Annotated in this window: 50 protein-coding genes; 21 read left to right on the top strand and 29 right to left on the bottom strand. The window is 44.3% G+C overall.

The window, feature by feature from the left end; all coding sequences use genetic code 11:
- The 9 genes from A3739_RS18540 to A3739_RS18500 all read left to right on the top strand — a co-directional run.
- On the top strand, positions 1-440 hold a 440-nt coding region (locus A3739_RS18540), incomplete at its 5' end, for a prephenate dehydratase domain-containing protein (RefSeq protein WP_156502682.1).
- Positions 441-471: 31 nt separating this feature from the next.
- A complete protein-coding gene (gene hisC, locus A3739_RS18535) occupies positions 472-1593 on the top strand; it encodes a histidinol-phosphate transaminase (RefSeq protein WP_068502374.1) in 1122 nt (373 codons plus the stop codon).
- Positions 1586-3832, top strand: a complete 2247-nt coding sequence (locus tag A3739_RS18530; RefSeq protein ID WP_369819800.1) for a bifunctional prephenate dehydrogenase/3-phosphoshikimate 1-carboxyvinyltransferase — start codon at positions 1586-1588, stop codon at positions 3830-3832. The genes hisC and A3739_RS18530 overlap by 8 nt, the downstream gene beginning before the upstream one ends.
- The gene (cmk, locus tag A3739_RS18525; protein WP_068502372.1) at positions 3832-4515 is read left to right on the top strand and encodes a (d)CMP kinase; all 684 of its coding nucleotides are present in this window, start codon (positions 3832-3834) and stop codon (positions 4513-4515) included. Before A3739_RS18530 ends, cmk begins: the two co-directional genes overlap by 1 nt.
- 124 nt (positions 4516-4639) lie before the next feature.
- Positions 4640-6316: a 30S ribosomal protein S1 gene (gene rpsA, locus A3739_RS18520; RefSeq protein WP_068477005.1), complete on the top strand. Its 1677-nt coding sequence runs from the start codon at positions 4640-4642 to the stop codon at positions 6314-6316.
- Positions 6317-6420: 104 nt separating this feature from the next.
- Entirely contained in the window at positions 6421-6717 is a 297-nt protein-coding gene (locus A3739_RS18515) for an integration host factor subunit beta (RefSeq protein ID WP_068477003.1), read from the top strand.
- A 17-nt stretch (positions 6718-6734) separates the two neighbouring features.
- A complete protein-coding gene (locus A3739_RS18510) occupies positions 6735-6998 on the top strand; it encodes a LapA family protein (protein ID WP_068477001.1) in 264 nt (87 codons plus the stop codon).
- 163 nt (positions 6999-7161) lie between these two features.
- On the top strand, positions 7162-7869 hold the full coding sequence (pyrF, locus tag A3739_RS18505; protein ID WP_068476999.1) for an orotidine-5'-phosphate decarboxylase: 708 nt from the start codon (positions 7162-7164) through the stop codon (positions 7867-7869).
- Positions 7870-7874: 5 nt separating this feature from the next.
- Positions 7875-8354, top strand: coding sequence for a GNAT family N-acetyltransferase (locus tag A3739_RS18500; protein WP_068476997.1), 480 nt, complete (start codon positions 7875-7877; stop codon positions 8352-8354).
- Between the two features lie 3 nt (positions 8355-8357).
- Here the strand turns inward: A3739_RS18500 and A3739_RS18495 are convergent, their stop codons facing one another.
- Positions 8358-8888: a DNA-J related domain-containing protein gene (locus A3739_RS18495; RefSeq protein WP_231876638.1), complete on the bottom strand. Its 531-nt coding sequence runs from the start codon at positions 8886-8888 to the stop codon at positions 8358-8360.
- 103 nt (positions 8889-8991) lie between these two features.
- Positions 8992-10617 carry an AbgT family transporter gene (locus A3739_RS18490; RefSeq protein ID WP_068502368.1) on the bottom strand — a complete coding sequence of 542 codons (1626 nt, stop codon included), beginning with the start codon at positions 10615-10617 and terminating at the stop codon, positions 8992-8994.
- Positions 10618-10803: 186 nt separating this feature from the next.
- Between A3739_RS18490 and ttcA the strand changes: the two genes are divergently transcribed.
- Positions 10804-11709 (top strand): tRNA 2-thiocytidine(32) synthetase TtcA, encoded by a 906-nt coding sequence (gene ttcA / locus A3739_RS18485; RefSeq protein WP_068477149.1) that lies wholly within the window; start codon positions 10804-10806, stop codon positions 11707-11709.
- A 2-nt stretch (positions 11710-11711) separates the two neighbouring features.
- Here the strand turns inward: ttcA and A3739_RS18480 are convergent, their stop codons facing one another.
- The 10 genes from A3739_RS18480 to A3739_RS18435 all read right to left on the bottom strand — a co-directional run bounded on the left by A3739_RS18480 (position 11712) and on the right by A3739_RS18435 (position 20806).
- Positions 11712-12323 (bottom strand): sulfite exporter TauE/SafE family protein, encoded by a 612-nt coding sequence (locus tag A3739_RS18480; protein ID WP_197472427.1) that lies wholly within the window; start codon positions 12321-12323, stop codon positions 11712-11714.
- A 32-nt stretch (positions 12324-12355) separates the two neighbouring features.
- Positions 12356-12574: a cbb3-type cytochrome oxidase assembly protein CcoS gene (ccoS, locus tag A3739_RS18475; RefSeq protein WP_068475695.1), complete on the bottom strand. Its 219-nt coding sequence runs from the start codon at positions 12572-12574 to the stop codon at positions 12356-12358.
- A gap of 28 nt (positions 12575-12602) precedes the next feature.
- Positions 12603-15014, bottom strand: a complete 2412-nt coding sequence (locus A3739_RS18470) for a heavy metal translocating P-type ATPase (RefSeq protein ID WP_068502364.1) — start codon at positions 15012-15014, stop codon at positions 12603-12605.
- Between the two features lie 9 nt (positions 15015-15023).
- Complete coding sequence (locus A3739_RS18465; RefSeq protein WP_068476893.1) at positions 15024-15527, bottom strand: FixH family protein; 504 nt, start codon at positions 15525-15527, stop codon at positions 15024-15026.
- A 26-nt stretch (positions 15528-15553) separates the two neighbouring features.
- Positions 15554-17005 carry a cytochrome c oxidase accessory protein CcoG gene (gene ccoG / locus A3739_RS18460; RefSeq protein WP_068476987.1) on the bottom strand — a complete coding sequence of 484 codons (1452 nt, stop codon included), beginning with the start codon at positions 17003-17005 and terminating at the stop codon, positions 15554-15556.
- Between the two features lie 88 nt (positions 17006-17093).
- Positions 17094-18014 carry a cytochrome-c oxidase, cbb3-type subunit III gene (gene ccoP, locus A3739_RS18455; protein WP_068476985.1) on the bottom strand — a complete coding sequence of 307 codons (921 nt, stop codon included), beginning with the start codon at positions 18012-18014 and terminating at the stop codon, positions 17094-17096.
- A complete protein-coding gene (locus A3739_RS18450; RefSeq protein WP_068476983.1) occupies positions 18007-18192 on the bottom strand; it encodes a CcoQ/FixQ family Cbb3-type cytochrome c oxidase assembly chaperone in 186 nt (61 codons plus the stop codon). The genes ccoP and A3739_RS18450 overlap by 8 nt, the downstream gene beginning before the upstream one ends.
- Positions 18193-18199: 7 nt before the next feature.
- On the bottom strand, positions 18200-18805 hold the full coding sequence (gene ccoO / locus A3739_RS18445) for a cytochrome-c oxidase, cbb3-type subunit II (protein WP_068476981.1): 606 nt from the start codon (positions 18803-18805) through the stop codon (positions 18200-18202).
- Positions 18806-18818: 13 nt separating this feature from the next.
- Positions 18819-20246, bottom strand: a complete 1428-nt coding sequence (gene ccoN, locus A3739_RS18440; protein WP_068476979.1) for a cytochrome-c oxidase, cbb3-type subunit I — start codon at positions 20244-20246, stop codon at positions 18819-18821.
- 272 nt (positions 20247-20518) lie between these two features.
- A complete protein-coding gene (locus A3739_RS18435; protein ID WP_068475457.1) occupies positions 20519-20806 on the bottom strand; it encodes an antibiotic biosynthesis monooxygenase in 288 nt (95 codons plus the stop codon).
- A 63-nt stretch (positions 20807-20869) separates the two neighbouring features.
- Here A3739_RS18435 and tusA point away from each other — a divergent pair, with 63 nt between their 5' ends.
- On the top strand, positions 20870-21097 hold the full coding sequence (gene tusA, locus A3739_RS18430; protein WP_068476977.1) for a sulfurtransferase TusA: 228 nt from the start codon (positions 20870-20872) through the stop codon (positions 21095-21097).
- Positions 21098-21118: 21 nt separating this feature from the next.
- Here tusA and A3739_RS18425 read toward each other — a convergent pair whose 3' ends face one another.
- Together A3739_RS18425 and dsbD are read right to left on the bottom strand one after the other, a co-directional pair.
- Positions 21119-21985: a DMT family transporter gene (locus A3739_RS18425; protein WP_068476974.1), complete on the bottom strand. Its 867-nt coding sequence runs from the start codon at positions 21983-21985 to the stop codon at positions 21119-21121.
- The gene (gene dsbD, locus A3739_RS18420) at positions 21982-23856 is read right to left on the bottom strand and encodes a protein-disulfide reductase DsbD (protein ID WP_068502376.1); all 1875 of its coding nucleotides are present in this window, start codon (positions 23854-23856) and stop codon (positions 21982-21984) included. Before dsbD ends, A3739_RS18425 begins: the two co-directional genes overlap by 4 nt.
- 149 nt (positions 23857-24005) lie before the next feature.
- Between dsbD and A3739_RS18415 the strand changes: the two genes are divergently transcribed.
- The 5 genes from A3739_RS18415 to A3739_RS18395 all read left to right on the top strand — a co-directional run bounded on the left by A3739_RS18415 (position 24006) and on the right by A3739_RS18395 (position 29089).
- Positions 24006-24590, top strand: a complete 585-nt coding sequence (locus A3739_RS18415; protein ID WP_068473209.1) for an elongation factor P hydroxylase — start codon at positions 24006-24008, stop codon at positions 24588-24590.
- A 70-nt stretch (positions 24591-24660) separates the two neighbouring features.
- Positions 24661-26037 (top strand): DEAD/DEAH box helicase, encoded by a 1377-nt coding sequence (locus tag A3739_RS18410; protein ID WP_068476972.1) that lies wholly within the window; start codon positions 24661-24663, stop codon positions 26035-26037.
- A 32-nt stretch (positions 26038-26069) separates the two neighbouring features.
- The gene (locus tag A3739_RS18405) at positions 26070-27212 is read left to right on the top strand and encodes a 4-phosphoerythronate dehydrogenase (RefSeq protein WP_231876636.1); all 1143 of its coding nucleotides are present in this window, start codon (positions 26070-26072) and stop codon (positions 27210-27212) included.
- Between the two features lie 41 nt (positions 27213-27253).
- Complete coding sequence (locus A3739_RS18400) at positions 27254-27928, top strand: flagellar brake protein (RefSeq protein ID WP_068502361.1); 675 nt, start codon at positions 27254-27256, stop codon at positions 27926-27928.
- A 12-nt stretch (positions 27929-27940) separates the two neighbouring features.
- On the top strand, positions 27941-29089 hold the full coding sequence (locus A3739_RS18395; protein ID WP_068476968.1) for an ATP-NAD kinase family protein: 1149 nt from the start codon (positions 27941-27943) through the stop codon (positions 29087-29089).
- Between the two features lie 6 nt (positions 29090-29095).
- Here the strand turns inward: A3739_RS18395 and A3739_RS18390 are convergent, their stop codons facing one another.
- The 3 genes from A3739_RS18390 to A3739_RS18380 all read right to left on the bottom strand — a co-directional run bounded on the left by A3739_RS18390 (position 29096) and on the right by A3739_RS18380 (position 31868).
- Positions 29096-29509 carry a hypothetical protein gene (locus A3739_RS18390; RefSeq protein ID WP_068476966.1) on the bottom strand — a complete coding sequence of 138 codons (414 nt, stop codon included), beginning with the start codon at positions 29507-29509 and terminating at the stop codon, positions 29096-29098.
- 3 nt (positions 29510-29512) lie between these two features.
- The gene (locus A3739_RS18385) at positions 29513-30742 is read right to left on the bottom strand and encodes a pyridoxal phosphate-dependent aminotransferase (protein WP_068502353.1); all 1230 of its coding nucleotides are present in this window, start codon (positions 30740-30742) and stop codon (positions 29513-29515) included.
- 112 nt (positions 30743-30854) lie between these two features.
- The gene (locus A3739_RS18380; RefSeq protein WP_068476962.1) at positions 30855-31868 is read right to left on the bottom strand and encodes an AraC family transcriptional regulator; all 1014 of its coding nucleotides are present in this window, start codon (positions 31866-31868) and stop codon (positions 30855-30857) included.
- A 292-nt stretch (positions 31869-32160) separates the two neighbouring features.
- Here A3739_RS18380 and ccoM point away from each other — a divergent pair, with 292 nt between their 5' ends.
- Positions 32161-32277, top strand: a complete 117-nt coding sequence (ccoM, locus tag A3739_RS31250) for a cytochrome c oxidase subunit CcoM (protein ID WP_304439253.1) — start codon at positions 32161-32163, stop codon at positions 32275-32277.
- Between the two features lie 161 nt (positions 32278-32438).
- Positions 32439-33068, top strand: a complete 630-nt coding sequence (locus tag A3739_RS18375; RefSeq protein ID WP_068476960.1) for an SPOR domain-containing protein — start codon at positions 32439-32441, stop codon at positions 33066-33068.
- A gap of 51 nt (positions 33069-33119) precedes the next feature.
- Here A3739_RS18375 and A3739_RS18370 read toward each other — a convergent pair whose 3' ends face one another.
- On the bottom strand, positions 33120-33911 hold the full coding sequence (locus A3739_RS18370) for a DUF1194 domain-containing protein (protein WP_068476958.1): 792 nt from the start codon (positions 33909-33911) through the stop codon (positions 33120-33122).
- A gap of 331 nt (positions 33912-34242) precedes the next feature.
- Between A3739_RS18370 and A3739_RS18365 the strand changes: the two genes are divergently transcribed.
- Complete coding sequence (locus A3739_RS18365) at positions 34243-34674, top strand: DoxX family protein (RefSeq protein WP_068476957.1); 432 nt, start codon at positions 34243-34245, stop codon at positions 34672-34674.
- A 46-nt stretch (positions 34675-34720) separates the two neighbouring features.
- Here A3739_RS18365 and A3739_RS18360 read toward each other — a convergent pair whose 3' ends face one another.
- From A3739_RS18360 to A3739_RS18330, 7 genes are all read right to left on the bottom strand, one after another.
- The gene (locus tag A3739_RS18360; protein WP_068476955.1) at positions 34721-35275 is read right to left on the bottom strand and encodes a heme-binding beta-barrel domain-containing protein; all 555 of its coding nucleotides are present in this window, start codon (positions 35273-35275) and stop codon (positions 34721-34723) included.
- Between the two features lie 38 nt (positions 35276-35313).
- Complete coding sequence (locus A3739_RS18355; RefSeq protein ID WP_068475648.1) at positions 35314-35790, bottom strand: DUF411 domain-containing protein; 477 nt, start codon at positions 35788-35790, stop codon at positions 35314-35316.
- Between the two features lie 49 nt (positions 35791-35839).
- The gene (locus A3739_RS18350) at positions 35840-36955 is read right to left on the bottom strand and encodes a DUF1513 domain-containing protein (RefSeq protein WP_068476953.1); all 1116 of its coding nucleotides are present in this window, start codon (positions 36953-36955) and stop codon (positions 35840-35842) included.
- On the bottom strand, positions 36955-37995 hold the full coding sequence (locus tag A3739_RS18345) for an imelysin family protein (protein WP_068476951.1): 1041 nt from the start codon (positions 37993-37995) through the stop codon (positions 36955-36957). Before A3739_RS18345 ends, A3739_RS18350 begins: the two co-directional genes overlap by 1 nt.
- Positions 37996-39417 (bottom strand): di-heme oxidoredictase family protein, encoded by a 1422-nt coding sequence (locus tag A3739_RS18340; RefSeq protein WP_068476950.1) that lies wholly within the window; start codon positions 39415-39417, stop codon positions 37996-37998.
- Between the two features lie 81 nt (positions 39418-39498).
- The gene (locus A3739_RS18335; protein ID WP_068476948.1) at positions 39499-40788 is read right to left on the bottom strand and encodes an imelysin family protein; all 1290 of its coding nucleotides are present in this window, start codon (positions 40786-40788) and stop codon (positions 39499-39501) included.
- A gap of 73 nt (positions 40789-40861) precedes the next feature.
- Positions 40862-42013, bottom strand: coding sequence for a cytochrome-c peroxidase (locus A3739_RS18330; protein ID WP_068476946.1), 1152 nt, complete (start codon positions 42011-42013; stop codon positions 40862-40864).
- 134 nt (positions 42014-42147) lie between these two features.
- Between A3739_RS18330 and A3739_RS18325 the strand changes: the two genes are divergently transcribed.
- Both A3739_RS18325 and A3739_RS18320 read left to right on the top strand, forming a co-directional pair.
- Complete coding sequence (locus A3739_RS18325; RefSeq protein WP_068476944.1) at positions 42148-43503, top strand: MATE family efflux transporter; 1356 nt, start codon at positions 42148-42150, stop codon at positions 43501-43503.
- Positions 43504-43581: 78 nt separating this feature from the next.
- On the top strand, positions 43582-44055 hold the full coding sequence (locus A3739_RS18320) for a peroxiredoxin (RefSeq protein WP_068476942.1): 474 nt from the start codon (positions 43582-43584) through the stop codon (positions 44053-44055).
- Between the two features lie 10 nt (positions 44056-44065).
- Here A3739_RS18320 and A3739_RS18315 read toward each other — a convergent pair whose 3' ends face one another.
- The 4 genes from A3739_RS18315 to A3739_RS18300 form a co-directional block, all read right to left on the bottom strand.
- Complete coding sequence (locus A3739_RS18315) at positions 44066-45118, bottom strand: hypothetical protein (protein WP_068476941.1); 1053 nt, start codon at positions 45116-45118, stop codon at positions 44066-44068.
- A gap of 361 nt (positions 45119-45479) precedes the next feature.
- Positions 45480-47732, bottom strand: coding sequence for a TonB-dependent receptor domain-containing protein (locus tag A3739_RS18310; RefSeq protein ID WP_082868904.1), 2253 nt, complete (start codon positions 47730-47732; stop codon positions 45480-45482).
- A gap of 122 nt (positions 47733-47854) precedes the next feature.
- Positions 47855-49102 carry an imelysin family protein gene (locus tag A3739_RS18305; RefSeq protein WP_068476939.1) on the bottom strand — a complete coding sequence of 416 codons (1248 nt, stop codon included), beginning with the start codon at positions 49100-49102 and terminating at the stop codon, positions 47855-47857.
- A 214-nt stretch (positions 49103-49316) separates the two neighbouring features.
- Positions 49317-50744 carry a DUF4856 domain-containing protein gene (locus tag A3739_RS18300; protein ID WP_082878488.1) on the bottom strand — a complete coding sequence of 476 codons (1428 nt, stop codon included), beginning with the start codon at positions 50742-50744 and terminating at the stop codon, positions 49317-49319.
- Positions 50745-50808 lie beyond the last annotated feature (64 nt).

The raw sequence follows: 50808 nt of genomic DNA, 5'->3' as shown, positions 1-50808 counted from the left end.
TATCGAGCAATGGTAAGGCTGCGAAACTAGCCGCTGAGGAGCCTGGAGTTGCTGCCATCGCAAGTGATATGGCGGCAGAGCTCTACGATTTAGATTTCCTAGCAAAAAATGTAGAAGACAGTCCTGATAACACGACACGTTTTCTTATTATCGGTTCTGAGGTCGTGCCTGCGAGCGGCGAAGATAAAACATCAATTATGGTTTCAGTGAAAGATAAGCCGGGTGCTTTGTATCACGTCTTGGAGCCATTTCAGCGTCACGGCGTGAATATGAATCGCTTAGAGTCTCGGCCCTCTAATAGTAGTACTTGGGCTTACGTTTTCTATATCGATTTTGATGGTCATTTTGATGATGAGAATGTTCAGGCGGTGATCAAAGATATTTCGCCAGATGCCGTCGACATTAAGCATCTTGGTTCCTATCCCGTTGGCGTTTTGTAACGCGTATTTATAGATTTAAAAGGGTTTTCTAATGGGCGATTTAACGCGTTCTTCTTGTGATTTTGTGTCTTTGGCGACTCAAGGTGCCCGAGGCTTACATCCTTATCAACCGGGCAAACCAAGCGATGAGTTGGAGCGAGAGTTAGGCATCTCGAATATCGTAAAGCTCGCAAGTAATGAAAACCCGCTTGGCCCTAGCCCAATTGCTTTAGAAGAAATCCGCAACGAGCTTTCTCAATTGACGCGCTACCCTGATGGTAATGGCTTTAAACTAAAAGAAGCGCTTGCATCGCGTTTAAAAGTTCAGTCATCGCAACTTACCCTGGGGAATGGGTCTAACGATATTCTTGACTTAATTGCGCGAGCTTATGCCGAACTAGGGCGTGAGGTGGTTTTTTCGCAATATGCATTCGCGGTTTATCCCATTGCGACGCAAGCAGTTAATGCAACTGCCGTTGTAACGCCGGCACTGAATTGGGGGCATGATCTATCTGCAATGCTTTCGGCAATTACCGATCGCACATCCCTTATTTTTATTGCCAATCCAAACAATCCAACCGGAACGGTGTTGAGTAAAGCTGAAGTTGTAGAGTTTTTGTCTCAAGTGCCAGAAAGCGTGATCGTGGTGTTGGACGAAGCGTATATTGAATACAGTACCGATCCCGATTTTCCTAATGGGGTTTCATTGCTGTCTGATTTTCCGAATTTGATTGTCACGAGAACGTTTTCAAAGGCATGGGGGCTCGCTTCGTTGCGCGTTGGTTATGCGATTTCAAATGAAGAAATTGCGGATGTGCTGAATCGAGTTCGTCATCCATTTAATGTGAATAGTCTCGCGCTTGCTGCGGCTCTCGGTTCATTGAGAGACGAAGACTATTTAAAGAAAAGCATCACGACAAATGAACATGGTATGAAGCAGTTGACCGATGCATTTGATCGACTGGACTACGAATATATTCCATCGAAAGGCAATTTCGTGTGCTTTGATACGAAAGGTTCTGGAATGGAAGTGTACGAAGCTATGTTGCAGCAGGGTGTTATTGTGCGTCCTGTAGCGAATTATGGAATGCCAAATCACCTTCGTGTATCAATCGGTCTTCCTGAAGAAAACGCTCGTTTTATTGAAGTTTTGGAGTCGCTTAGTCATGGCTAGCGATTCGCTAAGTTTAGCGATGCAAGAATTAAAAGGGCTCACCGTTTCGGTTGTTGGGCTTGGTCTAATTGGCGGTTCTTTAACAAAGTGCTTGAGGGAGCAAGGCGTTGTCTCGAAGACGGTCGGGTATACGCTTGATTCAAATCACGCAAAGCTCGGTATTGAATTAGGTGCTGTGGATGTAGCTGCTGAAACAATTGCTGAAGCAGTTTCTGGCGCAGATATCATTGTGTTGGCAGTTCCAGTTCAAGCATTTGAGAGTGTGCTGCAAGAGGTTAAACCATTCATCAAGCCCGGTGCTGTACTGACCGATGTAGGAAGTGTTAAGGGTAACTTTGTTTCTGCAGTCGAGTCGGTGTTCGGCGATGTGCCAGAGTTTGTTGTTCCTGGTCACCCGATTGCTGGATCAGAAAAGAGTGGAGTTACTGCCGCAAATAGTTCGCTCTACCAAAATCATAAAGTGATTCTTACTCCCTTAACGCATACTGATGAGCGAGCATTATCCTTAGTTGACGCGATGTGGAGCGCTTGTGGTGCTAATGTGCTGCAAATGTCGGTTGAAAAGCATGACGAGGTCTTGGCGGCAACGAGTCATCTTCCTCATTTGATCGCATTCTCATTGGTTGATACCTTGGCGGGAAATCCTGATAACGAGGATATTTTCCGCTATGCTGCTGGTGGTTTTCGGGATTTCACGCGCATCGCTGCAAGTGACCCTAGAATGTGGCACGACATATTTCTTGCAAATAAAGAAGCCGTTCTAAATGTATTGGATCGCTTCTCTGTAGACTTGCAAAAACTACGCACTGCGGTCGCTGATGACCAAAGCCAAGAAATGCTTGGTGTATTTACGCGCGCTCGAGCGGCGCGAGAACATTTTTCTAAAGTCTTATCTGGACAATCCTACGTAAACGCTATGAATACAAATAATGTAATTTTTAATGCTGGCGCAGGCAGCGCTTTATCTGGTGCTATTCGTGTTGCCGGTGATAAATCTATTTCGCATCGATCTATTATGCTCGGAGCGCTTGCAGAAGGTGTCACGGAGGTCGAAGGATTTTTAGAAGGTGAAGATAGTCTTGCAACGCTTCAGGCTTTTCGTGATATGGGTGTTGTCATTGAAGGGCCGAACAACGGGCGAGTTAAGATTCATGGTGTCGGCTTGAATGGGTTACAAGCGCCTCCGGGGCCGATCTATTTAGGTAACTCGGGTACGGGCATGCGTTTGTTCGCTGGTTTGCTCGCGGGACAAAGTTTCGATACCGAGCTTGCTGGTGATGAGTCGCTGACAAAGCGTCCGATGGAGCGTGTAGCGAAGCCCTTACGTGAAATGGGCGCTGTTATTGAAACAGCTGAAGGTGGGCGTCCGCCAATGCTTATCAAGGGCGGGCAAGCGCTGTCGGGTATGCATTACGACATGCCGATGGCTAGTGCTCAGGTGAAATCATGTTTACTGCTTGCAGGTATGTATGCTGAGGGCGATACAAGTGTGACTGAGCCTGCGCCAACTCGCGATCATACTGAACGTATGTTGAATGGCTTTGGTTATTCTGTTGAGCGTGATGGTGCGACCGCGAAGCTTTCAGGTGGCGATTCAATGCAGGCCGGTAAAATTGATGTTCCAGCGGATATCTCTTCAGCAGCCTTTTTTATGGTAGCGGCCTCTATTGCTGAAGGGTCAGACCTTACGCTTGAGCACGTTGGTCTCAACCCGACTCGCGTGGGTGTTATCAATATTCTTCGTCAAATGGGTGCGGATATTACCGTCTCTAACGAAAAGACCGTTGGTGGTGAGCCCGTTGGCGATATTCGTATTAAATCGGCTCCACTAAAGGGTATTAAAATTCCTGAAGATCAGGTGCCTTTGGCGATCGATGAATTTCCAGTTCTTTTTATCGCCGCAGTATGCGCAGAAGGCGAGACTGTGTTAAGTGGAGCTGAAGAGCTTCGCGTTAAGGAAAGCGACCGAATTCAAGTAATGGCTGATGGCTTAGCGCAGCTTGGCGTGCGTACTGAAGTAAAGCCAGATGGTATTGTGATTCAAGGTGCTAAGATGCATGGAGGTACGGTGCACTCGCATGGCGATCACCGCATCGCAATGGCGTTTTCTGTTGCAGCATTGCGTGCTGAAGGTGAAATCGTAATTAATGATTGCGCTAATGTAGCGACGTCTTTCCCTAACTTTGTTGAATTAGCAAATCGTGTAGGGATGAATGTGAAGGTAAACGGAGACGCGTAATGGCGCCAAATTCACAAGCTCCAGTTCTTTGTATAGATGGACCAAGCGGTTCTGGTAAAGGGACGATTACACAGTTAATTGCGACTAAGTTAGGTTGGTCGATTCTCGATAGTGGGGCTTTGTATCGTTTAACCGCCATTGCGGCGCTACGTCAAAATGTCGCTTTAGATGACGAGTCAAGTTTGGCCGCAGTCGCGGCAGGTCTTGATTGTTCTTTTGAAAGTTCAAAGCCGGGCGAGCCGGTTCGTGTAATGCTTGCAGGAGAGGATGTGACGAGTGAATTACGTCTTGAGACCACGGGCGATAATGCTTCAAAAGTGGCGGTTCTCCCTGAAGTGCGTGCAGCGTTATTGCAGCGCCAGCGCGATTTTCAGCAGCTTCCTGGTCTGGTAGCTGATGGACGAGATATGGGAACAGTTGTTTTTCCTAACTCTCAATTCAAAATATTCTTAACCGCTTCTGCTCAAGCCAGAGCAGAGCGTCGTTTCCAACAGTTGAAGGCACAGGGTGAAGATGTTAGAATCGCGACCCTTTTGCAAGAGATCGAAGCGCGTGATGCGCGTGATATGGGTCGTAAAGCCGCGCCGTTAAAGGCCGCAGACGATGCTGTCACGATCGACACGACCGAATATTCGATCGAGCAAGTGTTGGAAAAAGTCCTTTTATTGGTCAATCCAAAGTAAGATTTTTCCTCTAAAAATAGTTTTAATGCTTATGGCAATGAAAAACCGGCCAGAGGTTTGTCATGAGCGTATGTAAATAGACCGTATTAACTGGTGGTACGGAGAATCATATACAGGAAATGTAATGAGCGAGAGCTTTGCAGATTTATTTGAAGAGAGCCTAAAAGAGATCGATATGACCCCAGGGTCGATCGTTAAAGGCGTGGTTGTAGACATCGATAGCGATTGGGTTACAGTTAACGCAGGCTTGAAATCAGAGGGCGTTATCCCTCTTTCACAGTTCGTAAACGAAGCTGGTGAAGTTGAACTAGCAGTTGGTGACACTGTTGACGTAGCACTTGATGCTGTAGAAAACGGCTTTGGCGAAACGCAACTTTCACGTGAGAAAGCGAAGCGTGCTGAAGCATGGAAAGATCTTGAGAAAGCATTCGAAGCTGAAGAGATCGTTAAAGGTATCATCAACGGTAAAGTTAAAGGCGGCTTTACTGTTGACCTTAAATCTGTTCGTGCATTCCTACCTGGTTCTCTAGTTGACGTTCGTCCAGTTCGTGACACATTGCACCTTGAAGGCAAAGAGCTTGAGTTTAAAGTTATCAAGCTTGACCAAAAGCGTAACAACGTTGTTGTTTCTCGCCGTGCAGTACTTGAAGCTGAAAATTCAGCAGAGCGTGATGCTCTTCTTGAGTCAATGGCTGAAGGTATGGAAGTTAAAGGTATCGTTAAGAACCTTACAGACTACGGTGCGTTCGTAGATCTTGGTGGTGTTGACGGTCTTCTTCACATTACAGATATGGCTTGGAAGCGCATTAAGCACCCGAGCGAGATTGTAAATGTTGGTGACGAAATCAACGTTAAAGTTCTTAAGTTCGACCGTGAGCGCAACCGTGTTTCTCTAGGTCTTAAGCAGTTGGGTGAAGATCCATGGGTATCAATCAAAGAGCGCTATCCAGAGAACACTCGTGTTACTGCACGTGTTACTAACCTTACTGATTACGGCTGCTTCGCAGAAATCGAAGAAGGTGTTGAAGGTCTTGTTCACGTTTCAGAAATGGATTGGACTAACAAGAACATTCACCCATCTAAAGTTGTTCAATTGGGCGACGAAGTTGAGGTTATGGTTCTTGATATCGACGAAGAGCGTCGTCGTATCTCTCTAGGTATCAAACAGTGCCACGCTAACCCATGGGAAGAGTTCTCAGGTAACTTCAACAAGGGTGATAAGATCAGCGGTAAGATCAAGTCTATCACTGATTTCGGTATCTTCATCGGTCTTGACGGTGGTATCGACGGTCTAGTTCACTTGTCAGATATCTCTTGGCAGGAACAAGGCGAAGAAGCTGTTCGTAACTACAAGAAAGGCGACGAAATCGAAACTGTTATCCTTTCTGTAGACCCAGAGCGTGAGCGTATCTCTCTTGGTGTTAAGCAGCTTGATAGCGATCCATTCGCAGAATACGTTCAAGCGAACGACAAAGGCACTATCGTTACAGGTACTGTTAAGTCTGTAGACGCGAAAGCAGCAGTTGTAGAACTTGCAGCAGACGTTGAAGCAACTTTGAAAGCATCTGAAATGAGCCAAGATCGTGTTGAAGATTTGACGACTCAGCTTAAAGAAGGCGACGAAGTAGAAGCGAAAATTATTAACGTTGATCGTAAGAATCGCGTGATCAACTTGTCTGTTAAGTCGAAAGACATTGACGATGAGAAGCAAGCGATGAAAGAAGTTCGTGAGAAGCAGATTGAATCAGCTGGTCCAACTACGATCGGTGATTTGATCAAAGAGCAGATGCAAAACCAGTAACTGCTTGTTAAATAATATAAAAAACGGGCCTTGTGCCCGTTTTTTTTTGTTTTTTGTTTTTCCTTGTCTAAACTGAGAATGACGTTGTTTATTAAGGAAAATCAATGACTAAGTCGGAATTGGTAGAAATTATCGCCGCAAAGCAAACTCAGTTGTCTGTCAAGGATGTAGAGTTAGCGGTAAAAACAATAATAGATTTGATGTCCGAGACGCTCGCAGAAGGGCAGCGTATTGAAATTCGTGGCTTTGGTAGCTTTTCGCTTCACTATCGTTCTCCACGCGTTGGCAGAAACCCGAAAACTGGTGAGTCCGTTACGCTTGAAGCAAAGCATGTTCCGCATTTTAAGCCTGGTAAAGAGCTGCGTGACATCGTAAATGATAGCCTTAAGCATGGTTATTAAAGGTCGAGCTACGCATCATGTCTAAGCTAGTTTTGCTCATTGAAGTAATATTGCTCGCGGCACTCGTCGCTTTAGGTGTTGCGTTTGCCTTATCTAATAGTGAACGCTTGAGCGTCGATTACTTGATAGGCAATATCGATGTCAGTGCTGGTGTTGCACTGCTAATTATGTTTTCCCTTGGTGGCGTGTTTGGGTATCTCGTGAGATTACCAAGTAACATTGCAATCAAGAGCAGATTGCTAAAGGTTGAACGCGAGCTTCAACGCACTAAGCAGGCTTAAAACTGAGTTTTATTTTTCTTAGAACGCTTATTTATTGTCGAAGTTTTTGATCTTCGATAGACTTCCTCCCGCCCAATTTTCGTTTTATCACCCTGTCACTTTCTAGCGGTTATAATCCTCTCGATATCAATGACAGTTCAATATTTTCTATAGTGTGTTTTTTATGACTAATGCAAATGTAAGTTCGCCTATCTTGGTCGCTCTTGATTTTCCTTCAAAAGAGTCTGCGATTGAATTGGCGCAGCAGCTAGACCCAAAACTATGTCGTGTGAAGGTTGGGAAAGAGTTGTATACCCGATGCGGTCCGCAAGTGGTTGAAGACTTACATCGTCTAGGCTTTGATGTATTTTTAGATTTGAAGTTTCATGATATTCCAAATACCACGGCTCAAGCGGTTGGAGTTGCGGCAGATATGGGCGTATGGATGGTAAATGTGCATGCGAGCGGTGGCCAAAGAATGATGGAAGCATGCGCTGAGAAGTTGAGTGCCTATTCAAGTCGCCCCTTATTGATTGGCGTGACTGTACTGACAAGTATGGAGCAAGCGGATCTTGCCGGCGTAGGGATAGATGTTCCGCCGCTAGAGCAGGTTATGCGTTTGGCATCTTTAACGAAAGACTCTGGTCTCGATGGCGTGGTATGTTCATCTCAAGAAGCGAGTCAGTTAAAGCAGTCGTTAGGTTCTGAGTTTAAGTTAGTTACGCCAGGGATTCGTCCTGCAACGGCTGATAAAGGCGATCAGAAGCGTATTATGACTCCTCAGCAAGCGTTAGAAGCGGGCTCTGATTACTTAGTGATAGGTAGGCCTATTACGCAAGCTCAATCGCCATTAGAGGCTTTAGAGAGCATCTTGGCGTCGATTCAGGCGTAATACTAATGGAAGAAATCGTTTACTATCTTGAGATGCATACACCGCCTGCTTATGTAATGACCACTGCAGATAGCGAATATGTATTGGAAGAAGTAAAACATAACCAAGCACCGTTCAATCAATTCCTGTATTCGTTTGTAGGAAAGGCGTGGGATTGGACTGATCGCTTGGTTTGGACAGATCAACAATGGTTTGATTTGGTGAATGACCCAAATCTTCGTACTTGGGTGGCCTATAGAGACGGTGCGATTCTAGGTTACTTTGAGCTGCGCAAAGACGGTAGCAACGTTGAACTATTGTATTTTGGATTAAGTCCTGACTTTATAGGTAAGGGATTTGGGACTGCTTTTCTAGAAGATGCAGTACGACAGGCTTGGTCCTGGGATGGTGTCGAGCGCGTATGGGTTCATACTTGTAATTTCGATCACCCTGCTGCGCTAGACAACTATAAACGCCGTGGGTTCGTTCACTATAAAACGGTGTAAGGCCTAGAGCGTGGTTCTTTTTAAAAGCTCATCTTTTGCTTTGCTGAGCTCTTTGAATTTTTGCTCGTCCCCACCTTTGTCGGGATGCATTGTTTGTGCTTTTTTCTTAAAGGCTCGTTTTATATCGGCGTAGCTTGCGCCGATCTCCAAACCTAATGCTTGATAAGCTTCTTCCGATTGATCAGGGTTATTAAAACGTTGCCAGAAGCCGTTTAGTAATAATGAGATTTCTTCCTTTGTCATATCGAAATAATTATCATGATCAAGATAGTACGTACCTAATAAATCGCTGTTACTTACACTTGTTTCGTTATGAGTGATGTAAGGAAATTTTTGGATATTGATTATTCCAATCTCAAGATGAGCGCTTTTATTTTTGGCCCATTTTGATTTAAGCGAATAAAGTGCGTGACGAATTAAAAAATGCGTTTTGAATAAGCTGAGTGCTTGATTGAGCTCCATATTTGGTAGCTCGAGATCATTGCTGTCTTTGAGGTATTTTATTAGGTCGTATTCTCGCCACTCACTTTTCATCGTGAAAGCTTTTTCGATAGCGGAGGTGACAGAGCTGAAGATATCCATTTCTTCAGCCTAGCTTAGTGCGTTTAGTTTGTCCTGTGCCTAATGATTAAGCTTGCTACATGGTGTAGTAGATTGGCGCGCCAGGTCCAACGGGGAATCCCATAATAAATACCCAGAAGTAGAAGAACAGGCTCCATGCAGTAATAAATACAACTGAGTAGGGGAGCATCATCGATATGAGGGTACCGATTCCGAGGTCTTTTTTGTATTTCTCGGCAACTGCGAGTATTAGCCCGAAGTAGCTCATCATTGGTGTAATAATATTGGTTGTCGAGTCACCGATACGATACGCCGCTTGAATAACCTCTGGTGAATAGCCAACTAACATTAACATCGGGATGAATATAGGCGCCGTGACTGCCCATTGAGCCGATGCTGAACCTAGTGACAGGTTGATTAGCCCGCATACGCCAATAAAGAAGAAGAATAGAATTGGTCCGGTTAAACCTAAGCTTTCTAAGGTCTGTGCACCGAGCACGGCCAAGATCGCGCCTAGATTAGTCCACTTAAAGAAGGCAACGAATTGCGCCGCGAAGAAAACAAGAACGATATATGCGCCCATTGTGTTCATAGCATGATTCATGGCGTGAACGACATCAGTCGAGTTGGTAATCGATTTAACGACCTTGCCGTACACTAAGCCCGCTAAGGCAAAGTAAATGAATATGAATGCTAAGATCGATTTTAAGAATGGAGACCCTGCAACAAGTCCTGTTTCAGGATGGCGTAATATTCCATTTTCTGGAACGATCGTAGAAGCCAAAACGCCCGCAAAGATGAGCGTATAAATACCGACGACTCTCAGACCTTTGCGCTCAATATCGGTTACGGCATGTGAATTCATCTCTTGCTCGAGTTCTTCGACGTGTTCAGGTGATGCATCATCTTTGTTATACAGACCTAGTTGAGGCTCCACGATGTACTCAGTAATCAGCATGCCGAGAATAGAAATGACAACGGTCGAGGCCATCATGAAGTACCAATTGGCCTCAGCCCCAACCGTATAACTCGGGTCAATAAGTTGGGCTGCTTTCTCTGAGATGCCTGATAGAAGTGGGTCAACTGTTCCAATTAAAAGGTTCGCGCTATAGCCGCCTGATACACCCGCAAACGCGGCAGCAAGACCGGCTAGGGGGTGGCGACCAAGAGATGCGAATATCATTGCAGAAAGAGGAATTAATACCACATAACCAAGCTCAGCGGCTGTGTTCGAAACGATGCCAGCTAGTACAACAGCGAACGTCACAAGCTTCTTGGGCGCACCCATTACCAAGTTACGCATTGCTGCCGAAATGACGCCTGATCGCTCTGCTATCCCTACACCTAGCAGGGCAACTAACACGGTTCCGAGTGGGGTGAATCCTGTAAAGTTCTTAACGAGCTGCGTGAGGATTTGCTGAAGACCTTCAATATTGAACAGGCTGACGACTTCAATCATTCCTGAAGGAGACCTACCACGGCTACCCTCGGGCCGTGGATCTAGCACAGCAAGTTCAAAATACCCAGCGACGCCGCTAATAACGATGACTAGAGCGCATAGTATGGCGAACAAAATAACGGGGTGTGGGAGTAAATTTCCAAGGAATTCAACCGTATCGAGAAAGCGTGTGATGAAATTTTTACTACCACTACTTTGATCGTTATTAGGCGTTTGTGGTGATTGGGTATGATCAGTCGACATGGTGCTCCCCCTTAAAATCTTTCCGGAGTATAGCTGTTGTTTTATTTGGTGCTTTTTTAAACAGAAAGGGAGCTGTTTTTTTTGTTTCAAGCTTTACCTTTGCTTACTTACTCGGTCAGTTTTCATTTATACTTCGCGCCGACTGAATCATGTAGCATCGAGTATTTGCTCGTCATCGGAGTAGAAATGAAGTCCTTAGAAGGGTCAGACAAGTACGAATTCAACAAGCTTCAAAAACGCTTGCGTGCCGGAATGGGTAAAGCAATCATTGACTTCAACATGATTGAAGCTGGGGATAGGGTCATGGTCTGTCTGTCCGGAGGAAAAGACAGTTATACAATGCTGACTATTCTGATGAGCTTACAAAAGAGTGCTCCGATTGATTTTGACCTTGTCGCCGTAAATTTGGATCAAAAACAACCGGGTTTTCCAGAACATGTGTTACCTGAATATTTAGAATCCTTAGGTATTGAATACTATGTTGTGGATCGCGACACATATTCTGTTGTGAAGTCTAAGATCCCAGAAGGTAAAACAACCTGTGGTCTATGCTCACGGCTTCGTCGCGGGACCTTGTATTCATTCGCAGAGGACATTAAGGCGACTAAGATTGCATTAGGACACCACAAGGACGATATCGTCGAAACATTATTTTTGAATATGTTTCATGGCTCGAAGTTCTCTGCAATGCCGCCTAAATTGTTGTCTGATGATGGGCGAAATATCGTTATAAGACCTCTGGCCTATTGTCGCGAGAAAGATATTCTTAAATTTGCAGATATTATGGAATATCCGATTATTCCGTGTAATTTGTGTGGCTCTCAAGAAAACTTACAACGTCAGAATATCAAAGCGATGTTGCAAGCTTGGGAGAAGGAGCATCCCTCTCGTATTGAGTCGATATTTAGCTCTTTGCAAAACGTTGCACCGTCACAGCTTGCAGACAGAAATTTATTCGATTTTGAAACGCTCAAAATTGATCGTACCGAAGCGCGTAAACCATATGAATTTGGGGCTGAGCAAACGATTTCTTCCTCGAACCCGAGTCAAGATGAAAGCATCGTACAGGTCATCGAAATTTATCAGCCATGATCTTAAAAACTAGAAACTAACGACCAGGCGCCGAAGCAGATAAGAGTCATGCCAGCACTTTTTCTAAACCACTGACTATTTAAAATCGCAGATAACCGTTGGCCTGCTACCGAGACGCCTAGCATGCTAGGTAAGGTCCCTAAACCAAATGCAAGCATTGTCATTGCTGAGCCAGAGAGCGTTCCTTGGGTGCTCGCGTAAATCAGTCCAGAATATACCAATCCGCATGGTAGCCAGCCCCATACAGCGCCAAGCGCTATCGCTGCCCTATGAGACTGAGGCCGTAAAAATCGACTGCCAATCGGTCTAAGTTTTTGCCATAAAATGGCACCAAGCTTCTCAGTAAAAAGTAGAGCATTGAGCCATCCAGTTAGATATAAGCCCATTAGGATCAGCATGATCGCTGCCGCAATACGCAAAAGCATCAGTGCACCGAGATATTCAGAGAACCAAAATCCTAGCGCACCGACTAGTAAGCCAGCGAAGGTATATGAGCTTAATCGTCCGAGATTATAGCTATAAACATAATTATGCTGGGGGGTATTGAGCCCAAGCGCAGACGCGAGTCCACCGCACATCCCAAAGCAATGGCCTGAACCTAATAGTCCAAGCAAGAATGCACTTAGCAGGATGGTATATTCGATGGCTATACGTCCTTTTCTTGGTTGTGTTGAGGTGCCTTGCTTTGTTGTTTTGGCTTGTCGTCTGGACCAGGAATCATATGCTCATCATCATCAAACAAGATGCTATGGCCAGGGCCTTCAAGGTCATCATACTGTCCATTTTTAATTGCCCAGCCAAATAGCCAGATAGCGATCGTCACAAGTATTAAAGAAACAGGGATGAGTATGTAAAGAATTTCCATAACGATTTATTCAGCACTAAGTGAGATGCTATTTTCGCAGGCGCATAGAGTTAAATACAACAATTAAAGAGCTTAATGACATGCCGAGCGCAGCAAAATAAGGTGGAATGAGGCCGACCACTGCAAGTGGCAGCATGCATAAGTTATAGCCAAGTGCCCAGCAAATATTTTGAATAATGACTGTTCTTGTTCTGCGTGAATACTGGAAAGCGTCAGCCAGTGATACGAGGTGCTCGTTTAACAAAATGGCATCCGCATTGAGCTTAGTTAAGTCACTCGCTCCGCCCATTGCAATAGATAGGTTTGCGCGAGACAAAACGGGAAGATCGTTGATGCCGTCGCCGACCATCGCCACTTTTCTTCCTTCAGATTGCAGCGACTCAACGTAGTTCAGCTTTTGTTCAGGCGATTGCTCAGCTAAGAACGATTCGATACTCAATGTGTCGGCGACATGTTTCACTGAATGATGCTGGTCGCCACTTAAAATATGCACGGTTTTGCCCAGCTTACGCAGCGTTTCAATGCAGGCAGCTGCCTCTTCTCTTAGAGTGTCTTCGAGCTCAAACCGAGCAACTAATGTAGTGCCGTCAGACATAAATACGACAGGTCCATCGTGTTGATGTTGCAGTTCTTGTTTATCGAGCGTAGACGTATTTTGTCCGATAAAGCTAGCGCTGCCCATAAAATAGCGAGAGCCATCAATGATTCCGCTCACGCCTAAACCAACATGATTCTTGGCGTCGATGACTTCTTTGCTTGTCTGCTGAATAAATGCCTTGGCAATTGGGTGGGCGCTTTGGCGCTCAAGCGCGCTTGCAAATATAAGCGCGGTTTCTTTATCCAAGTTAGTGTTAGTGGCAAGCTGAACGTGAGAGATCGATAAACGACCTTCACTGAGTGTCCCTGTTTTATCAAAAATAACATCATTCGCTTGGGACATAGCTTCGAGTGCATGATGCTTGGTAAGCAAGAATCCAAGTCTACGTAATGCTGATGTTGCGCCGGTCAAAGCAGTCGGTGTGGCGAGTGATAAGGCACAAGGGCATGTTACGACGAGGACGGATAGGGTAATTGCAAAGGCTCTGTCAGAATCGATGTTCCACCAATAGACCGCTGTTAAACCGCAGGCGAGCAGTACGAAGGTAACAAAATACGAGGCAAGATTATCAGCAATCGTTTGAGTGCTTGGTTTTGCAGCTTGAGCTTTCCCAATAAGCCTAACGATTGATGATAAGCGGCTTTGTTTCGCGGAGGCGGTTACTCGAATGTCTATGGTGTTATCCATATTTGCGGTACCGGCATGAATAACATCGCCCGTCGCTTTATATATTGGCAAGAATTCGCCTGTTAATGCGGATTCGTCAAACCTGGTAGAGCCGTTTTCGATTAAGCCATCTGCTGCGGCTAATTCGCCCTGTTTAATGCGGATGATATCGCCGACTTGAATACGCTGAGATACCAGGCTTTTTGTACTATCGCCTTCAACCAATGTGGCAGTTTCTGGAAGCAGTTGGTCCATATCTACATCATCATTTAAATAACGATGGCGTGTCTGCATTTCAATGAACCGACCCAGTAAAAGGAAGAACGCAAACATTGAAACAGAATCAAAATATACGTCTGATTCTAAGGTTGGGACGGTAGTAATGGTTGTATAGCTGCTCGCTAAGAACGCAATAATAATCGCAAATGAAACAGGCATGTCCATGCCTAGTTTGCGTGATTTGAGACTGCGAATAGCGGCTCTGTAAAAGGGGAGTGAAGCAAAGGCAACAACTGGCGCGGCCATGAACATGCTGACCCATCGAAATAGCGAAATCAGTTGCGTGTCGAGGTCGTTATACATTCCCAAATAGAGAGGGATAGAGAACATCATGTTCTGCATCGTAGCGATGCCCGCGACAGCGATCCGAAATACAGTGATACGTTTCTCTCTTAAGGCCGCAAGTTTTGCTTCATGATGTCTGTAAGGCTTAGCGTTGTAGCCGAGTTTTCTAGCCTTAATAAGAACTTCACTTAATTGGCAGGGTGTCTCCCACTCAATATAGGCTTTGTGTGTACTGTGGTTTATCGAAAAATTTAGTACACCGTCGATGGCATTAATATCGCGCTCTAATAGCCATATACATGCTGCGCAGGTAATGCCAGAAATACTCAAAGAGGTTTGCAATACACCATCGTGAGCTTGCACAAACTCTTCTTGTAATAGCGGGTCATCATAAAGCTCTAGTTGCTTTAATTCGCTGGGCTTCAATTCTTCAGCTTTGGGGGAGAATTCAGTGCGGTGAGCGTAGAAATTATCGAGACCTTCATGGGAGATCACTTCTGCTACGGCTAAGCAACCATAACAGCAAAAAGGTTCGTTCTTACCTTTGATCTTTAAGGTGGCGGAGAAGCCAGCAGGGACCGCTTCACCGCAGTGAAAACAGGGTGTTGTCATCAGGTATGGCTAGGGTGCAAGCAAATAGTTTTCTGTTGGCAATGAGGTTTTTTGACGAACTCTCCATGACTCATCATGCGCATATAGATCGAGATACCAGTTTCCGCTAAGGTTTTCAGGTACTTCTGCGACATACGGACCTTCAGCGGTAGGTAAGAATTTTGTCACTGAATCTCTCTCTCCGAGAGTAGGGTGGACAAGTTTGAGCGTAACAAAAGGCTCTTTTGTTTTGGCTAGACTTTTCAAGTCTAGTAGCGCGTTGCCTTCTGCGTCAATACTGACATAGGCGCGTACAGCAAGTTTTTTAGCTAGACGATCTTGCCCAATCGTTTGGTTTATATCGAGCCCATCTTTGTAATAGTTGTCACTAACGAGTGAGTCTTTACCGTTCACTGCATGGTAGATCATGATGCTACTGAGAAATACAGAAGCTAAAGGGAAGAACATAATAAAATACAGCCAGTTTCGTTTTTTTGGATCTGGCTGTTTAGATTGGATTGTTTGACTCGACATCAGGGTTCCGGGCTAAGTTTACATAATCATTCGCGAGCGCCGAGGAAGCGGCTTTCGGAATGAGCTATTAGATCTGGGTTATCGAGAGAGTTTACCGTAAAACTAATCTCGTTACTGCTACTAGGGAGTAGTGATGGCTTTGCTTCAACAATTGTTGGCAAACTATACACTTCACCCGATTTCACTGTGATTTCTGATCGCGTGGCGAGACGAACTTCAGGAATGCCATCGACCTTAATCGCGAATCGCTGAGTCTCGTCCGTCATATTGACGATCTTAAGGGTGTAAGAGTTTTCAATATGACCAAGACCATTTAGTTGGAATAGCGAGCCTCTATCACGAATAACGTCTAACTCTAAGGGGACTCGTCCAAGAATATGGTTGAAAAATGCGCCGGTCATAATAATGAGCAATACACCATATGCGATCGCTTTAGGACGCAATATATGACTTTCTTTGCCTTGTAAGCGGTGTTCAGTGGTATAACTGATCAGCCCTTTCGGATACTCCATTTTTTCCATGATGGAGTCACAAGCATCGATGCAGAGTGCGCAGCCAATACACTCGTATTGGAGGCCATCTCTTATGTCTATGCCTGTTGGACAAACTTGAACACACATGCCGCAATCGACACAGTCGCCAAGGCCCTGTTCTTTGTAATCTGAGTTCCGCTTGCGGCTACCGCGAGGATCTCCTCGCGTAGCGTCATAGGCTACGGCAAGTGTATCGTCGTCATACATCACTGACTGAAAACGCGCATAAGGGCACATGTAAAGGCATACCTGCTCTCGTAACCATCCTGCATTCATATAGGTTGCGAGCGTGAAGAATGCGATCCAGAAAACTGCCCAGCCATTGGCAGAGTAGGTAAATAAGTCAGGAACAAGCTCTCTAATTGGGTAAAAGTACCCCACGAATGTCAGGCCAGTTCCGAATGCTACCGACAGCCAAAGAAGGTGTTTAATACCTTTTTTGGTGATCTTGCTGATGTCGTTGTCGGACTTATCTAGCTTCATGCGCTGATTTCTGCTGCCTTCTACCTTTTCTTCAATCCACATAAAGATAAACGTCCATGCGGTTTGAGGACAGGTGTAGCCACACCAAAGGCGACCAAATAAAGTCGTCACGAAAAATAGTGCGAATGCAGAGATGATCAGCGTGACTGCCAGTAAGAAGAAATCTTGAGGCCAAAAGGTGATTCCGAAAACATGGAATTTTCGTTCTGGAAGATCGAAATGTACCAGCTGTTGGCCGTTAATGGAAATCCAGCAAATAGCGAAGTAGGCGAGCATTAATGCCCAAAGTGTGTAGCGTCGTATTCCGTGGAAAAAACCAGTAATTTTCTTAACGTATATCTTTTTGCGTGAAGCGTAGAGTTCGACGGTCTTTGTGACGCCGTCTTGTGCCGTTGGGCTGCTATAAGTTTCGAGTTTTTCTGCGCCTGGTTCTATGTTTTTAACTGGAATTTTATTCGACATACGCTCTCTTCACTGGTTGCGTTAAATACTGACGAAATAGGCTTTTTTGATGGTAGAGCCCTTCGAAACAAGGGCTCAGGAGTGTCGTTTACTTTTGAGATAAACTGATCACGTAAGCGGTAAGAAGATGGATTTTCTCTTCGCTTAAACGATCTGATTGAGCAGGCATTACGCCAGCACGACCATAAAGTAGTGTGTGCTTCATACGCTTAGGCGTAGAACCATATAACCAAATATTGTCAGTTAGATTGGGTGCGCCAATAGCTTGGTTACCTTTTGCATCAGGGCCATGACATGCAGCACACGCAGTTTGATACATCGCTGCACCACGCTCTGCGGCTTCCTGGTCATCACTACGACCACTAAATGCAAGCAGGTAATGCACCATGTCATCGATCTGCGCATTGGTCATGTCGGGGTTTAAACCCCTAGCAGGCATGTTGCCCATACGGCCATTTACTAGCGTTGCTTTGATAGCTTCAGCTGAACCGCCATACAACCAATCATCGTCTGTTAGGTTAGGGAAGCCGATACCGCCGCGTGCTGCTGAACCGTGGCAAACTGCACAGTTATTGGCAAACAAGCGTTGACCAACTTTCATTGCTTCTGCGTCTTGCGCTAATTCTTCAATTGGAGTCGCGCCGTAAGCTTCGAAGATTGGGCCATATTTAGCTTCAGCATCTTCAACTTCTTTTTGCCACTGATTGACCTGAGTCCAAGGCACACTGCCTTCTTCTAGTTCAATCGATAGCATTCCTTTGTAGTTACCTAGTCCTGGGTAGAGGACATAGTATGCGAGGGCGAATACACAGGTTGCAACGAACATGTATAGCCACCACTTAGGTAACGGGTTATCAAGCTCTTCGATCCCATCGAAAGCGTGACCTACTGTTTGATCAGTCTCAGTGTCAGTGGTTTGGCTCTTACGTGTTACGTATATCAACCACAAGCAGCCGAAAATTGATCCTAAACTGATTATTGAAACCCAAAAGCTCCAGAAACTAGTCATGATTATCTCTCTCTTTTTCGCGCAACGTTCGTTCAGCGATATCTTCATCGTCAAATGGGAGGTTGGAAGCATCTTCAAAGTCTTTCTTCTTTGAATTACTAAAAGCCCACCAACATATTCCTGCGAAGACGATCATCACTAATATTGTCGAAAGTCCCCTTAGCGTATTTATATCCATTATTTGCTTACTTGTTCCCAATCAACGTACCGAGGTTTTGAAGGTAAGCAACAAGCGCTTCAATTTCAGTCTTACCTTTTACTGCATCTGAAGCTCCTGCAATGTCTTCATCAGTGTATGGGACGCCAACTTTACGGAGAGCCTCCATTTTTTTAGGTGTTGTCTTATGATCGATTTTAGCGGTGAACAGCCAAGGGTAAGCTGGCATCTTAGACTCAGGTACAACATTTCGAGGGTTGTACATATGAGCTCGGTGCCAATCATCACTATAGCGACCGCCTACACGCGCTAAGTCAGGACCCGTACGCTTTGACCCCCATAAAAATGGGTGGTCGTAAACAAATTCACCAGCTACTGAGTAATGGCCATAACGCTCTGTTTCTGCGCGGAACGGACGAATCATTTGTGTGTGACAAGTATGGCACCCTTCACGGATATATATGTCACGACCTTCTAGTTGTACCGCAGTATAAGGCTTAAGTCCCTCGACAGGTGTTTTCATATCCTTGTTAAAGAAAAGAGGTACAACTTCCACTAAGAAACCAAAGCTTATTGCGACAATGATTAATGGGATCATTAGGCCAAGGTTTTTCTCAATTATTTCATGGTTCATTCTATCGCTCTCCTTAAGCTTGTGCTGGCACTGAGTCGAGTGCTTTAGCACTTGTTTGTCTAATAGTTAGCCAAACATTAAGGGCCATAATAAGCATGCCTGACAGGAAGATAGCTCCGCCGATTAATCTGACGACATACCCATTATGGCTCGCTTCTAGAGATTCAACAAAGCTATAAGTGAGAGTGCCATCGGTATTGACTGCACGCCACATTAAGCCTTGCATGATTCCGTTAACCCACATCGCTGCGATATATAGAACTGTACCAGCCGTTGCTAGCCAGAAGTGAAGGTTGATCAATGAAATACTGAACATTTCTTTCACACCGAATAGGCGAGGGATTAGATGGTATGTTGCACCGATCGAGATCATAGCTACCCAGCCTAATGCTCCAGAGTGAACGTGGCCAATAGTCCAGTCTGTGTTATGTGATAGCGCATTCACGGTTTTAATCGCCATCATCGGACCTTCAAATGTCGACATTCCGTAGAAAGAAAGTGATACAACAAGGAAGCGTAGAATAGGGTCAGTTCGTAGTTTGTCCCAAGCACCAGATAGCGTCATCATACCATTGATCATGCCACCCCAAGATGGAGCAAGAAGAACAAGAGACATAACCATGCCGGCTGTTTGTGCCCAATCTGGAAGTGCGCTGTAGTGAAGGTGATGGGATCCAGCCCAAACATAAAGCGAGATTAAGGCCCAAAAATGGACAATAGATAAGCGGTAAGAATAAACAGGTCGTCCAGCTTGTTTTGGAACGAAGTAATACATTATTCCTAGAAAGCCTGCAGTCAAGAAGAAACCTACTGCATTGTGGCCGTACCACCATTGCATCATTGCATCGACTGTGCCTGAGTATATAGAGTACGACTTCATAAAGGTAACTGGAATAGCCAAATTGTTACCGATATGGAGTACTGCAACCGTCAGGATGAAGCCACCGTAGAACCAGTTCGCAACATAAATATGTTTGGTTTTGCGCTTAGTGATAGTGCCAAAGAATAAAATCGCGTAAGAAACCCATACTAGTGCAATTAAGATATCAATTGGCCATTCAAGCTCAGCATATTCTTTTGTACTAGTGAAGCCCATTGGAAGAGTTATTGCTGCTGCAACAATAACTGCTTGCCAGCCCCAGAATACGAATGATGCGAGAGAGTCTGAGATCAAACGTGCTTGACAGGTTCTCTGTACAACGTATAACGATGTTGCAAACAATGCGGAACCGCCAAAGGCGAAGATGACCGCGTTAGTGTGCAGTGGTCGAATACGGCCAAAACTCAAGTATTGGTTGTCGAAGTTTAACTCCGGCCAAACTAATTGAGCGGCGATAAATACGCCTGCAGCCATGCCGACAATTCCCCATACCACCGTCATCACGGCGAATTGTCGTACAACTTTATAGTTGTAAGTGATTGGGTTGATCTCGTTGCTCATTATTGAAGATCCATTCAGTTGCGTTTTCGAGGCTTGCTTTAATTCGAATCAAAGCGTTCAGAAGCTGGTCGGAAATCAGCACTTAGTTTATTTGCCATTGTGATCTAGGGCAAAAACCTAGATGGCGCGAAGAATAAATGTAGCACTATGCAAAATCAACCAAATCTGCCGCTAAATTGATTTCGCTCAAGAGTTTAGTTCAACTTTAGAAAGATGAACAAAAAGCGAACAGTTGTAGGGCTAAAGCTGAAACCTCAGCCCTGATGCGGGGTTTAATGACGGGAGTCAAGAAGAGTGACGTGTTCTTCTCTTTCAAGCATCAGCGAAAGCTTAGACATAGCTTCTTTTCGCTCGGAAGATTCGAACCATTTATCCCAGTCTAATTTACTACGCCACTTGCAAAGAATGACGTGGTGACGAGGATTTTCGATATCACTTAAGGACTCTCCCGAGATAAAACCGGGGGCTTTTACTGAGGCTGCAAGCACCTCAAGTGCTGCATCTTCATAATTCTTTTCAAGTGTTTCAGCAATGTAGCGATTAATTATTACGCGAATCATACTTTATTCCGTTGTATCAATGTTTAAAATGCACTGTATAAATCATAGCTTAGAAAAACGAATATGGAATGTGATATAGAGTTAGATGCTACTGGATTATTGTGTCCGGAACCGGTCATGCTGCTGCATGAAAAAATGCCCGATATGGAAAGCGGTGCAGTATTAAAAGTGCGCGCGACAGATCCATCGACTACGCGAGACATTCCTCAATTTTGCAGATTTTTAGGGCACACCCTGCTTGAGCAGCACGAGGAAGACAAAGCTTTTATCTATTTTATTCAAAAAGCATAACGTTAATTGATTGTTGGGTGATCACTTCACTTTCATGTTGATAAGGCCCGCAGCGACAACAAATCCTGAACCTACGAATATTGCAAGTGTGATGGCCTCTCCCCAAAATGCCCACCCAATGTAAGCGGTGAAGATCAGCGACGTGTAGGTGTATTGTCCTATTTTTCCGGCTTCTGCCCGTTTGTAGGCATAGGTCACGAGTAATTGACCTAATGTGGCAACTCCGGCAAGCGTCAATAACAAGGTAAACTGATTAAAAGACGGTTCTGACCAGTTCTGAAGCGCAACCGGCAACGACGCTAAACTCGCAAACAAACCGAAGTAAAACACGGTTCGCAAGGCGGGCTCTCCGCCGCCCATCTTACGGATAGTGACTTTTGCCAACGCCGCGAGACACGCACCTAACAAACCAATTCCTACCAGAGATAGCGCATCGAATGTGGCTGACATATTCTGTTGAAGCTTAGGCTCACTAATAATGCACACACCTATGAAACCAAGAATGATGGCAAACCAAGTTGCTGCAGAACTTATTTCTTTTAGCCACAATGCTGCGATCAATGGGATAAAAAACGGTGTGCACAGTTTTAAAAGAATCGCCTCGGTAAAGTGCATGCGGCCCAAAATATAAAAGAAGCAGCTCATTGCACTGACACCTATCAAACCACGCACTAAGTGCAGATGCATTTGCTGGCTTTTAAAACCTGTAAAGCCAAACTGATGAATGATCAATGGGATGATGATAATGAGCGCGAGGGAGTTGCGGAAAAACACAATGGTTTCTGTACTCAGGTCGGCGCTCATATATTTTATAAGCGCCCCCATGATGGCAAAACAGATTTCACCGCCAATAATTGCGGCGATGGGTAGTGCTAATGACGAATTCATTCTGAATTTCCAAGAGCTCGATTTAATCGCTCTTGGAAACGCTTCTTCCCAATTTCACCAACAACTCTAAGTTGCTTCATTTCGTTTTGATTTGTATCGAAAAACAGATAAGAAGGCGGGCCAAATATTTCGTATTTTTCCATCAATGCAATGTTGCCTGCATCATTTTTAGTCATGTCTGCTTTGATGAGGTAATACTGACCAAGCTTGTCGGCAATATCTTGTTGCGGAAAGACGTCTCTTTCCATAATGATGCAGCTAATACACCAGTCGGCATATATGTCTACAAAAGCAGGCTTGCCAGCAAGTTTTGCATTTTCTAGCTCGTTTTGAAGATCTTTTAAAGAGTAGACCTTGATAAACGGGAGCTTACTTTCACTCAGAACTGCACTGGTAAGCGGTCGCATAGGATCATTCGATCCTTTAATTGCTCCAAATAGCCAGAGCGCACCGATCAGCAACAGTAGCGAACCCAAAGTGTATTTGATGGCGCGGGTATGAATTTTGTGTGTTCTTTGAGTAAATACGTATATCGCGGCACCGACAGAAAGAACGCCCCAGAGTGCTAAACCTATGTTTCCTGGAACGAGACGGTTGATTAGCCAAACTGCAACGCCAAGCAATAGCATGCCAAAGATAAACTTGCTGTAGTTCATCCAAGCGCCTGCTTTCGGAATAAAACGCGCACCACCTACTGCCACAATAATCAACGGAACGCCCATGCCAAGCCCTAAACTAAATAGCGACACAAAACCAAGTCCAGCATCATTGCTTGTACTGATATAAATGAGAGCGCCGGCAAGGGGAGCAGACACGCATGGCGATACCAGTAGGGCAGATAGGGCGCCGATGAAGAAAACACTCGCTATTTTTCCGCCGCTCAGTTTAGCGCTCTGGTTCTGTAGTCGATCACGAAGAAAAGCTGGGAGTTGCAGTTCATATAGTCCAAACATCGCCGCAGCGAGTGCTATGAATACAATCGCAAAAAAGATAAGAACAATCGGGCTTTGCATTGTTGCTTGAAGGTTCGCGCTTGCACCTAATAAGCCGACTGTTAGGCCGAAAGCTGCGTAGGTGAGTGCCATGCCAGCGACATACGACAATGCGAGACTAAAATTGCGCCCCCAATTTTTTTGCGAGCTTTGATTATTGCCAGCCACAATCGTTGTGATAATCGGAATCATCGGCAGTACGCAGGGCGTAAAGGTTAATCCGAGGCCAAGCAAAAAGAATATAGCTGCTGTTGCTAAGGCAGAGTTCTCCTGCATGAATGAGAATATCGAAGAAGCATCGTCTGTACTTAAACTTAGTGATTTTGCCTTGATTTGTGCTTCGATGTCTTCGAGCACTGGGGCCGGTGCATTTTCTACGGGAAAGTAGAGTACTGTCTTTGCTTGCGGTGGATAGCATAGGCCAGCGACAGCGCAGCCTTGGTAAGTGATTTTGATTTCCGTTTCTTTAGCATCGCTAATGAGCGTGACTGGTAATTCCATTTGAAGTTCGTTGTACACAACACGTGTCATCCCGAAATAGGGGTCGTTCTCTTCAATCCCTGAGTCTGAAAAATTAGGTGTGCCGAGTGTCGCGTTGGAATCTAGTAGGCTGACCTCGATTTTGCTTTGGTATAAATAATAGCCTTCGGTAATTTTCCAAGATGTTCTGAGCCCTTTAGATGTCACTTGAACATCAAAAATAAATGCCTCGTCAACGGGTAAAAATTGCGAATTGCTTGCGCCAAAGCCGTCTGAATCTAAATCAAAATTGAAGGAAGCATTAGCAGCACTAGAAAATACTGAAAAAGAGAGGAGTAACAGAGTCCATAAACGAGCTTTAATGTGTGAGTCGAGTATGCGACGTGCTGTTTTTATCATAACCACTTGATGTTCCCAGAAAATATTCAACGCCAATACGAACACAAATAATGCAAAAGGTTCCAATTGAAACTTAAGAGGCGCAATAGAATCGGCTATGATACCGCGCTTTATTAGAACTGGCTCTAATTATTAGTAAACCACGACATATGATTGACTGCGTTAGTGCACAAAATTTCAGTGAAATCTTCAATCGGCAATTCGAAGAAACTGAAAATACAGTAGTTGTGATAGGGGCTTCTGAGCCTTATTACGTTCCCGCACAAATGACTGCGAGTTTCTCGGGCGGTGAAGGTATTGCAGTGAGTGCTAAATCTCGCATTTTTTCTCGAAGTGACTATCCTGCCAGCGTAATGCATGAGGTCGCGCATTGGTGTATCGCCGGCAAAGAACGGCGTACTCAATTAGATTATGGCTATTGGTATGAGCCCGATGGTCGCGATGAAGCGCAGCAATCTGTCTTTGAGCGGGTTGAGGTAAAACCTCAAGCCTTGGAGCGAATTTTATGTTGTGCAGCAGGATTTCGTTTTCGTCTTTCGGCAGACAATGCGAACGACCCTTTATGTCGGCCAAGCAGTGCTTTCGTAGCAGATGTGCAAGAACAAACGATAAAGTATCTCGTGGAGGGCTTACCTGATAGGGCGGCTAAATTCGCAGAAGCACTAAATGCCGTGTTTAAACCTCAGACCTGCTATTTAAATTTAAGCAGTTATGTAGAAAGCGATCTGTTATAGTGTTCGGCCATTGAACGGCACACACCCGTGATCAGTGTTATTGAATTATTTTATGTAGGCGTTTTAAAGCATGTTTGGTGGCCTTTTTAAGTCAAAAACCTCCCCTGAAAATAAACAAGAGTCGCAGCAGAAACCGCGCTCTAGTTCATCTAAAGCAAAGGCCTCGCAAAAGACAGGTAAGCCTAAGAGTAATCAACGCTCCTCTAATCAACGTGCTAAGACTAAAACGCCTGAGCCAGCGTGGAACCCTTCCCAATATAAAGTCGACCCTGCTGAGGGCAAGACGAGGTTCCATGATTTAAATCTTGAGAATGAATTGCTGCACGCAATTGCTGATTTGAAGTATCAGTATTGTAGTGAGATTCAAGCTGCATCTTTACCGTACACACTTCAAGGCCATGACTTTATTGGTAAAGCACAAACTGGTACCGGTAAGACAGCGGCGTTTTTAATCACCATTATTAACGATTTGATGCTGCGCCGTATTCCTTCTGAAGAACGATATGCGAGTGAACCACGTGCACTTATTCTTGCTCCAACGCGCGAGCTAGCCCTTCAAATTGAAAAAGATGCAAAGGCGCTGACGAAATATGCCGGTTTAAATATTTACTCTGTTTTAGGTGGCATTGATTACCAAAAGCAACGCGATTTTGTCAGAAACAACGTGATTGATATTTTGGTGGCGACGCCAGGTCGTCTTATTGATTTCCTTAACAGCGGTGATCTGTATCTCGATCAAGTCGACACATTAGTGATTGATGAAGCGGATCGAATGCTCGATATGGGCTTTATTCCAGATGTGAAGCGCATTCTTGGTCGTTGTCCGAAGGTTGATCGTCGACAAACCTTGTTGTTTAGTGCGACGTTTAATCAAGATGTCTTGAATTTATGTCAGCGTTGGACGCGCAATCCAATACATATAGAAATTGAAGCAGAGCAGCTAACGACTGAAAAGGTTGATCAGAAGATATTTATGGTTTCTTCTGATGAGAAGCTAGAAATTATTTGTCGATACATCGATCAAAATGATGTGCGTCGCGCCATTATTTTTGGTAACCGTCGCGATGAAACAAGACGTTTAGAGGCTGCTCTAAAAGCGAAGGGTATCAAAGCCGCTTTGCTGTCTGGAGAGGTTCCTCAGCATAAGCGTATTAAAACACTCGAGCAGTTTAAAAACGGAAGTATTGAGATTTTAGTTGCTACGGATGTAGCAGGACGCGGTATTCATGTTGACGGCGTGAGTCATGTATTTAACTATAATCTTCCGGATGATCCTGAAGATTATGTGCATCGTATCGGCCGAACTGGACGCGCGAACGAAACAGGAGTTTCTATCTCTTTTGCCTGCGAAGATGATGCATTTTTGTTGCCTGAGTTAGAACAATATATTGGCATGAAGTTAAACTGCGAATATCCTGCACATCTACTCGATAAAAATAATAGTTAATACATTGCTGGTTGATCTTGGCCAGTACTGAGGTGCTTTTGAAGATCGTCGCTGATGAAAATATTCCTCTTCTAGGTCGCTTTTTTAGCGACCTGGGTCAACTACAGGCGATGCCTGGACGAGAAATTACAAACGCAGATTTAAAGGACGCCGATATTCTTTTAGTGCGGTCCGTGACTGCGGTGAATGAAGAACTCTTGGCCAGCAGCAAGGTTCGATTCGTCGGCTCGTGCACGGCGGGCATTGACCATGTCGATACCGATTTCTTATCAAACAATAATATTCGATTTGCGAGTGCGCCCGGCGCAAATGCTAACTCCGTTGTCGAATACATATTGAGTTGTATTTCAATTCTTGCTGATACGCATGACGTTGATTATGAGCATACATCGGTAGGTATTGTTGGTTATGGAAATGTCGGTAGTTTACTTGATAAAAAACTACGTAAACTGGGCGTTAAGACCTGCGTTTATGACCCGTTTGTTAGTTCTGATACGCGAAGCTTCAATACTTTAGAAGAAGTGCTCGAATGTGATGTGGTGAGTCTTCATGTGCCTTTGACAGATCATGCCGAATATCCGACGCGTTACATGATCGATGAGGCGCAGTTAGACGTTTTGAACGGCTCGCAAGTGTTGATCAATACTGCTCGAGGTGGAGTGATTCGTGAATCGGCATTGAAGAAGCGCCTAAGCCAAGATAACCCGCCCACGGTGATCTTAGACGTTTGGGAAAACGAGCCAAATATTGATGTTGAATTAGCAAAGATGGTGTATTTAGGGACACCTCATATCGCAGGTTATAGTTTCGACGGAAAAGTCTCCGGAACAGAGCGTATCTATCAATCAGTTTGTCATTTATTAGGGCTACCCACTAGGCATTCCCTTGGTCAGTTCTTGGAAGAACCGCCTTTATCGAGAATGTCATTTACTTCAAATGCTGATACTAATTGGTGTCTACACACGGCGATTCGAGCTTGTTTCGATGTCCGTCATGATTCGGGGCAGTTGATGCGTGTGTTGCAAGGAACTGAGCCTGAACGTACCAAGGGCTTTGATGCTCTAAGAAAAAATTACCGTTGTCGTCGCGAGTTTTCTGGTGTGAAAATTCAATTAAAACAGGGTGATTCTGAGTTGTTTTCGAAGTTCAAAAGTCTAGGGTTCAATATCAAATAAATTTTTCTTTGGCGCCAAATTCACAGAGAGGTGATGCTGCCGTGCAGACAGTTGTTCAACAAAGATATCCTGAAAAATTGAGTTTCAGTGATTTACGTGTTCCTACTGGTATGCCGCTTACTTTAGATTTGGCAGCCCCAGCTCGTCGTGAGCAGGTACGTTTAATTGGTGTTGAAAAAGATACGGCTTTAATCGTGTCTTTACCTGAAAAGGCATTGAAAGATCTTTTAAATGAAGGTTCTCTGTTAAAAGCACGATTCTTGTTGAAAACTGGCTTTGTTAATTTTGGGGTACGCGTGTTGGCATTGGTTTCTGAGCCATTTCCGCATATGTTTTTGTCATATCCCAGTATGATTGAAATGCGAAAAGTGCGCAGTGCAGAGCGTGTCACGACGCGAATCATGGCGAACATAGATAGCCATTTTAATATCGATGCAACATGGCCAAAAGATGGAATCATTGAAGACCTAAGCAAAACGGGTGCAAAAATCAGATCTCGTGATCGGCTAGGTGAGTTTGGTCATGAGTTGTTGTTGGAGTTTGATCTAGTATTACCAGACATGACGCGCAACGTTCGCTTATCTGCGATTATTCGAAATGCGCATGTTGAGTCGGAAGTTGTCGGCGAACCGCATTTTGTTTTTGGCGTGCAGTTTTTAGAAATGAGCGAAGATGCGCGTCTGACCCTCAATAATTTCATTTATGAGCAAAGATAAGCTCCGAAGTATATGAGCCATTCAAAAAGATTTACCGTTGCTCTGGTCATTAACCCTGTAGCAGGTTTAGGCGGACCAAGCGGATTTAAAGGTAGTGATGCCGTTGATACCGCGGAGCGAGCAAGAGCACTTGGTATCACAAGTGCCATTCCAGGCAAGATTCAGCAAATCATAGAAGGCCTATCAGATAGCCTTGATCAGATTGAATTTCTGATTCCAAGCGGAACAATGGGAGAAGACTATTTTACTCAGCTAGATCATGCCAAATTAATGTATAAGGTTGTGTATTCCGCGCCGAGTGAGACCACTGCACAGCACACGCAAGAGGCTGTGAATATCTTATCTTCATTTAGTCCGGACTTGCTGTTGTTCGCTGGTGGAGATGGCACGGCTCGAGATGTTTGTGCGTCCATAAACAACGAGCAGGTATGTCTGGGCATACCGAGTGGTGTGAAGATGCACTCTGGTGTTTTCGCTATCACGCCTCAAGCAGTTGTGTCGATCATAAAGAGCATGTTGGCGCGTAAGCTCGTTGCGGTGACTGAAGCTGAGGTGCGTGATATTGACGAACGATCCTTTCAAGAGGGGCGGGTTGTTACCAAGCACTTTGGTGAGTTGCTTGTTCCCGATGATCAATTGTTGGTGCAATGCGTAAAGTGTAGCGGTTTGCCTGATGATCAGTTATCGCTAGATGACATTGCGGCATTCGTCTCTGAGACGCTCGAGGATGATGTACTTTATCTCTTTGGTTCTGGTGGTAGCTTACGACATATTAAAGAGTTCGTCGGCATTGATGAGCCAACCTTGCTTGGTGTGGATGCCTGGTATAACGGAGAGTGTATTGCGAAGGATGCGAACGAACCAGTATTGATTGATTTACTTGGCAATTATCCAAAGGCAAAGTTGTTTTTGTCTGTGATTGGAGGGCAGGGAGTAGTATTAGGCCGCGGTAATCAGCAGCTAAGCGTTCGCGTGTTAAGAATGCTTGGCATTACCAACATTCAATTTGTCGGGACGCAAGAAAAGCTTCATGCGTTAGAGGGTAAAGCACTGCAGGTCGATAGTGGAGACGATGCTCTGAACCAAGAGATTAGTGGTTATCGGCCCATTTTATGTGGCTATCACGACTACGTCTTGTACGACATCGCTTACAGTGCATAAGTTCGTCTATTTATTTTTGTACTCTGAAAACAAATGAATCATCAAGCGAGCCAAGTGAGTCGAGGTCCCATTCTTCAAAGCAATTCTAAGGATCTCTACATTAGGAAGCTTGTTGTCCTCTTCGGCTAACTCATCGCTTAGATGATTGAGCAATCTTAGTCCTAGGGCGCTAAGCGTCGCCTGCTCAATCGCTTCTTGTCGAAGCGTTGACTCAAAGCTCATGTATCCTTCGCTTTCTAGCCACAACATTGCTCCGAAACAGGCCTGAAAACGAGGGCTATGAAGCCCAAATTCGTCAGGATTATCTGGGCCTGCAACGTCTTCAACAAAAACCGAACTTTTTACAGGAAAGCTCTGATAAAGCTGCAATAGTACGACCGCGCAATCGCGATAAAACTCTTCAATGTGTATGTCGTACATGCTTTATTCTGTTTCAGGAAGCTGCTTGTAGGTCTGTAAAAATTTTTCGAAACGCGCAATCGCATCTCGAAGTACATCTTCACGCGGTAGGAATACAAAACGGAAATGTTGAGTGTCTTGCAAATTAAAGCCAGTACCATGCACGATGAGAATTTTTTGTTGTTTGAGCAAGTCGAGTACTAGTTGTTCGTCGTTGTAGACTTTGTGAACTTCAGGGTCTAGCTTCACGAACATGTAAAGTGCGCCTTCTGGCTTAGTACATTGTACGCCGGGAATCTTATTCAACAGCTCGTAAGCCAGATTACGTTGCTCGTAGAAGCGACCACCGGGGATGATCAGATCATTAATGCTCTGGTATCCACCAAGAGCGGTCTGAACGGCATACTGTGCTGGAACGTTTGCGCACAAACGCATTGAAGCCAACATATCTAATCCATCGATGAAGTCAGACGCTAAATGTTTAGGGCCTGAGATCATAAGCCAGCCAGAGCGATAGCCCGCTGCACGATAAGATTTTGATAAGCCATTAAAGGTAAGTGTGATGACATCATTCGACATTCCTGCCATCGGGAAGTGCACAGCATCATCATATAAAATTTTGTCGTAGATCTCGTCAGCAAGAAGAATCAAGTTATGTTCGCGGGCAAGATCAACAATCTGAGAGAGCAACGCTTTTGAATACACTGCTCCGGTTGGGTTATTGGGGTTAATAACTACGATGGCCTTGGTGTTTTCTGATATCTTCGATTTGATATCATCAATACTTGGCTCCCAGTTCTGTGTCTCATCACACTTGTAGTGAACTGCGTTGCCGCCACTCAGCGTGACCGCCGCCGTCCAAAGTGGGTAGTCGGGAGATGGAATTAGCACTTCGTCACCGTTGTTAAGCATGGCCTGCATAGCCATCACAATCAGCTCGCTCGCACCATTCCCTAAATAGATGTCTTCAATATCGACACCTAAAATTCCACGGGCTTGGTAGTGCTGCATGACAGCTTTTCTACCAGAGTATAAGCCCTTGGAATCACAATAACCTTGTGCGTTAGGAAGGTTGCGAATCACATCTGTTTGAATTTCTTCGGGGACGTCAAAATCAAACGGTGCTGGATTGCCGATGTTGAGTTTGAGAATACGATGCCCCTCTTCTTCGAGACGACGTGCTTCGCGGGCAACTTCGCCGCGAATGTCATAACACACGTTGTCGAGTTTTGAGGATTTCTTAATGCTTTTCATCGTTTTCTCTTTGTTTATTAAAGGTATTTATTAAGCCTAGAAGCCATTCTATATAAATAAAGGAATATTGGAATGCTTAGGGAGGTATCCGCGCGCCTATCTTTGTAGTTGCTTACAACAAATTTTGGATGGCAGCGTTTTCGGGGGCGCTAGCGATTAACTCGTTAGTGGTCATTCCGAGCTCTGATTTAAAAAAACGGCGGAAACCTGAGATCGTTTGAAATCCGAGAAGTTCGGAGGTTGTCTCAATGCTTTTGTTTTGTTGGATAAGAAATACTTTTGCCAACTCTATACGAGCTTGAGATGAGAGCTCGGAAAATGACGTGCCGAGTAGGCTGAGTTTTTTCTGAAGTCCGCGGGGGGAAATGCTAAGTATCGTCGACAGAGTCGAGCCATTGAACGAATCAGGAAGATGTCGAATCAATTGCGTACTTGTTCGATAGTCAAAGCTCCAATATCTCTCAGCATTACGCGCGCTATCAACGCATTTTTTGATGTAGGTTTTATGCAATGTATGATTTGAAGTTTTTAAGCCCACATCGCTTAGCTCGTTTTTAAATTCGAGAATAGACAATGGGGCGTTGAACTCAATGTTCAGACCAAACAGCTCGGAGTATGCGTCTGCGTAACTTGGCTTATCGAAGTCTAACCAGACTTTGCATGGGGAGATTGAATGGCAAAGACTGTCGCGTGCAAGGTTAACTAAATAAATGAAGACCGCTTCAGCGCAAAAACGTCTTTGATGTTCCGACACGTTTTTCTTGTAGGGATAGTTTAGTGCGATTGAAATAGAGTCACTGCTTTCAAACGTAGTTAAGTAATACGAAGCACCTTGCATGTAATGCAAATCGTTAATTATTTGCATTGCGTTGCCGAACGATGGTGCGGTCATTAGCGCGCGCGAAAAATCACACAAGGCGTAGGGGCACAGCAGTCTTCCGTAGTGGAGCCCTATGTCGGAGCTAGGGTCGTTTTCATAGATCGAACCCACCAAATGACCATAAGCATCTCGTGACTCTTCACTCATGCCAAAATTATTGACGATGCGTTCAGCGTCTAATGGTCGCGGCTTGAGTGGTTCAGGAGCAAGCTCCATCAGCAAGCGAAAATAAATTTCATCTAGCATGGCTTTCGTTCGGCGAAAAAAGAATTAAATAAAGTCTTCATTGAAGAAAAGAGAAGAGAGCCCTCTCGTAGTCAAGGTGCATTAATTATTGTTGCTCTAACAGCATTGCACTCAAGTCCCGAAATATTAACTTAGCTACTCTCAAGCAACTGTGCAGACAATCTCACTTTTATGACTTATTAGAATTCGTGCGCGTTATTCTATGAAAACAATGGATCTTGAATTGATCTGGCTCAAGCCTGCAGGAGAACTCCTTTGATAGCCTGAATGTACTAACTAAGGAGACAGAAATATGTATATAGATGAAACAATCATTGCGGGCGTAATTGTCGTTCTTGGAACTATCGGGTTTCTAGGTGGTTTTGCAGCATTTGTTTACAAAGATGCGCACAAGAAAAAATCTGTTTAGTTGTCAGAATTAAGCAAGAAATGGAACGTCAAGGTTTTGGCATTCTATTTCGAATGGATGTGCTTACTCCATTTCTCGCAGTCAAGTTATTGTTTTTAATATAGAAAAAATCCTTGGTATCAGTTTTGTATAAGAATTGACCACTTTTGTGGAGGTTCACAATGCGCAGATATTCTTTTACTCAAACAGAGCTGTACACACTCATTTTATTTATCGCCGTCATCGCAGCGTTGGCCGTGTTGCTTGGCTTTAATATCGCTTGGCAGTTTAATCAAAGCACTGCTAAAGCTCCTCTCGTTTTATCCCATCAAATTGAATCAGAACAGCTAGAGGTCACATCCAATGGGCCCAACTCAGATAGCGATGCACAGACGTATTTGTCATACGAGGGGCTGACTTCAACGGAAGTGTTTGATGCCGTCCCTGCTATAAATTCTGTTTCTGTAGCGGATGATGCACCTCTGCTTAAGTCAGACTCAGGGTTCAGTCAGGCGAACAAAGCTGAGGCTTTCGTGACTGAAGGTGCCACTGGTTTTTCGCTTCAGCTTGCCGCGTTTTCTGAAAAAAAGAGAGCAATAGCTTCTGCGAAAAATCATCGAGATGCCTATGAAGATCTAAGAGTGTTGGTGAGAGAAGTTGATGGTAAACAGTATTTTTCCGTGGTGGTTGGGCAGTTTCCAACTAAAAGTGCTGCGAAATTAATGCAACGAAATATGATGTCTAATACTGGAATATCTAGTTATGTCATTCAGCGTGATGGCGCTCAGCGTGAGATCAACCTAAGTTCTTAATTTTGTGGAGGAGATAAGCTCCTGACACTGATGGTCAGGAGCTTGGCGTAATTACGCTTTTTTACGACGTGTTGCCGCTAATCCTGCTAGCCCGATAGCAAACAAAGCTAAAGTGCCCGGCTCAGATACTTCAACATCGTTGATTTCTCTGAACAGTTTTGTTCTCAATGCAGCTTCAAAGTCAGTGCTGAAGTTGTTCGCAGTAACAAAAAAACCTCCGCCAGCAGTGGTTAAGCTTGTTAAAAAGTTTTGTCCACTCGCGTTGGTCAATGCATCCCCTACACCAATGGCGTTAACAGTAATACCGTTTGAATTCGCTGTTGTTGCTGCACTAATTGCTGCGTCATATGCACTCTCGCCCCCACAAGCATTACCACATACATTAGGGAAACCGTCTGTAGAGATATCGATGATTAAACTGTCACCATCAATTGAGTTTGATGTAATGCTGTTTGCGGCATCAGTAATAGCTTGGGCAGTATTAGTCGTGCCTGATGTATAGCTAAGACCGGTTGTCACGCCTCCGTCGAATAATCCACCAAACGCAGCGGCTTCTGTATCATTTGTCAAATGCGTCCATGAAATTGCTTCGGTTACACCAGATGAGAAGCGCCAAGCACTTACATACAATTCGTCATTTGATGTAACAACGTTCGTAAAAAAGTCATCTTGGAAAATGTTTTTATAGGCATCTAGTTGTGCGTTGTAATTGGTTGAGCCGATACTTCCTGAGCTGTCGATAACAAGCGCAAGCTCTATTACGGCGGCGTTTGCAGATGCGGCACTGAGAGAAATAGCAGCAGCAGTCGCTATTCCTTTTAATGCAGTTTTTAGTGTTTTCATTTTTTAATCCCTTTAGTTATGAACCTTGATCGGTTTTCTCCGTTTCCTTGGAGTTTTCCAGACTGCGAACCGGGTTGTGCAGAAATTGCGCAACGTAAGCGTAGAGTGCAATTATTAAGGCATTTTTACAAGTCCAAGCGAGTGATGGATTGCGAATAAGCTTCTAAAACTTGAAGTAATTCATGCTTGGCAATGAGGAGCGCTTAGGAAAGTGCTGCTATCGTTCAAATAATTTGAAGTAAAGCCTTAAAAATATGGTGTTAAACCTTAGTGAACTGCTTAATAAACTTGTCTCCGTTCTGAAAGATAATTCAATTTAGGAGATGGAATCATGAGTGCAACAAAACTATTAACATCAGTTGATCAGGCGTTAACAGGGCCAAACTTACAATCGATATTCGACATTGTTGGTCGAGTTGGTTTAGCTGCTATATTTTTATTGGCGGGTATTAGTAAGGTTCAAAATTTTTCAGGCACTGCTCAGTACATGGCATCAGTAGGCTTATCTGAAGCCTTGCTGCCATTAGTCATAGCATTTGAAATTGGTGCAGCGATTGCCCTGATAATTGGATTTCAAACGCGTTTAGTCGCTATCTCGTTAGCAATTTTCTGTGTTGTAAGCGGATTTATGTTTCACGGAAATTTAGAAGATCAGATGCAATTCATCTTGTTCTACAAAAATATCGCGATGGCAGGAGGCTTTCTAGTGCTTGCTGCGCAGGGAGCGGGGAAGTTTAGTTTGGATGCAAAGCTATTACGTTAAGCTTGTCCATTAGATGAAAAAGCCAAGACAGTGTCTTGGCTTTTTATTATGTATCGCTCTGTTTAGTTAGCTCTGCATGGTCTAAGTGATCAAAGCTTCGACCGTAGATTTCTAGATCCATATCCAAATCGTAGGCCAGTTTATTTTCTTCTAACTCCAGATTCATGCTCATTGATGTAGTTAAAGCCTTTTCTCGCATGAAAACGCTCTGTGCTATGTGTCCTTCGCGGTCTCGGCCGCGGAGTTTGAATGCCCAACCATTCTCTGTTTTCTCAACTTTACCTTCTAGTACGACTGAAACGCCTCGTGGAATAGCTAAAGTGTGAATAACTAAATCGTTCTCTTTGTCCCACATCCAATAGCCGCATTGGTCGTGAAGATGCTTGTTGTCACGTATACGATGAACGATTTGGTGATAATAAACACCGACAAGTTCTTGCTCTTCTGCGTTATCAACATCACCGATGGGGGTGTAAGTTACGGTTTCTCGGTAAGTGTTTTTCTCAGTTCCATCTGGCTCGGGGGAGGTGTCAGAGCCTTTGTCGCCGATCCATGTGCCAACTAGTAATGCAAGAGGTCCTAGATGTTCAAAATTATTCATAGTGTTCGCCGAAAATGTATTGACCAATGAGTATAGACTTAAAACTGTTCTTCATAGCTGTTGATGGATGCGAATTCCTCGACTGTGCCGTCTTTATTCATTAACCATACTTTATACGCTTGAAATCGATCCCCATCTTCCATACCAGCTGAACCTATTGGCATTCCGGGTACGCTTAATCCAAGTGCTCCAGGGGGAGGGTTGTCGAGAAATTGTTTCATCGAAATAGGAGGTACGTGGCCTTCGAAAACGTAGTTGCCCGCTACACCGGTATGACATGATCGTAGCTTTGGATGTATACCAAACTTATCTTTGATGCCGTTCAGTTGAGTGTGGTTAATGGGATTTGTTTGAAAGCCGGTTTTGTCTAGATGATCTATCCAGCCGTTACAGCAGCCGCAATGCTCTGATTTGTATACATCTATCGCGGTTTCTTGTACAAACTTTTCATCACCTGAAGAGGCAACGGACAAGGAATAAGATACGGTAAGCAATAGAGTAAGGAGTATGCGCATAGTCTAAATCCATAAATCGGAAGCGTTAGCTGTAAATACTAAAAAAAGCTTAACTTAAATGATTATCGAACGAAATAAGACTCCCTTTGTCTTGAATAAGTTCACTCCATTGTTTTACAAATTTGCCCGTACTTTGGTTCAAACTGTAGCCATTTATTTTCCCTGCTCCGCTGCTGGTAACAAATGCAAGATTTGAGGGGCTAATTCCACAAACATCGTGTGATCTTAGTTGATTGACTAAGGTCATTGTTTCGCTGTCCCAGAACGATATCAGACCTGCTCTTGGATCGCTTGCAGCAAAGTAACGACCAGAACTCTCAAATCGAATACTTCCGACATAATTGCTCGTATTTGCTTGTTTGTCTGGCAGTTGAGTAGCTAGCCTTAACTCTTCACCTAATTGAGTTTTCCCGATACAAGAACCCTGAGTATGAATTCTTCCCTGTTGTTGAGAACCAAATACAACGACGTCCTGCTTGTTTACGTCGATATGTCGAATACTAAGCTGATGGTGTTTTCTAGAAAGAGACCTTTGTTCTATCAACTCGCCGGATGCAACATCGATATACGAGAGGTTAGGGTGCATTGAGTCTATGTTTAGTTTTTTTCTCCCTGTGTTTGGGTGGGTGCGAATACCTCCATTGGCAACAACTAGGTAGTCCAGCTTGTGTAGCGTAGCGAGTTCATGTGGCCCAATTCCATGTGAGGCGTGATGCTGCAGAAGTCGGAACTCGTCTCTCACGTCTCTAATTCCGATTAAACCTTCCCCTGTTTCGAAGTTTTGTTCAGTTGTAAAAAGCAAATTGCCGTCACGACTAAAGCAAGCATGACCGAAAAAATGGGTGTTCTTCGGTGATTCTATTTGGACTAATTTTTCGAGTGAGTATGCGTCAGCGATAGTGAGATAAGTTTGAGGTCGTCTCGCGACCGCCACTACCATTGATTTATTGGGATTAAACAGGACTTGATGCGCCCGTCCTGGAAGCTCAAGTAGTTGTGGGGGGCTGTTGTTCTCTAACTTACAGAGTGCGAAGCGATCTCCTATTTTTATAGCACTTAAGATTGCATCGTTTTGTTTTGTATCGAATGCCGAAGATACTGAAGGCAGTGCAATAAGGCCTGTGCAAAGCGTCAACCCGTCTATTAAAAATTGTCTGCGGCGCATTAATCACCATCGCGACTATTGAAGCCTAAATGAATGCCCATCTTGGTCAGCGTGTTTTCTAACTCCGAATGAGCATGAATTAAGTCCTGCGCAATGTCTTTTAGCTCTCTGTACTGTTCGTTACTTTTTATCGCCTTTGCTAAAGGTAGGTTTATGCTCATTAGACGGTTTTTCGCACTTTCTAAAATAGAAGTGGTTGATGATAACTCTGCGTTAGGTATGTTTTTTTGCAGCGTTTCGATCATGGCAATGCTAACGTCTAAATTCTCAGTGATGAAGGGGAGAGAAAGGCCACTTCTCCAAGCTTCGAGACGTTGAAATTTTGCTTTTTTTGCGGAGCTGCCCATCGGTCGTAGCAATTTCAAAGCGCTAATAACTTCGAGGTTTTCAGCGGCTCCTTTCAGTAGCGCTGTTGCAGCATCGATCTCATCTTCAAAGAAACCGTCTAGTTGTCTTGGATCCTCAAATTGTTTGCGCATTGACTCTTTCCATTCAACAGCAAGCTCACTGCTGATACGGAGAAGATTTTGTGTATGTAGCGCGAGTAGTTCGCACGATCTGTTACCAATTGGCTCTTTTGAATATAGGATACGCTCTAGTACATTTAAGGCCCCAATACTAAATCGGCTAGTCGGGAACTCTTGCTCACTAAGAGCTATATCTGTATTTTTTTTGAATTCGTGAATACGTTTTCCTGAATAGCCTTTTTTGTCAGGCCAAAACTGAATACTTACATCGCGTTTTGCATATGAAATGGGACCAAAACGAATATGTTGGACAGCTTGCCAAGCAACCCCAAACTCAGCATAGCTGTTTTTGAAACTACTATATGCTTGAGTGTCTTTTTTGTTTCTACAGAATTTCACTCTGGCTTTATTTAGACTTGATGCGCTTGATTGTAGTCTTTCATAACCGGGAATAATCTGTGTGTTTACAACGTCTGAATTGAATGAGTTCCAATCGGCGTTGGCGAGTGAGCAAGACGTAAAAAATAAGCACCCTAATAAAAAGGATTTATGTCGCATAAAAAGACTGGTCATCTAGAGTGACTCCACAAACTGGATCAGGTGGTTCTGATCAGACTGAGATAAATTGACGAATTGCGTTTTACTTTTTCTAGCTTCTCCGCCATGCCATAAAATAGCTTCTGTTACGGTTCTTGCTCGACCATCGTGCAATAGTCGTAACTGCTGGTTGACTTGCTTTTGGTATGCCAGGCCCCAAAGTGGGGGTGTACGCCATTCAGAGCCGTTTGCTTGATGCTCTATAAAGCCATCTGCTAACTTCTCGCCCATATCATGCAACAAGAAGTCTGAGTATGGCCATATGGTTTCGTTAACCGGCAGCGCTTGGATTTTTGAATCAAGAGTATAACTTGGTCGGTGACAGTCCGCGCAGCCAATATCGGAAAATAGTTGCTGACCTTTTATTCCTTTATCGTCTAAATTCACTCTTTTGGGCACGCTAGTCATCGAAGTGAAGTACAAAATACTTTGCATGACTTTGTCTGATGCTTCGTAGCCATCTTGTTGTTCTGTATTGCCGTGTGCTTGCGCCAAACAGTCAGTTTGTTGCTCGGTACAGTCTCCATAACCAGAAGGGAACCACTTCGAACCAACTCCAATGTCAGTGTGTAGGGCATTGGCGTTTTGCTGAGCAAGCGTGGCTTGTCCGGACTTCCAGCCAAAACGTCCTAGTTCTGATGAATTAGTATCTCTGCTGGGAACATAATTCGGTCTCCCAGAAATGCCATCGTTATTCGTATCATTAGGGTCTGCCCATTTTAGAATGTCTTCGTCGTCAATTGATTCAATTAGCCCTAGCCCAATTAATGCACCTGCCATTCGAGGTGATTGTTGTGTGCTTGGATGGAGAGAGTGATTGCTAGGGAATGATAGAGTGTATCGGGGTTCAAAAAGCGATACGGATGTATTTGAGGCTACTGACACCATTTGAGTTGAATAGTGAATCTCCAAATTAGCTTCTGCCTGTCCATTGGGGTAAGCAAAGGGCTGTATTTGCGTACCATAAAATGGGTCTTGACCGAACTCTGGGTTGTTTAGTCTGATCACTAACCCAACCGGATTGATCACGAGATTCTCTGAGAAATCAAGCTTTGCTCTTCCGTTTTTGACATGGCATTGGGCACAAGATCGCGCGTTGTATAAAGGGCCTAGACCATCACTAGCTTGGGTGCTTGAAGGCGCAAATACCCATAGTTTTTCGAATAAGGCTTGTCCTACTCTATAGTTTAAGCCTTCTTCTAGTCCGATGCCTTTGAAAGGCTGAAGGAACGTATCAGCGCCTGTATTAGAAGCACTTAACGAGCCGGCAGGGAGATGATGATTATAATCATCGCTTTTTGAAGTATGTTCCGCAGACGTAAAGGTGCTTACATAAAAAAGAGAGGCAACTAACAGGCTGCCAAACCCTAAAATCGTTATTGGTTTGCTTGTAATCATAAACAAAAAAACCGGGCTATTAAGCCCGGGAGAGAAGCGCCAAAATGGCAAACTGAATGTTAGTTATAGTTGAGCAATTTTTTAAAGTACTGCGCTTGGGTTGTCTAAGCTGTCAGAGCCTTCAACTTCGATCTCTTCAAGATTGAGAGCCACAACAATTTTTTCGATAGTTTTGGTTTGATCCACAAGAGCGTCCACGACGTCTTGAATTACTTTATTCCCTTCCGCATTGCCTTCACCAATTAAAACATCGAAGGTGTTTCCTTTGTTCGCTTCATCAACCATTACTTGCATCGCTGACATTGTAACGTCTAGTTTGTTGCGCATTTCTTGGTCTAGTTCGGCATCTTTTGCTGCGACAAGATCTGAAAGACTTGCGCCGTCGACAACTTCTCCGCTTACCTTAGTGTAAGAGCCAAGGTAAATATTTCTAATACCTAGTGCGTCGTTGAAGTGAGATGCATGCGTGTTATCTGCAAAGCAATCGTGCTCTTCTTCTGGGTCATGAAGCATTAGGCCAAGCTTGATACGTTCACCGGCAAGCTCGCCATAACTAAGACTACCCATACCTGTTAGCATGGTAGAAAGACCGCCATTATCACCTTTCGCAAGAAGTTGTTTGGTGGCTTCACCGTCTGCAGTCCATGCTGCAACAATATCTTCAAGATCAGAAATTAATAGTGTACTTGCAGCTTGAAGATACTCGCGACGACGGTCACAGTTGCCGTTAGTGCAGTTTTCTAGTGAGAAATCTGTTGCTGGACGTGCGCCCGCGCCTTGATTTGTTCCATTAAGATCTTGACCCCATAGCAGGAATTCAATGGCGTGGTATCCAGTTGCTACGTTCGATTCAACTTCATCAATTTCTTGAAGCTGTTCTGATAGCAACGCTGGCGTGATTGATGATGCATCTACTTCAACGCCACCAACGTTAAGCTTTGGATTGGCGATTATGTTTGCAGCGTAATATGGGTTTTCATCAGATTCAGTGCCATAACTAGCGTCAACGTAATCAATGAGGCCTTCGTCTAGTGGCCAAGCATTTACTTTGCCTTCCCAGTCATCAACATATGCGTTGCCAAACCGATATGCTTCGGTTTGTTGGTAAGGTACACGCGCTTCAATCCAAGCTGATTTTGCCGCCGCAAGCGACTCTTCAGATGGAGCGTCTAGCAAAGCTTTGATTGCAGTATCGAGTGTTTTTGCCGTGTTCAATGAGTCGCCATAGTTTGATTGAGCGATACTTACATATTGACTAACCACGTCAGTAGCCGTTGCTGTCTTTTGCGCTGGAGCTTCATCTACAGTACTGCACGCAGTGAGTAGAGCGCCTGAGATAATTGCAGCGCTAACAAGTTTAGTGTGTTCCATTTATTTCCCCAAAAAATGATTTATTTTTAGTTGTGCATGCCATGTTATTGCTAATGAGAATGATTAGCAATAACTATTTTATAAGGTGTTCATATTTTTTGTCCGTCAAGGTTTTCATAAAAGCAACAAGTGCTTTTATGCGTCGAGTGTCTAAAGCGGGTCCATGTTCTAGCTCCTTCAGTGAGATATTTTCCGACACTTCGGCGTCTAACCACCGTTGATTAGTTTCAGGGTTGGTTTGATTCTTTGAAGAACGGCTGTTGTATTTGTTGTAAAACCGCACCACTGTTTCAAGTTCGTTAAACACGCCGTTATGCATATATGGTGCTGTGATTGCAACGTTTCTAAGCGTAGGGACTTTAAACTTCCCATTTAGCTTGGCACGGTTTTCTGTATTTATTTTGTCGGTAGAGCCTAGGCCAAAATCTTGGCTTCGTGGAGGAGTGCCGTTAATTTTTCTCAACGCAATATTGCTTGGAACACCAATATTATGGTGCGTGTAGTCTGTAAATGTTTCTTGAGCGGCTATGTTGCTGGTATGAAGTTGGTGGCATTGATTGCAGTTCGTAAATTGCTGGGAGAAGAAGAGCGTCATACCTAAGTCTTCTTCAGCCGTCATTTGGTATTCTCCCCGAAGATACCGATCGTATTTTGAGTCAAATGGGGATAACTCCGTGCTTGTTTCATAATTCGCGATTGCTGTAATCGCTGCATCAAATAACTTGCCGTTTTCTTTAACAACTTGTTCGCCGAAGAGTTTCGAAAACGCGGAAAGGTAGTTTTGATTTTCTCGGATGCGTTGTGAAAATTCAGCGTCTGAACGAAGCCCCATTTCATCAGGGTTAAGGGGAGGGCCAGCCGCTTGCTCTTTTAGGTTGTTTGCACGACCGTCCCAAAATAGTCCGCCAATGTACTGACCTGAGTCATTTATATGAAATTCAGGTGTGAAGCTAGCATAGGCGGCACTCGGAGTATTTCGGTCACCGATACTTGTGTTATTTGCTCCAATTGAGCCGGCGCTTGCGGCATTGAGTGATCGTGGATCTGTAAAAGCCTTGTCTGGATGGTGGCAGCTTGCGCACGATTGATTTCTGTTTATTGATAAATTTTGATCAAAAAAAAGATTTTTGCCGAGCGATTGGAGCTCGCTTAGTTCGCTAGCATAGCTTGATACAGTGTATGCGAGTGTGGCGATACAAAATATTGAGAGTAATCGGATTTTCATTGTATGCGTTAGAGTTCTGTCAGTTTCCCCAAGAGTATAGATAAGTTAAAGCAAATGCGAATGATTTAGATCAAGTATTGATTAACCTTTATATGTGGCGATAATAGCGGCCGACTTATTGAGAGATCTTACTTTTGAAAAAATCGAACACTTTTCTGTCTGGTTCTGTAGCGCGCCAGCTATTGTCGATGACTTTTGCATCGTGGATTGCAATGGTTGCAGGGATGTTACTGTCCTTGGTCGATACCTATTTTTTAAGTCGTTTGAATGATGTGCATGTCCTTTCTGCAATGGGATTTGCTAGTTCAATTGGCTTGTTCATGTCTGCGATTGGTATCGGTTTATCGGTCGCTACTTCTGTGCTGGTGAGTCAAAAATTGACTCGCTCGGGAGAACACGCAGCGCATCAGTTATTTACATCTATTGTGTTGATGGGATTGCTCATTGGTTTGCTCGTGATGTCAGTCTTGTTATTAGGGTTGCCATTTATTTTATCCATTCTCGGTGCCAAGGGAGCGTCTTTTGATTACGCAACAAGCTATCTCCAGCTAACTTTGCTGGTATCCCCATTAGGTGTTTTAGCCATGATTTTCGCATCTGGCCTGCGCGCTGCAGCAATGGCCAAGGCATCGATGTGGATATCTTTGATTGCAACGATTGTGAATATCATATTGTGTCCAATCTTCATTGAATGGTTTGAGTGGGGAATAGAGGGGGCAGCATGTGCAACTATCGTTGCACGCTTTATCTCTTTTGGAATTGGTATTTGGTACTTCGGACACCAGTTGCGTTGGTTTAAACGAATTGATTTGATCTTCGTCAAACAAGAGTTTCCGGGCGTAAGACGAATTACAATGCCGGTGCTGATTTCAAATTGGTTCATGCCAGTGGGAAGTATGATCGTTGTTTGGATAGTTGCTGCTTATGGCGATGAGGCAATGGCGGGCATGGCCATTGTTGGTAGTTTAGGTCCAGTTTTGTTTTCAGTGTTTTTCTCGATCACCGGAGCTGCAGGCCCAATGGTGGGGCAAAACGTAGGCGCTAATCAGCCAGAGCGTGTGGGGCAGATCTACAGGTCTGGCCTATGTTTGATCGCATGTTACACCTTGATTATATGGGTTTTAGGCATGCTTAGTTATGATGCTATTGCAGATATGTATGATGTTGATGGCATAGCAGCAGGCATGATTATGATTTATTGCTTGGTGCAAATACCGCTATCTATGGGTATTGGAGCGATCGCTTTATCAAATGGTATTTTCAATAATCTCGGCAAGCCTAATTGGTCAATGCGCTTGAGTTTAGCGAGGGCAACAATGGGGACTTTATTGTTGTGTTATGTTGGTAGCGAATTGTTCGGTTTGTATGGAGCGCTGATTGGTTCAAGTCTGACGTTTTTCGTATTCGGCTTATTTGCAGTCGTTTTGGCAAATCGTTTGTTTTTTCGCACCTATCCTGACAGCCGGTTAGTTTTCTCGAATCGATACTAATTGTTTAAATTAATCTTATTATCAGTTTATAACGTAGTTTAAAAGCTGATTTTAACTAAGAATTCTAAGGTGATTAATATGATTCAAGTCGGAGATAAACTTCCCGAGCACACATTTCAGTTGTTAAACGACGACGGGATGCAGAATCCAACAAGTTCTGAGCTATTTTCTGGTAAGAAGGTTGTGCTGTTTGCTGTGCCTGGAGCTTTTACGCCAACGTGTTCTGCAGCGCATTTGCCGAGCTATGTTGTGCATGCGGATGAGCTAAAGGGCAAAGGTGTCGATGCGATCATATGCACTTCAGTCAATGATGCATTTGTGATGAAGGCATGGGGAGATTCATCTAATGCTGAAAACCTATTGATGCTCGCTGACGGGGACGGAGAGTTTGCTAAAGCGATTGGCTTAGGTGTCGAGACAGGCGCGTTTGGCGGGATTCGCTCGCAGCGCTATTCAATGATTGTGGAAGATGGCGTAGTAACGGCTTTGAATATCGATCAACCTATGCAGTATGAAGTGAGCGGAGCTGAGGTCATCTTAGGTCAGCTCTAAATCGTGCTCTTCAGAAAGGGAGAGGTTTAATGAGTTTGATGATCTCTCCAGTTTTAATGGCTGAATCAAGTGACTCAGCCATTCTCTCTGTTTCTTGTAGAACTGTGTTCCAATATTTTTGTCTTGTTGTGACGTCTAAGTCTACGAAGTCGTTTCTGTCCGGGATCTTTCCGTAGGGTAGAGCGCTAATAAAGTCTTTCGATGGGCAAATGAGCACTGTTCTGTCGTAGTGTTCACTTCTCGCAACTCTCTTTGAGCTTTTATCAAACCAACCAGGTTTGGGCGTTGGGTTGAAATGTGGGTACAAGCATAGCCCTTTGTTTTGAATCTCAAAGTCAAAGTGGTAATCGATTACTCCTCCATCTCGATACATTCCCGAAGGGGCGCCTGGTATATTTCTTATCCCTGCCATAACCATCGGTATGGAGCCCGACGCCAAGAGTGCCGGCATTAAGTTACTGTCTGAAAGCGAGACATGTTGCGTTGGAATGTTATCGGGGTCTTGTAGGGTGAATTCACTATTAGGGTGATGAAATACAAAGCGTTCGAACTGAGATTTTAAATGCTTGCGGTTGATTCTATTGCCAACATAACTCTTTGCTAGACCAAGTCCCTGTAGCATCGTATTTTCATACTGCACAAAACCCTTAGATTTAGCGACGATAAAGTGTGCTTTAAAGACTGGGTTGTGAAGAATTTCATCAATGCCGGACTCACTAACAACGTCTCTTAATAGTATTTCTGCTTTGTCAGTAATGTCGCGTGGTTTCGGTTTTTCCGGATATATAGTCGCGCAATAATGACTGGCGAATCGCTCGATCGCTACAACTGGATTGGCTTGCGCAAAACAAGCTGCTCGGAAGGCTCCGGCGCTGGAGCCAATGAGATTGAGTTCTTGAGTTCTATCTTTAAAGAAATATCCAAAAAGGTATCTATCTAAGCCGTATAAACTAAACCATTTTGGGCCTCCGGAGGCACCCAGAAACGACGTAAATAGCGATTGTTTGAATCCTTGTTCTTGAATCGTTTTTCGTGCAGTTTCGCCAGCGTAAAGCTCGATCAAAACGTATCCTTATATGTGATATTTTGTTTGATGTATTGGTTTGACAGCACGATCATTAATCGAAAAGGCAGTCGATGCAACAAGCTTTAGCGAGAAAATATAGATTCTCTTCCGTGAAACTTGTCGCAAGAAGGTCCGTAAAAGGGAATAAGATTGAAGGGAGTTAAAGCATGAGGTTGCAAGTTAAGCCGATTCATTTTTTCGATGCTCAATTAGGGCTGTTCGTTGGTAGTGTTCACTTCTCGCTACTCTCTTTGAGCTTTTATCATGCCAATCTGGTTTGAGTGTCGGATTCAAAAAAGGGTAAACATACTCAATGTTTACCCTTATCGGTATCAACTAATTGCGGTAGCCTGTTTAGTTAAAAGTTATACTTCATGCCGACCTGAACTTGCCTTGGAATACCTGGTCTGTCGCCAAAAGGGCGTAGCGAGGTGACGTAGACTTTATTTAGCGCGTTTCTCAGGCTGGCATAAATATGCAGGTCCTTAGAAACTTTATAACTGCTCTTCAAGTCAACGACTATGTAGTCGTCGATAGTTCTGTTGCTAGGACTTACATTCGTATTTGCGGTGTCATTTCGCTCGCCAACGTACTTGACGATAAGGTGATTTTGCCAGCTTTTACCAACGATACCTGTCGAGAAGCTCGCTTGGTGTTCTGGAATATATGGTAGTGGATCACCGCTCTTGATATCACCTACGCCCCAATCTGGGTTGGTTGAACCAAAGCTTTCCGCAAATTTGGCCTGAGTATAGGTGTAGTTAAACTTAAATGGATAAGACAGATCATTGTGTTGCAGGCTATAACCCAGCGTAATTTCGGCACCTAATATCTCTGCTGCGCCACCATTAAATTCTTTGTCTATGTCAGCGTCGGCACAGCCAGAAGAGAAGGTGCATACGCCTTTAATGTTAGAGTAATCATTATAAAATCCGACTAGCTCCGTATTGAAAGCGCCTTCGTAATAACGAAAGCCAGCTTCATAGTTGATACTTTCTTCAGGGTCGATATCATCATTTTGTCCGGGACCAACCGGTGAAAAGCCTTTATATACGCCGGCGAGTAATCCCAGTTCTGGTGTGAGTTGATAGAACGCACCTAGTCCTGGAATCAAAACCGTATCTTCATTCGATATGTCATCAGCGTTGCTGCTGGAACGATCCTTTCGCACGGTATCAATAAACTCTGCTCTGGCACCACCTGTCAGTGTCCAATCGCCTATTCTGATTTTATCTTGTACATGGATTGCTATTGCGTCTGTGGAATCTTTGTTGGTTGTGGTTGCAACAGTCGCGGCTCCGTCAGAGATGAGCTCGCCGTTCGTCATCAAAAACGAGTCTGTCGTATGATTTCGCTCGATGTAGTCATTATGAAGGCGGAATCCAAACTCGAATTCATGTGCGACTCCGAGAAGCATTGGGTCCCAGTGTGCCAAAAACTGTATGCCTTGAGAAACATATTCACGATCGTTGTTGCCAACAATTAGCGTTCCGTCTGGGCCCAGATCTGACGAGTTTATTTCGCCGCGTAATACCTGAATAAAATCGACATTAATGCCTTGATTCGGATTGGCAAAGATTTCCGATAAAGATGTATTGGTATCGAAACCATTTAACTTAGACCAGAGTCGTTCAAACTCATTGCGATAAACAATGGTCGTCAACGATAAGGTAGGGTCGAGTTCGATATAGTGCGTTAGCATCAATTGCTTATGCTCGGCGTCCATATGGTCTCGGTCACTAGCTGCATAGCGTCGATAAGGCGTGTCCTGAAAGTCTTCTTCTGTGACACCAAGATAGGTAGAGTCAGAGTCTTCATCCGAGTACTGAATTTTGACTTCCAATTGCTGATAAATATCGGCGCTAATATCTGAGTTGATCAAGCCCTTCAGCGTAATATCACTTTTGTTAAAGCCAGTGTCATTGCCAGTGTCTAGGTCTTTAAAACCATCAGTCTGTAAGTTGATGCCGTCGACTAACCAGCCCCAAGTATCTGTTCTCTGGCCATAGAACAAATGCGCTTTTGAATAGGCGTCTGTACCGTAGGCGATATTTAGGCGTCCACCATCTTCTTCTGGAACTGAGCGTGTCACCATATTTACCGCCCCGCCCACAGTGTTAGGTCCATATTTAATGGCAGACGGGCCTTTAAATACTTCTATACCTTCCATCTTTGCGAACATTGGAAAGTAGTATGCGGCAGGAGCTGAGTAGGGCGCAGGCCCGATCAAAACTGCATCTTCCATTAATGCGATTTTACGGCTGCGATGCGGATGTGCGCCACGCAAACCGATATTGGGTCTTAAGCCATAGCCTTCCTCTTCTTGAATATTGACGCCCGGTATATGGCTTAACACACGATTAATATCATCATATTCAAACTTTTCGATGTCATTTTGGTCGATGAGATGCGCGGAACCCGGTTGTTTTTTGATCTGAGTCGCACCGCCGGTAATGTAGATGTCTTCGCGTTTAACGCTGGTAATGGAAGACGAAGCGACTGCTTCTTCGGTACTAAGTGAAGCCTCATTTTCAGATTGCGCGTGTGATAGTGGGCTAATGCAAAACGCTAGAGGTGCCGCAAAGGCAAGGTGTAACAGCTTAATTTTCATAGTCAGGTATAGGGTAAAATCTATGGTAATAAAAATAACTAAGCGAGATCACAATCTTCTTTGTGAGCCTAGAAGATTGTGACCTCGCTCGATATAGAAAATAACAACGCTAGCGCTTTGGTCTAGTCGTTATCTCCTTCTGCTGATTGAGGAATCGCTAAAGTTAGTGCTGTGACGAAATCAGTCTTAAGAACATCTGTGACTTTCTTAACATCAGCATGCAGTGCGCAAGCTTCTTCAAGTCTGTTATCTGAAGTAGAGTTAGTGCAGTCAGCCTCATTGATTCCTGTCACGCTAGCAACGAGTGTAGTGCCGAAATTATCGATGTTTGCAATTGCCGCATTAATATCGGTTGTCATGGTGGATGCGATATTGCCTTGGCCTGCATCTTCAAGTAAATCGTCCATGCCGTTATTTAATACCGCGAGAAAACCTTGAAGATTTGCTTTGATGTTTGCCAGCGATTGGTTGGCGTATGTAGATTCAACTGTTTCAGGGCAGCTTGTACTAGCACAGTCAGCGCTGATACCGGCAGGCTCCGCTATTTTCATATCTTTCACTTCTGTATCTAGATAGAACAGTGCGTCTGATATTTCATTCAACGCCTCTGTTGCTGAAGAGTACCGAGAGCTTGTGCTGCCTGCAGTACTTAATTGTTGAAAATAGTTGTCACCTGCACCTTGCCAGTCGTCCAACAAAGCGGTGATTTGAGCTGCAACGTCGTTTGCTACGATTTTGGCATATTCACAACGGGCAAGTGAGCGGTCAGCATCTGTTCTGATATTCCACGCACCGTTTGTCGGACTTGTTGTTGAGCTGTCTGTTGAACACGTGTGGTCAAGATCATTGGAATACAGTAGATATTCAAGCGCATCTAATCCGATACGACGAGGGGTTTGGCTGTTAATATCAAATCCTGCTGTATCGTCATCATAATCAACTAAGGCGCCATCAACAAAGCAACTGCTTTTGGCCGGCCAGCTATAAATTCGCTCTCGAATACTATTGTTCCCGCCGTCGAATGATGGCCCGAAGTTCATGACTTCAGCTTGTTGCCACGCAGTCATCGCAGCTTGCCAAGTGCTCTGAGCTGTCGCTAGGGTGGATGCGACATTGGCGGAACTAATTGCCACTTCATCGCAATATGCATCAATAGCATTTGCTAGGCTTAGTGCTTGGTTGTTGCTGTTCTGTAAAACTGGAATCACGGCATTCGCAATATCGGTTAGTGCTTGTTGTTGGGCAGTCAATTCTGCATCCGGAGTGGGGTTGTTGTTTGTATCTGAGCTTGAGCTACCTCCACCACCACAGGCTGTTAGGAGAAATACGGAGGCGCTGATAATTACAGAAGAACGTTTCCAGTTGAACATAATGTACCTCAATTCTTATGTGTTGGTTTCAATGAGCAAGTGATTAAGGTTTGCTTGCTGGAACTGAAACTAGGTTAGACCTGATAATGTTTGTGTTTTTAAACGCACAAAAGGGTAGGCTCTAAATGAATCCTACCCTTGTTGTAAAGCTATCCGTTGCTCAGCGGCTTGTATAACTGCTTAATGTGCTGGCTAACGGAAATTGCGTAGGTGCTTACCAGCCGTTTTCACCGTTTGCATCACCCATATTCTCATCAGCAAAGTTGTAAGCAGCTTGGAGAATATCGCGTGAAGCAATCAGGCTTGCACGATAGTTATTGATCGTGGTTGTATCGGCAGTAGAAAGTACAGGTGCATCACCTAGGTTGGTGTTGATTGTTTCAATGTCTGTGATACTGATTAGTGCATTCGGGTTAAATTGAAGGCCCATAACAAAACCTTTCAACTCTGACCAATGTTTCGCGTGATTGCGGAAACTGTAATCATTCGTACCGAAATCGTTCATGTCTTGAAGCGTGTCGTTGATATAGTGAACAGCTGTTGCCGCGTACACTTTTTCCCAGTTGTTAACGATGATGTCGCGTTGCGCTTCCAGTTCGACTAGGTCAACATCAGCACCACTTTCAGTAATCAAGCTGCGACCTGTTACGAAGGCATCAAAGATAGCTGTAGTGAAATTAGTTTTAGCATCATCCGAGCTACCAAAATCGCGTTTTGCGGCATTAACTGCTGCTGCGAAGTTGATTTCTGAACGCAGGTCAATTTCACCGTCGCCATTTGTGTCGAAGTAACCTTCACCACGTGGGTTGCCCTCTGCAGAGCTGTGGTTGCGGATCTCAGCGTCGGTGTATAGGTCGTAGTCACGTGCTGCGCCGAAGTAGCCGAATGCTTCGTCCCAAGCATGTTCTAGCCCTGAGTAAGGCTTAGGAACACCGCTTTTCACGGTTTGCTCTGCACTTGCGTTGATACCTTTGCCATTACCAAGATCATCGCTTAAATAGTCACCCGTACCTTGAGAGTACGCTACTGACATGAGCAAGAACTTGTTGGTAAGTTGTTGCAGGTCAACACCTGTAACTGTCAAATAAGGAGGTAGTGCGTCACCCGCATCTACAGGGTTGAGGCGTACGCTTGGATCAACAGCATTTGCTGCAACGATACCGAATAGGTATTGAACAAACTCGTCTGGTGTTGGGTTTGCGTCCAGACCTGTTGCCCAGCCGCGCAGAGTAGTGTGGCGTAGGCTGTTGTCTTCACCAGCAATTTTTTCTTTCAGGTCTTTTCCAGTGGAAATGTCGCCGTAGGTTGGGCCTGGGCTAAGCGTTTCTGCGCCTTTGGTCAAAAGGTAATTGGTGTTATCAATATCACCGCCAGAATTAGCGTCATATAGAGCATTTAATTCATCCAGCACATCGCTAGCTACTGTGGCCGTAGCGAAATCGCCAGCGATTAGACTTTTCAAATCTGAAATTAATACTTGGCGCGCTGTTTGACCAGAATAGGAAATACTACTTTCGCCTGCTTCAAACTGGCTTTCAAAAGAATAGGCAGGTTGAGCGGAAGAACCGCCTCCATCGCTGCTACTGCAGCCAGCAAATGCAACGCTAAGTGCCATTGCTGAAAGGGTAAACGTCTTTTTCATTTTTTATAATCCAAATAAATTGTGATAAATGATAATAATTATTATTTGCGTCAGGAGTTTATTT

The organism is Oleiphilus sp. HI0067 (genome assembly GCF_001635735.1).
Note: the sequence above shows the minus strand (reverse complement) of the source record. Positions and strands in the feature narration are given on the sequence as shown.

Bases quoted from the DNA above. Each gene is read 5' to 3' on its own strand.
- A3739_RS18390 (WP_068476966.1), bottom strand. From the start codon at position 29,509: ATGTACGACATACACATTGAAGAGTTTTATCGCGATTGCGCGGTCGTA.
- A3739_RS18345 (WP_068476951.1), bottom strand. From the start codon at position 37,995: ATGACCAGTCTTTTTATGCGACATAAATCCTTTTTATTAGGGTGCTTA.
- dsbD (WP_068502376.1), bottom strand. From the start codon at position 23,856: ATGATAAAAACAGCACGTCGCATACTCGACTCACACATTAAAGCTCGT.
- ccoN (WP_068476979.1), bottom strand. From the start codon at position 20,246: ATGAGCAACGAGATCAACCCAATCACTTACAACTATAAAGTTGTACGA.
- A3739_RS18510 (WP_068477001.1), top strand. From the start codon at position 6,735: ATGTCTAAGCTAGTTTTGCTCATTGAAGTAATATTGCTCGCGGCACTC.
- A3739_RS18350 (WP_068476953.1), bottom strand. From the start codon at position 36,955: ATGCGCCGCAGACAATTTTTAATAGACGGGTTGACGCTTTGCACAGGC.
- A3739_RS18515 (WP_068477003.1), top strand. From the start codon at position 6,421: ATGACTAAGTCGGAATTGGTAGAAATTATCGCCGCAAAGCAAACTCAG.
- ccoS (WP_068475695.1), bottom strand. From the start codon at position 12,574: ATGGAAATTCTTTACATACTCATCCCTGTTTCTTTAATACTTGTGACG.
- A3739_RS18490 (WP_068502368.1), bottom strand. From the start codon at position 10,617: ATGTCGACTGATCATACCCAATCACCACAAACGCCTAATAACGATCAA.
- ccoO (WP_068476981.1), bottom strand. From the start codon at position 18,805: ATGAACCATGAAATAATTGAGAAAAACCTTGGCCTAATGATCCCATTA.
- A3739_RS18360 (WP_068476955.1), bottom strand. From the start codon at position 35,275: ATGAATAATTTTGAACATCTAGGACCTCTTGCATTACTAGTTGGCACA.
- A3739_RS18395 (WP_068476968.1), top strand. From the start codon at position 27,941: ATGAGCCATTCAAAAAGATTTACCGTTGCTCTGGTCATTAACCCTGTA.
- A3739_RS18385 (WP_068502353.1), bottom strand. From the start codon at position 30,742: ATGAAAAGCATTAAGAAATCCTCAAAACTCGACAACGTGTGTTATGAC.
- A3739_RS18365 (WP_068476957.1), top strand. From the start codon at position 34,243: ATGAGTGCAACAAAACTATTAACATCAGTTGATCAGGCGTTAACAGGG.
- A3739_RS18465 (WP_068476893.1), bottom strand. From the start codon at position 15,527: ATGTCGAGTCAAACAATCCAATCTAAACAGCCAGATCCAAAAAAACGA.
- A3739_RS18375 (WP_068476960.1), top strand. From the start codon at position 32,439: ATGCGCAGATATTCTTTTACTCAAACAGAGCTGTACACACTCATTTTA.
- A3739_RS18340 (WP_068476950.1), bottom strand. From the start codon at position 39,417: ATGATTACAAGCAAACCAATAACGATTTTAGGGTTTGGCAGCCTGTTA.
- A3739_RS18335 (WP_068476948.1), bottom strand. From the start codon at position 40,788: ATGGAACACACTAAACTTGTTAGCGCTGCAATTATCTCAGGCGCTCTA.
- ccoG (WP_068476987.1), bottom strand. From the start codon at position 17,005: ATGTCGAATAAAATTCCAGTTAAAAACATAGAACCAGGCGCAGAAAAA.
- A3739_RS18530 (WP_369819800.1), top strand. From the start codon at position 1,586: ATGGCTAGCGATTCGCTAAGTTTAGCGATGCAAGAATTAAAAGGGCTC.
- A3739_RS18450 (WP_068476983.1), bottom strand. From the start codon at position 18,192: ATGGATATAAATACGCTAAGGGGACTTTCGACAATATTAGTGATGATC.
- ccoM (WP_304439253.1), top strand. From the start codon at position 32,161: ATGTATATAGATGAAACAATCATTGCGGGCGTAATTGTCGTTCTTGGA.
- A3739_RS18370 (WP_068476958.1), bottom strand. From the start codon at position 33,911: ATGAAAACACTAAAAACTGCATTAAAAGGAATAGCGACTGCTGCTGCT.
- A3739_RS18415 (WP_068473209.1), top strand. From the start codon at position 24,006: ATGATTGACTGCGTTAGTGCACAAAATTTCAGTGAAATCTTCAATCGG.
- rpsA (WP_068477005.1), top strand. From the start codon at position 4,640: ATGAGCGAGAGCTTTGCAGATTTATTTGAAGAGAGCCTAAAAGAGATC.
- A3739_RS18330 (WP_068476946.1), bottom strand. From the start codon at position 42,013: ATGAAAATCCGATTACTCTCAATATTTTGTATCGCCACACTCGCATAC.
- tusA (WP_068476977.1), top strand. From the start codon at position 20,870: ATGGAATGTGATATAGAGTTAGATGCTACTGGATTATTGTGTCCGGAA.
- A3739_RS18310 (WP_082868904.1), bottom strand. From the start codon at position 47,732: ATGAAAATTAAGCTGTTACACCTTGCCTTTGCGGCACCTCTAGCGTTT.
- A3739_RS18380 (WP_068476962.1), bottom strand. From the start codon at position 31,868: ATGCTAGATGAAATTTATTTTCGCTTGCTGATGGAGCTTGCTCCTGAA.
- ttcA (WP_068477149.1), top strand. From the start codon at position 10,804: ATGAAGTCCTTAGAAGGGTCAGACAAGTACGAATTCAACAAGCTTCAA.
- A3739_RS18435 (WP_068475457.1), bottom strand. From the start codon at position 20,806: ATGATTCGCGTAATAATTAATCGCTACATTGCTGAAACACTTGAAAAG.
- pyrF (WP_068476999.1), top strand. From the start codon at position 7,162: ATGACTAATGCAAATGTAAGTTCGCCTATCTTGGTCGCTCTTGATTTT.
- A3739_RS18320 (WP_068476942.1), top strand. From the start codon at position 43,582: ATGATTCAAGTCGGAGATAAACTTCCCGAGCACACATTTCAGTTGTTA.
- A3739_RS18425 (WP_068476974.1), bottom strand. From the start codon at position 21,985: ATGAATTCGTCATTAGCACTACCCATCGCCGCAATTATTGGCGGTGAA.
- ccoP (WP_068476985.1), bottom strand. From the start codon at position 18,014: ATGACTAGTTTCTGGAGCTTTTGGGTTTCAATAATCAGTTTAGGATCA.
- cmk (WP_068502372.1), top strand. From the start codon at position 3,832: ATGGCGCCAAATTCACAAGCTCCAGTTCTTTGTATAGATGGACCAAGC.
- A3739_RS18495 (WP_231876638.1), bottom strand. From the start codon at position 8,888: ATGAAAAGTGAGTGGCGAGAATACGACCTAATAAAATACCTCAAAGAC.
- A3739_RS18410 (WP_068476972.1), top strand. From the start codon at position 24,661: ATGTTTGGTGGCCTTTTTAAGTCAAAAACCTCCCCTGAAAATAAACAA.
- A3739_RS18470 (WP_068502364.1), bottom strand. From the start codon at position 15,014: ATGACAACACCCTGTTTTCACTGCGGTGAAGCGGTCCCTGCTGGCTTC.
- hisC (WP_068502374.1), top strand. From the start codon at position 472: ATGGGCGATTTAACGCGTTCTTCTTGTGATTTTGTGTCTTTGGCGACT.
- A3739_RS18300 (WP_082878488.1), bottom strand. From the start codon at position 50,744: ATGAAAAAGACGTTTACCCTTTCAGCAATGGCACTTAGCGTTGCATTT.
- A3739_RS18500 (WP_068476997.1), top strand. From the start codon at position 7,875: ATGGAAGAAATCGTTTACTATCTTGAGATGCATACACCGCCTGCTTAT.
- A3739_RS18355 (WP_068475648.1), bottom strand. From the start codon at position 35,790: ATGCGCATACTCCTTACTCTATTGCTTACCGTATCTTATTCCTTGTCC.
- A3739_RS18305 (WP_068476939.1), bottom strand. From the start codon at position 49,102: ATGTTCAACTGGAAACGTTCTTCTGTAATTATCAGCGCCTCCGTATTT.